We start from the raw sequence: 57671 nt of genomic DNA on the forward strand, positions 1-57671 counted from the left end.
GCCGGTGTCGTCTTCTTCTGCCAGAACAACCACTGGGCGATCAGTGCCCCCACCCAACTGCAGAGCCCGGTGCCGCTCGCCCAGCGCGCCGCGGGCTTCGGAATGCCCACCGTACAGGTCGACGGCAACGACGTCCTCGCCGTTCTCGCGGTCACACGCCAGGCCGCCCGGCACGCCCGCGAAGGCTCCGGACCGTTCTTCGTCGAAGCGCTGACCTACCGGATGGGACCGCACACCACCTCGGACGATCCGAGCAGGTACCGCACACCCGCCGACCTCGAGGTATGGAAGGCGCGCGATCCGGTGGACCGCATGCGACGTCTCCTCGAACGCGAAAATCTCGCCGACCAGGCGTTCTTCGACGAGGTGGACACCGCCGCCCAGGACGCGGCGACGCGGTTGCGTCGCGGCACGCTCGACCTCCCCGACCCGGACCCGCTGACGATGTTCGACCACGTCTACGCCACCGACCATGCGCTGCTCGCCGACGAACGTGCCGGTTACGCCGACTATCTCGCGAGTTTCACCGGCACCGACGAGGAGGCACTGCGATGACCACCACGACGATGGCGCTCGGCGCGGCTCTCAACGCCGGTTTGCGCCGCGCGCTCGAACAGGACCGGAAAGTAATTCTGATGGGCGAGGACGTCGGCAGGCTCGGCGGCGTCTTCCGGGTCACCGACACCTTGCAGAAGGATTTCGGTGAAGGACGAGTGATGGACACTCCCCTGGCCGAATCCGGCATCGTGGGAACGGCATTCGGGATGGCTCTGCGCGGCTACCGCCCGGTGTGCGAAATCCAGTTCGACGGATTCGTCTACCCCGCGTTCGACCAGATCGTCTCGCAGGTGGCGAAAATCCGTTACCGCACCGCGGGAGCGGTCACCGCGCCACTGACCATCCGCATCCCCTACGGGGGCGGCATCGGCGCGGTCGAACACCATTCGGAGTCGCCCGAGGCATATTTCGCCCACACCGCCGGTCTCCGGGTGGTCAGTCCGGGCAGCCCGTCGGACGCGTACTGGATGATCCAGCAAGCTGTCGCGCTCGACGACCCCGTGGTCTTCCTCGAACCGAAACACCGGTACTGGGAACGCGGCGAGGTCGATGTGGACACCGGACCCGATCTTCCCCTCGACCGTGCGCGCATCCTCCGCACCGGAAGCGACGTCACCGTGGTCACTTTCGGTGCGATGGTGCCTCCCGCGCTGCAGGCCGCGGATATCGCTGCCGCCGAGGGCCGGTCGCTGGAGGTGATCGATCTGCGGTCGCTCTCGCCCATCGATTTCGACACCGTCGAGGAGTCGGTGCGCCGCACCGGACGCCTCGTGGTGCTGCAGGAAGCGCCCGTGTTCTGCGGGATCGGCGCCGAGATCGCGGCCCGGACCGCCGAGCGTTGCTTCTACCAACTCGAAGCGCCGGTCCTCCGCGTCGGCGGATTCGATATTCCGTATCCGCCCGCAAAGCTCGAATCCCATCACCGGCCGGATCCCGACCGCATTCTCGATGCGGTGGATCGCGCGCTCGCGGCATGACGAAGGGAGTGACGATGTCACAGTCCGTCGAGGAGTTCCGCCTGCCCGATCTCGGGGAGGGACTCACCGAGGCCGAGTGGGTGTCGTGGTCGGTGCAGATCGGCGACCGGCTCGAGCTCAATCAGGTGATCGGCGAGGTGGAGACGGCGAAAGCGACCGTCGAGTTGCCGTCGCCGTATGCCGGCACGGTCGCCGAACTCCTCGTCGCACCGGGTCAGACGATCCCGGTGGGCAGCCCGCTGTTGCGGATCGCCGTCGGCGCGGGGCCGTCGGACGGCGCACAACCCGCGGCGTCCCCCTCGTCCGAGTCAGCGCCCGCCGAAGCGCGTCCGGCGGTGCTGGTCGGCTACGGCCCGGGTGCCGCACCCGTCAGCCGCCGCGCGACACGGACCAACCCGGCCGGGAACTCGTCGAGCACCACCGGCGCGCCCGCGCACCGCCCGGACGCGAAACCGGGCGCGCGCCGGGAAGCGGCCCTGCTCGGGGTGGATCTCGCGGAGGTCGGAGGCACGGGCGCGGGAGGCGTCATCACTCGGAACGATGTCAAGCGCGCGGCGGGGAACGATGCCGGGGACACCGATACGGACACACCGCGACCCGCGTCGACCACCAGTCGGGTGCCGATCCGCGGTGTCCGCAAGCGCACCGCCGACGCCGTAACCCGCAGCGCGTTCACCGCACCGCACGCGACGGTGTTCCTCACCTGCGATGTGACGGCCACGGTCGATCTCGTCACGCGATTACGCGGCGAACCGGCGTTCGACGGCCGTCACCTCACCGCGCTGACCATCGTCGCCCGGGCATTGATGCGCGCGGTCACCGAGGAGCCGTCGCTCAACTCACGCTGGGACGACGACGCCCAGGAAATCGTCGTCCACCACGACATCCATCTCGGGATCGCCGCCGCCACACCGGACGGGCTGAAGGTTCCGGTCGTGCGCGACGCCCGGCACCTGCCGCTCCCGGACCTCGCGGATGCGATCGCCGAGGCCGCCGATCGCGCGCGGACCGGCCGGGCGACGCCGGCCGAGCTGACCGGTTCCACGGTGTCCGTCACGAATATCGGTGTCTTCGGCATCGAGGCGGGCACGCCGATCCTCAACCCGGGGGAAGCGGCGATCCTCGCGGTCGGCGCCATCGCCGATCGTCCGTGGGTGCTCGACGGCGCACTCGAGGTCCGCAAGGTCGCGAGCCTGTCGCTCTCGTTCGACCACCGCCTCGTCGACGGTGAGCAGGCCGGCCGCGCGCTTGCCGCAATCGGCCGCTTCCTCGGAGACCCCGTGCCCGCGCTCCTCGGCGGCGCGTAACGAGCGCGCGCCCGGCTTCGGGAGCGGAAATCGGTACCGTGCCCGCGTGACCGATTCTGTGCGGAAGAACGCCCGGCTCGCCCGCGCGCGCGTCGCGGTGTTCACGGTGTTCGGCGTGAACGGGTTCCTGCTCGCCATGTGGGTGGTGCACATCCCGGTGATCCTGGAGCGGGTCGGGACGGGGTACGCGACGCTCGGATCGCTGTTGCTGCTGCTCGCGGCAGGTGCGCTGTGCGGAATGCAGGTGACGGGACGGCTCGCCGACCGGTTCGGCAGTCACCGCACGACGATAGTGTCGGCGCTGGCCCTGGCGGTCGTGGCCGTCGGGCCGGGACTCGCGACCGCGCCGTGGCAACTCGGCCTGGCCCTCGCGATCTTCGGGCTGGCGAACGGCGCACTCGACGTCTCGATGAACTCGCAGGCCGTGGTGCTCGAGCAACGGTACGAACGGCCGATCATGTCGGCATTTCACGGAGTGTTCTCCGCCGGTGGCATCGCCGGGTCGCTGGTCGGTGCGGCCACCCTCGCGCTGGGAGTGAGTCCTCCCGTCACCCTTGCGGCCGCGGGAGGACTGGCGGTGTGCCTGATCGCATGGGCCGGGCGGCACCTCGTGCGCACCACGCCTGTTCCCCACAGGTCGTCTTCCGGGCGTCGCGGCGGTTATTCCCGGCGGGTCGTGCTGCTCGGTGGTGTCGCGTTCGCGCTGATGCTCTGTGAAGGGGTCGCCAACGACTGGAGTGCCCTCCAGGTCCAGGAGCGACTCGACAGTCCGGCGTCGGTGGCCGCGCTCGCGTTCGGGGCGTTCTCCGCGACGATGACGCTCGGCAGGTTCGTCGCCGACCGGGTGAGCGCACGTATCGGCAGCGCCGGCGTGATCCGGTACGGAACACTGATGGCGGCCGTCGGCATGGGCACCGTGATGGTGTCGCCGGTGCTCCCGCTGACGCTCGCCGGGTGGGCGCTCTTCGGTCTCGGATTGTCCGGCGCCGTCCCCCAGCTGTTCACCGCGGCAGGCAATCTCGAGTCCGGGTCGCCCGGTGCCGACATGTCCCGCGTCGTGGGTCTCGGCTATCTCGGCTTCCTTGCGGGACCGGCCTGTATCGGGTGGGTGTCCGAGGCGACGTCCCTCACCACGGCGATGGCGGTGCCGCTCGTCTGCGTGCTGGTCGCGGCGCTGCTCGCCCCGGTGCTCACGGCCCCGACGACACCGGCGCCCACGCGGTGATCCGCGTGGGCGCCGGGAGGAAGCGAGGGGTCAGAGAGCCTTCAGCTCTTCGGTGACCTCGGCGACCATCTTCTTTGCGTCGCCGAACAACATCGAGGTGTTGTCCGCCGTGAACAGCGGGTTGTCGATGCCCGCGTAGCCGGAACTCATCGAGCGCTTGAGCACGATGACGGACTTCGACTGATCCACGTTCAGGATCGGCATTCCGTAGATCGGGCTGGACGAGTCGTGGCGCGCGGCCGGGTTGGTGACGTCGTTCGCGCCGATGACTATGGTGACATCGGTGCGGTTGAATTCACCGTTGATGTCGTCCATCTCCTTGAGCGCGTCGTAGGACACCTCGGCTTCGGCGAGCAGGACGTTCATGTGACCCGGCATCCGTCCCGCGACGGGATGGATCGCGTACTTGACCTCGACACCGCGCGCTTCGAGCAGCGATGCCATCTCCTTGACCGCGTGCTGCGCCTGTGCAACCGCGAGGCCGTAACCGGGCACCACGATGACCTGGTTGGCGTAGGCCATCTGGATCGCCGCGTCGGACGAGGACGTCGCCTTCACGGTGCCGCCGGTTGCACCGACGATGCCGGCCGCTCCGCCGTCACCGCCGAACGACCCGAACACGATCGCGGGGATCGAGCGGTTCATGGCCTTGGCCATGAGGTTGGTGAGGATCGTGCCGGAGGCGCCGACGATCATGCCCGCGACGATCATCGCGGTGTTGTTCAGTGCGAGGCCCGCAGCCGCGGCGGACAGACCGGTCAGCGCGTTGAGCAGCGAGATGACGACCGGCATGTCGGCGCCGCCGATCGGCAGCACGACGAACAGACCCATCAGGCCGGCGACGACGAGCAATCCGAGGATCCAGATGCCCGCGGTGGGATCGTTGGCGGGATCGGCGTTGATTCCGATGTAGACGGCAATCGCCAGCGACGCCACGGCGAGAAGAACGTTGGCGATCTGGAACAGCTTCGCGCCTCCGACGAGCTTCTTCTCGACGTTCTTGTTCAGGAGTTCCTGAAGTTTGACGTACGCGACGATCGAGCCCCAGAAGGAGATCGAGCCGACGATCGCGGCGAAGAGCGAACCGATGACGATGTGAACGGTGGGCGACCCGTCGATCCGGGTGAAGCCGTCGGTGTCGAGGAACTCCGCCCAGGCGATGAGGGCGACGGTGCCGCCACCGACGCCGTTGAACATGGCGACCAACTGCGGCATCGCAGTCATCTTGGTACGCAACGCCGGCGGGACACCCAGCACGACACCGACGATCAGGCCGGCGGCGATGATGATCCAGTTGCCGGTGTCACGAATGTCGATGAGGGTGGCGACGACGGCGAGGAGCATGCCCACCGCGGCGATGTAGTTACCGCGCACCGCGGTCTTCGGGCCGGTCAGGCCCATCAGACCGTAGATGAACATGCCGAAGGCGATGATGTAGAGGATTGACACGAGGTAGCTCATCGGGCGTCGGCTCCCTTGGTCGCGGCAGCCTTGCCGGAGTCTTTCTTGGGCTTGAACATTGCGAGCATGCGGTCCGTCACGACGAAGCCGCCGACCACGTTGAGCGTGCCGAACACGAGCGCCACGAACAAGATGACCTTGATGCTCCACGGCGCGTCGGCCGGGAGGTGACCGAGCACCACGAGGGCGCCGAGCACGACGATGCCGTGAATGGCGTTGGTGCCGGACATCAATGGGGTGTGCAGGGTGTTCGGGACTTTGGAAATCACTGCGAAACCGACGAACCCGGACAGAACCAGGATCGCGATGTTCGCCAACAGTTCGTTGTACATCTAGGGGGTCTCCTTCGAGCGGGTCACGCACGCCTCGGCGAGAATCTCGTCCGAGAAGTCCGGGGCCGGCGTGCCGTTCTCGTCGAGCATGAGCTCGAGCAAGGCCGCAACGTTCTTCGAATACAGCTCTGACGCGTGCTCCGGCATCGTCGCGGGAAGATTCAGCGGCGAGCAGATGGTCACTCCGTGCTTGACGACGGTTCGACCCGGTTCGGTGAGTTCACAGTTGCCGCCGGTTTCGCCGGCGAGGTCGACGATGACCGAGCCCGGCCGCATTCCCTCCACGGCCGCGGCGGTCACCAGACGCGGAGCGGGCCGGCCGGGCACCAGTGCGGTGGTGATGACGACGTCGAAGCCCTTGATGGCATCCTCGAGCGCCTGCTGCTGCTGAGCGCGCTCGTCGTCGCTGAGTTCACGGGCATATCCGCCTTCACCCGCGGCGTCGATGCCGAGGTCGAGCCACTGGGAACCGACCGAGCGCACCTGATCTGCGACCTCGGGGCGGACGTCGTAGCCGGTGGTGCGGCCGCCGAGCCGTTTGGCGGTCGCGAGTGCCTGCAGGCCGGCGACACCCACGCCGAGCACCAGTACCGTGGCGGGCTTGACGGTGCCGGCTGCGGTGGTGAGCATCGGGAAGAACCGCGTGGATTCGTTCGCGGCGACCAGGACGGCTTTGTAGCCGGCGACGTTGGCCTGGGACGACAGTGCGTCCATGACCTGGGCGCGGGAGATGCGCGGGATGGCCTCGACGGCGTACGCCTCGACACCGGCAGCAGCGAGCGCACCGATCTGGTTGTCGGCGTTGCGCGGCGCGAGGAAACCGATCAGCCGGCGTCCCGAGCCGAGCCGGGCGATCTCCGCGTCGGTGGGCGGTGCGACCTTGACGACCACGTCGGACGACCAGGCGTCGCCGATCTGAGCGCCCGCTTCCTTGTAGGCGGCATCGGGTATGAGCGCGCCGAGGCCTGCGCCGGCTTCGACGATCACGTCGAGGCCCTTGGCGATCAGCGACGGCACGATCTTCGGAACAAGCGCGACACGCCGCTCACCGTCGTGGGTTTCACGAACCACGCCGACGGTCGGACGGCGGTGCGCTCCGCTCCCCGTATTCGATCCTTCGGTACTCAATTTCTCTGACTCCTGCGTCGATGAAGTGCGCGGCGCCGCGATCGGCGGCGAGATGTGCGTGCGATCGGGCCATGTGACGGCCTGCACTCGTGGTGACTCTATGCAGGCCTACCGGGACGGCACCCGACCTGCAACTTGCACGAATCGTCTGAATCGAGTCCGAACAGCAAGATGATGCAAGAATGTGACACACCTCACTTCACAAGCTTGCTGCAAATTCTGTGAGTGCACGACGCGGAAAGGAAACGCCATGCCACACCGCACGGTCACCGTCGAACGGGTCTACGACCACCCCGCCGACGACGAGCCGTTCCGGGTTCTCGTGGACCGTCTCTGGCCGCGGGGCCTCCGACGGGACGCCTTCCACTACGACGAATGGGCCCAGAACCTCGCTCCCTCGACAGATCTTCGCAAGTGGTATTCCCACGACACCTCTCTTTTCACGGAGTTCCGCGACCGCTATCGCGCGGAGTTGGCATCTCCGGCGTCCGGCGACGCCATCGCGCGTCTCGACGAGCAGGCGGACGGGCGGGCGCTCGTGCTGCTCACCGCCACACGCGACGTCGAGCACAGCGGCGCGCGGGTACTCGCCGACTATCTGAGAGAGCACTGACGGTAGAAAGAGCGCTGACAGGAAAGAGACGCCTGCAATGAACAGTGCACCGAGGGAGTGGGACGACGGGGGCGAGCCGGCCTGCCTGCTGCACCGCGTCTGCCCCGACTGCGGCCTTGTGCTCGACGACCCCGCGTCGCCGTGCTCCCGCTGCGGCCGCGCCGCCGCCGATCCCGGCAGTGCCGGGAATCCGTCCGGAGAACCGGCCACTCTTTTACCCTGACTCCATGAATGTTCCCGCCGCGGTCCTCGACCTCACCCGCGGCGCGCGCCGCGTAGCGGTGCTCACGGGCGCCGGAATGTCCGCCGAGAGCGGCGTGCCCACCTTCCGTGACGCGCAGACGGGTTTGTGGGAGAACTTCGACGCTGCCGCCCTCGCGACCCCCGAGGCCTGGAACGCAGATCGGGACGCGGTGTGGGCGTGGTACCAGTGGCGGGTTGCGCTCGTACGCCGCGTCGCTCCCAACGCCGGGCATCACGCGCTCGCCGAATGGGGACGCACCGCAAAGGTCGCGATCGTGACCCAGAACGTCGACGACCTGCACGAGCGCGCCGGCAGCACCGTTCTCGCACACCTCCACGGCAGCCTCTTCGAACCCCGGTGCAGTGACTGCGAGCGCCCTATGGACCTGCCCGCACCGCCCGGCGAACCGGTCGAGCGCATCACGCCCCCGACGTGCGACACGTGCGGAGGAGCCGGGCGCCCTGGGGTCGTCTGGTTCGGCGAGATGCTGCCCCGGCAACCCTGGGACGCGGCAGTCGCAGCCCTCCGCGTCGCCGATGTGCTGCTCGTCGTCGGCACCTCGGGGATCGTGTACCCGGCTGCGGAGTTGCCCGAGTTGGCGACTCGCCACGGTGTCCCGGTCGTGGAGATCAACCCCCAGGACACCGAGTTGTCCTCTCGGGTCGAGGCGGTGTGGCGGACCACCGCAGCAAAGGGGCTTCCAGGTCTGGTGGCGGCAGCGGGGACGTTAGAGTGACGCGATGAGTTCCTGTGTGTTCTGCGACATAGTGGCCGGTTCCGCACCGGCCGCGCGGGTCTATGAGGACGACGACGTGGTCGCGTTCCTCGACGCCCGCCCGGTCGCGCGGGGACACCTGCTCGTCGTGCCGCGTGAGCACGTCTCCCGGCTCGAGCACCTCGACCCCGAACTCGGTGCGTCGATGTTCCGCGCCGGACATCGTCTCGCGCGTGCACTCAGCCGCTCGGATCTCACCACCGACGGCACCAACCTGGTACTCAACGACGGCCGGGCTGCGTTCCAGGCCGTTTTCCATACGCACCTGCACGTACTTCCCCGCAAGAAGGGTGACCGTATTCGACTCGGCGTCGGCCTGGTCCGCCGGCGAGCCCAGAATCCGGACGTCACCGCGGCGGCAATTCGCGCAGGACTCGACCGTCTCGCCTCCGAGGAGAACTCATGACGTCACCACCGGGCAGCACCGCAGTCGACTTTCCCGTCGACACCATCCGGCCTCTCCTGCTCGAGGAGTTCGCGGTGATCGACTCGCTCCTTGCCGCTCTGGACAGCGACGGATGGTTCACGCCGACAAATCTTCCGGGCTGGACGGTCAAGGACATCGTCGCTCACCTGATCGGCACCGAGTCGATGCTGGCCGGGATCGAGGCGCCACACGTGAACATCGACGTGCACACGCTCGCCCACGTGCGCAACGAGATCGGTGCTTTCAACGAACACTGGGTCGAGTCGCTGCGTGGAACGCCCGGTTCCGAGGTGCTCGCGCAGTATCGGCGGATAGTCGCGCATCGCACCGAGCAACTGTCGGCGATGACGCAGGCGGATTTCGAGGCGCCCGCGGACACGCCGGTGGGCCGGGCGACCTACGGACGCTTCATGCGCATCCGCATCTTCGATTGCTGGCTCCACGAACTCGACATCCGGGATGCGATCGGCGCGCCCGGCGACGAAGGTGGCCCGCGCGGCGAACTGGGTTCCGCCGAAATCTTCGGCGCGGTGCCGTTCGTGTTCGGCAAACTCGGTAAGGCACCCGATGGAGCGCGCATCACCCTCGAACTGAGCGGCCCACTCGCCCGCACCGTCCACGTGGAGGTGGACGGGCGCGCCGCAGTGGTACCCGAACTGTCCGGCCCCGCCACGACGACGATCGCGATGGACTCGAGTCTGTTCGTGCGACTGGCGGGTGGGCGGGTGCGCGCAGTCGACCGACTCGACGAAATCACGCTCGGCGGCGATACCGCCGTCGGGCGCCGCCTCGTCGAGAACCTCGCCTTCACCATCTGATCCCCGTGCGACTGTTCCTCTCGTCGTACCGGCTCGGGTCCGACCCGTCGAAGTTCCTGCGCGTCGTCGGCCCTCCGGGCCGCATCGCCGTGATCGCCAACGCGGCCGACGCGTGGCCGCCGGCCGCCCGCCGCTCCTCGGTCACGAGCGAGATGGAACCGCTTCGCTCCCGGGGATTCGTGCCCGAGGAGATCGATCTGCGCGATCACCTCGACGACCCCGACTCCCTGCGCACCCGGCTGCGCGAGTTCGCGTCGGTGTGGGTGCGCGGAGGGAACACGTTCGTGTTGCGCGCACAGTTCGCGCGGAGCGGCGCAGACGCGGTGCTCACCGATCTCGTCGGCAGCAACGAATTGGCGTACGCCGGCTACAGCGCCGGTGCCTGTGTGGTGACTCCGTCGCTGCGGGGGATCGAGTTCTCCGACGATCCGGAGGAGGTGCGCACCACGTGCGGAACGGAGGTCGTCTGGGATGGTCTGGGATGGATCGATCACGCCATCGTTCCGCACGCCGGCGCGTCCGCACTGGCCGACGACGGCATCGAGAAAAGCCTGCGATACATGCGCGACAACGCAATTCCCTTCGTCGCATTGACGGACGACGACGCGCTCGTCGTGGAAACCGACCCGCGGTGACTCCGGCGGTACGGTGAGAACATGACACAGCACACCGAGTCCGGCAGCACCGACACCCGTGTCGAGCATCTGCCCGAGCAGTCCCGCTTCGCGCTGTACCTGGGCGACTCCCTCGCCGCGTACGCCGACTATTCGCAGCGTGGCGACCTGCGCGACTTCGACCACACCGTCACCGACCCGAACTTCCGGGGCCGGGGGCTCGCCGCAGACATCGTGCGGTTCGCCCTCGACGAGACCCGCAAGGAAGGTCTGAAGATCGGGACGTCGTGCTCGTACGTCGAGAAGTTCGTCGCGGAGCACCCCGAATATCGCAACTGACCGTCCGGGCGCCGCACCCGGACGGTCCGGTGGTCAGTTGAAGCCCATCACCTGACTGCCCCATGCCTGCCGCAACGCACCGTCCGGGTCGGCGACGACGGAGTCCTGCGCGTCGAGCAGCAGCGTCAGCCTGTGCTCCGGCTCGTAGGGCGGCCAGTGCGCGGATCCGTCCAGCGCCGCCGGCACACCGTGGTGTGCGAACGCCAGCCACCGCCGCCGGATACGTCCCGCCACCTCCGACGCCGCCTTCCTGCCGCCCAACCAGAACGTGGGGTCCCGCCCGAGCGTTCCGAAATTACCGAACACATAAGGCAATTCGGTGGCATGGCCCGCACCGATCCGCGCTGCGCGCAGGATCGGAGTTGCGTGGTCGAAGCGATACACCCATGTCGGAGAGTGCACGCTGTGCGCCTCGGCAACCCAGACCACCGGCATCCGGAAGCCCGCGTCACCCGAGAGTGCGAGCGCACCACTGGTTTTCGTGAGGTCCGGGTATGCCGCGATGATATCGGCGAGGCGGTCCGGTTCGAGGTCGGGCCGGTCTTCGGCGAGCGCTTTGAACATTGCCTGGATTGCGGTGTCGTTCACCGGCATCAGAGGCGACTTCATGAATCTGAAGATCGACGGTTCGTCCTTGTTGGAGCCGATGATGAGCGGAATGCGGTGCGACAGACCCTTCTGGAACGCGGCGACCGGATACTTCGGCACCAGATCGCGGTCTACGACGGGCGTCATCGCCAATGTGCCGGGTACCTTCGTCGGCACTTCGCCGACGAGGATTTCCGACGCCTCGACGAGCGTGTCGGCAGGCATCGTGAGCAACTCTCCGACGCGGGATCGGGGTAGTTCGAGGATCTCGAGGAATCGCTCGGCCACCATGGCGGCGCGTTCGCGCCCGTAGACGGAGGTAGCGGGCGGCGATTGCGCAATGGCCTTGTGGAAGAGGCCTTCCGCGCGAGGAACCGTCATGAGGGTGGTGACGGAACCGCCTCCGGAGGATTCACCGAACAAGGTGACGTCGTCGGGATCTCCTCCGAATCCTGCGATACAGTCTCGCACCCATTCGAGCGCTGCGATCTGGTCGCGCAGTCCGACGTTGCTTTCGAAGGTGGTCTCCTCCGTGGAAAAGGACGACAGGTCGAGAAATCCCAGGGGCCCGAGCCGGTAGTTGAGGGTGACCACCACCACGTCGCCGGTCTCGCACAGCAGACGGCCGTCGTAGATCTTCTGTCCCGAATATCCCAGCACGTACGCGCCGCCGTGGATCCACACCATTACGGGCCGTGCTCTGCCGTCCGGTTCCGGCGCCCATACGTTGAGGGACAAGCAGTCCTCCCCCATCGTCATCCCCGGCTCGATGCGGATGGGGCTCTGGCGGCTCTGCGGAGCGATGGTCCCGTATCTGTCGCAGTCGAGCACGCCGTCCCACGGTGTGGGTGGCTCGCACGAGCGAAAACGCCGGGCGCCCCCGGTGGAAGCTGCGTACGGGATGCCTTTCCACGAGAACACCGAGCCGTCGCGATATCCGCGTACCTGCCCGTACTTGCAGTCGACGGTGAGCGTTGCAGTGTCCACGTGACCTCCCGATGACCCGACCATTCGCCAACGTACCAACCACGGCTACGCGGGCAGACCGACTCCGGTGAGACCGGCCGGAACGGGAGATCAGGAAGCGGACGCCTGGGGACAGGACTCGTGGTCGACGAGCCTGCAGACGAGTTCGTCGAGAGCGCGACGGAGTTCTCCGGTGTGCGTCTCGGACAGTTCGGGCAGGACGGTGGCCAGCGCGATCGGGACCAGCGATGCCGGGCCGAGCAGAACGCCCATGGCGGCATTCAGTGCCTCGACCTCACGGTGCAGTTCACGGTAGGTGACTTCCACCGAACCCCGGGTCAGCGCGATCCCGTCCGGCTCACAGCGGACGGCACCGGCGAGCATTCGGGGAAGTTCCGACATTGCGGGCCAACTGTTTTCGAGCTTCTGCACATCCCCGCCTTCGTCGAACGGTCGTTCTCGGTCCCCCTAACATACAGAGAGTTTGGTCCGAATTGAGCAGAATGGGTCTGCACGGGCAGGGGGCTTCGTACCGCCGGCCACTGGTGCTATGGTCGCGGAGACCGACACGGGGTGCTCCGCATTGCGGGGCTGAGATCACACCCGTCGAACCTGATCAGGTAATTCTGACGAAGGGATGTTTCGGCATGACCGTGCCTGCACACAGTTCCCCGGCCCCGGGCCGTTTCACCGACCTTCTCCGCGATCACACGCAGCCTCTCCGCGCCGCCATCGACAACCTGGAGTTCCTGCGTCGCCTGGGTGACGGCACCCTGCCACTCGATGCGTTCCGCACCTACATCGAGCAGGATGCGCTGTATCTCGCGGGTTACTCGAAGGCCCTCGCGCTGCTCTCCGCCAAGTCGCCGGACGCCGGCACCGGCGCGTTCTGGGCGACGAGTGCCGCCACCGCGGCCACCGAGGAATCCGTTCTCCACAACACCCTGCTCACCGGTGGCGTGCTGCCCCCGTCACCTGGGCCGATCGCACACTCCCCGGCGTGTCTGGGCTACGTGTCGTATCTGACCGCGACCGTCGCCACCGCGCCGTATCCGGTGGGGGCCGCCGCCGTGCTGCCCTGCTTCTGGATCTATGCGGAAGTAGCCCGCGACCTCGCGGTTCACGCGGCGGACGTCCTCTCCGCGAATCCCGCACACCCGTACGCGCAGTGGGTGGCCGCATACGACGACGAGGCGTTCCGGGCATCGGCCACAACGGCCCGCGAACTCGTCGACGCCGCAGGCGCAGCCGCCACGGACCGCGACCGCGAGGCGATGGTCGAGGCGTTCACGATCGCCACCCGGTACGAACTCATGTTCTGGGCCGACGCCCTCGACACCCGTCCCTGGCCCGCTTCGTGAGGCTCGGCCACCGCATCGGGGCCCTGCTCGTCGCTCTCAGCGCGCTGGCCACCGTGCCCGCGTGCGCGAACGATCCCGGCGCGGACGGCACCATCCGGTTCGCCCTCGACTGGACTCCGAACACCAACCACACCGGGCTCTACGTGGCCATTCGGGAAGGACTGTTCGACGAGGCCGGACTCGACGTCGAAATCCTGCCGTACAGCAACACCACGCCGGATCTGCTGGTCGACGCCGGGGCCGCCGAGTTCGGAATCTCGACGCACTCGCAGGCGACGTTCTCCCGCGCCGCGGGGTCGGACACCGTCACCGTCCTCGCCCCGCTGCAACACCGCGCGACCGCGATCGGCGTGCGGGCGGACCGGGCCGACCTGCAGTCCCCCCGGGATCTCGACGGTCTCACCTATGCCGGGTTCGGCGATCCCGGTGACGACGAAACGTTGAGTCAGGTCATCCGCAACGACGGTGGCACAGGCGAATTCACTTCGGTCGTGCTGGGCACCTCGGCGTACGAAGCGGTGTATTCCGGTACCGCCGACTTCACCGTGTCCTACGTCGCGTGGGAAGGCCTCGAGGCACAACACCGCGGACTGCCGATGCGGTACTTCGCGCACAGCGACTACGGGTTCCCCGACGCCTACTCGATCGTGGTCGACGGCAACGAGACCTGGATGGCGGAACGTCCCGACAATGCCCGGGCGTTCATCCAGGCCCTGCAGCGGGGGTACCGGATAGCCGCGGACGATCCACAGCGCGGAGCGCAGCACCTCATCGACGCCAATCCCGGCATGTTCACCGACGAATCGCTCGTTCTCGAGAGCCAGCAGATGTTGTCGGCGGACTACATGCGTGACGACAGCGGGCAGGTCGGCACACTCGATCTCGAACGATGGTCGGGGTACTCCCGGTTCCTGTTCGAGGCCGGCCTCCTTGCCGGAGCCGACGGCGCGACGCTCACCGAGGAACCCGACTGGTCGACCTACTTCACCGATGCCCACCTCGCTCGCTGAAAAGGCTTCGCGGAGCGGCATACCCGGGCGTCTGCACACCCTGCTCCCCGCCGCGACTGTCGCCGTGCTGGTGATCGCAGCGTGGGAGTGGTACGTACGGACGACCGGTATCCGGCCACAGGTTCTGCCCCCTCCCAGCCGGGTTCTCACGCAGGGATGGGCGCATCGCGCCGACCTCGCCGGCCACGCCGCGGCGACCCTGCAGGTCACCCTCGCCGGGTTCGCCGTGTCGTTGGTGGTCTCGTGGATACTCGCGATCGCGGTGGATTTCTCCGGCTGGTTGCGGCGCGCTTTCGTACCCCTGTTCGTGGTGTCGCAGACCCTCCCGATCATCGCGATCGCACCGTTGATGATCATCTGGTTCGGATTCGGTCTGCTGCCCAAAATTCTGGTCATCGCACTGGCCACGTTCTTCCCGATGACGATCGGTTTGATCGAGGGGTTCGCGGCAGCCGACCGGGAGGCCGGTGCGCTGATGCGAAGCATGGGCGCCAGTCGCCGGCAGGAGTTCAGGTACGTGCGACTGCCCTCGGCGCTGCCCCGTTTCTTCACGTCGTTGCGTATCGGAATCACCTATGCGGTGGTCGGCGCAGTCTTTGCCGAATACGTCGGTGCCACTTCCGGACTCGGTATCTATATGGCGACACAGAAGAACTCCTTCCGCACCGACCTGGTGCTCGCGGCGGTCGCCGTGACCGCGGCCGTCTCTCTTCTCCTGTATCTGCTCACGTACGCCGCGGAGCGACTCGTCGCGCCGTGGGCATCGACGACGGAGACCCGGCCGTGAACGCGGTGTCCGTGACCGGTCTACGCCGGTCGTTCGGCGGCAACACCGTCCTCGACGGCATCGACTTCGAGGTGGCGGCCGGAGAGTTCGTCTCCGTCATCGGGCCCAGCGGGTCGGGCAAATCCACGCTGTTCGGTGTGATCGCCGGACTCGACACGCCCGACGCCGGCTCCGTCACCATCGGCGGAGCCCGCGCAGCGCCCGGCCGGGCGGCGCTGATGCCGCAGAAGGATCTGCTGTTTCCATGGCGCAGCGTCCTCGACAACTGCACCCTCGGGCTCGAGGTCCAGGGCATGCCTCGACGCCAGGCCCGCGAGCGGGCCCGCTCGTTGCTTCCCGCCTTCGGACTCTCCGGATTCGAACACGCTCGGCCGGCTCAACTGTCGGGCGGGATGCGGCAACGCGCGGCACTCGCCCGCACCGTCCTGCAGGGGCGCGATGTGCTGCTGCTCGACGAACCGTTCGGCGCTCTCGACTCGCTCACCCGCACCGACATGCAGTTGTGGCTACAGGACGTCCGGAAGCGTGACCGATGGACGGTGCTGATGATCACCCACGATGTCCGTGAGGCGATCCTGCTCTCGGACCGCGTCCTCGTTCTCTCGGCTCGGCCGGCCACGATCCGTCATCAGGTCCGGGTCCCGCTGCCCCGGCCCCGGTCTCTGCAGACCCTCACCGACCCGGCCTTCGTCGGCATCGAACGCGAACTGGTGTCGATGCTGCACGAAGGTCGGTGAAGCACGGCCGGAACGGGTCTCACACCACTCCGAACGCTTCCTCGAGATCGGTGAGCGACTGCTCGATATGCCCGAGGAGCCGCTGCAAACTCGGAAGAGTGCGGCGGCATCCGACGATCCCGACGTCGAGCGAGCCGTCGGTGTTGGTGACCGTGATGTTCAAGGCCTGCCCGTCGAGCACCACGGAGGTCGGGTACACCCCGTCCAGCCGTGCTCCCTTCCAGTACAACGGTTCTCGCGGACCGGGGACATTGGAGATGATGAGGTTGAACGGTGGCGGAGTGAACCGCACGACGCCGGGTACGGGTGCCAGACCGAGCGGAGCGATATTGGCCGCCGACCAGACCAGAGCCTCGACCGGCGTCAGCCCGTGGAACAGTGCCTTCCCCTCGCTCATCGAGGCACGAATCACCCGAAGCCGCTCGACCGGGTCGGGGGAATCGGTTCCGAGGTTGCACAACGTCACCCCCACCGAGTTCCCGCCGGCATCGATCCTGTCGGCAGTGCGCAACGAGACCGGCACCATCGCCACGAGGGGATCCTCGGGCAGTGCGTCGAGTTCGAGCAGGAACGCGCGGAGGGCACCCGAACACACGGCCAGCACGACGTCGTTGACGGTCGCATCCGCAGCGTCGTGCACCCGGACGATGCGGTCGAGCGGCCACGAGCGGAACGCGAACCGGCGCGCGCCGCCGATCGGAACGTTGAAGATCGACCGGGGGGCTTCGAACGGTAGCGCGACGCTGCGCTGTCCCACGACCGTGCTTGCCACCCGCCAGACGCCCGCCGCGGCATCGATCGCGTCACCGGCCAGTCCGCGCACCGCCCCGAGGAGGGCGGTCGGTGCGGACAGCAGACCGTTGCCCTGTTCGCCGGTCGCCGCGGTGGAGGGGCGCTCGTGGCGCGGCAGGTTCCACGGAACCCGCGTCTCGGACGAATCCGGATCGGGGTCGAGCGTGTGGTGCAGCAGCCGAAGGCCCGTCACACCGTCCATCAGCGAATGGTGCAGTTTCGTGTACACCGCGAACCGTCCACCTTCGACCCCCTCCACGAGGTACATCTCCCACAGCGGCCGATGGCGGTCGAGAAGGGTGCCGTGAAGCCGGGACACCAAGGCGAACAGGTCGGTGGACCGTGCCGACGCGGGGAGCGCCGAGTGCCGGACGTGGTACTCGAGATCCACTTCCTCGTCGACGGACCACCACAGGTAACCGAGGCTGGACACGGGATGCCCAGGGCGCTTGCGGAACGCCTCGTCGACCACCTCGGTCGCGAGGAACTGCGCATACAGGTCGGACACGTAGTCCGGACCCGCGCCCTCCGGCGGCGTGAATACTTCGAGCGACCCCACGTGCATCGGATGCTCTCTCGATTCTGCGAGCAAGAAGATCGAATCGGTCAACGGCATGATCCCCACGTGCTCCACCCCCTTCGCCAGTCCCACATGTAACACACGTCACACCGCATCGTACGTCGGGCGTACTCTGGAAAATCCGGGGTTCGCACGTTTCCGAACCGGACGCGCAGCCCCGGGCGCCGGCGACGGGTACCGCCGCACAGGTGCAGCGGTACGAGGAGGTGCCGGCGATGTGCAGTGCAGTACCGAAGGCCGCAGCAGTCCCGTCCCCCGACCGGCCACCGCTCGTCCGTGAGTTCGCCGGGGTGAGTCTGCAGTCCCGTGCGCTGTCGATGTCCGTTCGGCGCACCGTCCGGCCCTTCATCGAGGCATGGGCGTTCACGCCGTCGCTTCCGTGGCCCGCGCCGCTGGTCGACCGGGCTGCGTTCCCGGTCCGGCCCGTCCAGGGCACCCGTCGCCACCAAGTGCAATTGAGCGAGTGCCGCGCGGAATTCCTCTACACCGGCAACGCGGGCGACGAGCAGGCCGTTCTCTACCTCCACGGTGGCGCGTTCCTGTGCTGCGGTCTCGCGACCCATCGCAATCTCGTATCCCGGATCTCGGCGGCAACGCAGGCCCCGGTGTTGTCGGTGGGGTACCGGATGCTGCCCCGCCATCCGATCCGCCGGTCGGTCGAGGACGGGATCTCGGGTCTCCGGTGGTTGCTCTCCCGCGGATATCCCATCGACCGGATCGTCGTCGCGGGCGACTCCGCCGGTGGATTCCTCACCTTTGCCGTCGCACACGAGGCACTGCGCCTCGGGCTCGGCCGGGTGGCCGGCACCGTCGCGTTGTCACCGCTCACCGACCTCGACCCGTTCCCCAAACTCGACCACCCCAACTCGTACCGGTGCGCTCTGTTTCCGCGACGTGCGGTCCCCGTCCTTCTCACGCTCGTCCGACGCGCCGAGAGCCGCGGGGGCGAGGGCTACGAGCCTGTGGTGTCGCCGGTGGACCTCGACCTCACGGGTATGCCGCCCGCGCTCATCCAGACCGGCTCGGAAGAGATGGTCTACACCGACGCACGATTGATGGCCGAGCGCCTCGAAGCGGCCGGAGTGCCGACGGAAGTGCAGGTCTGGGAGAAGCAGGTCCACGTGTTCCAGGCTGCCGCCGGAGTGGTCCCCGAGGGGACTCGCGCAATCTCGGAGGTCGGGCGGTTCGTCCGCGCCCTGGGTTGACGTTCCTGTCGGGATCCGGAAGAGGGTGACGAGGCACCGGCGCCTCACGGGACAAGAGAAAAGTCAGTTCCAGTTGTCGATCTTGACGTCGCGGGGATCCGGAGTGCCCGTGCCGGTTTCGATCAACGACTTCAGGCTCATCAAGAAGAGTGCCCACTTGGTGCTGCAATGGTGCATGAATTCCACCGGTTCCTTCCAGCCCTGGTGACCGAACAGCACGATGGTGTAGTCGCCGACCTGCTCGAGGTTCCAGGACACGTGTGTGCCGATCCATTCCCCTGGTCCGTCGATCACCTCCCACAGCACCCGCGTGCCCGGATCGAGTTCGAGGACCTTCATGTCGAATCCTCCGGCCCCGAACCGGAATCGCAGCGTGCCGCCGACGTCGTCACCGTTGCCTCGGGTGTCGGTCGTCCACCAGTCGGCAATCCGCTCGGCGGTGGTCAAGGCCGCATAGACCTGCGCCACCGGCGCCTTGATCCCGACCCTGTGCAGGATGTCTACCATTTCGGGTACTTCCTTTCCGGTGTTGTTTCGTCTCCGTCACTTCACCGCGATGTACCGTTCCGGTCCGTCTCGCGCTCGAGAGCCTCGGCGACGCGCTTGATGCGCCGGAGCCTGGCATCCCACCCCGACCCCACCGAGGACATCTGCGCGACCGCGCGAGCAAGTTGCGCCTCGTCCACCCGGTACTTCCGCTCCCGCCCGGCGGGCGCGACATGCACCAAGCCGACACGGTCCAGCACACCGAGATGTTTTGCGACGGCCTGCCGTGTCACGGGGAGGTGTTCGCTGAGACCGGTTGCGGTGCCCTCGCCCTCCACCAGGAGCAGGTCGAGCAACCGCCGACGGGTCGGATCCCCTATCGCAGACCACAGATCGTCGTCGACCGACACGCTCATGGGGTTGCAGTCCCCCAGCCCATCTCGGTCCCGAACGGGGCGAGTTCGACGGTGACCGGTTTTCTGTCCATACGTACTCCATATGCAACTGGTGGTTGCACATCACGCTAGCCCTCCCCGCACCACAGTGCAACCATCGGTTGCGCGCAAATCGAACTGTCCGCCTCCTGTCCGCGCCGGTCCAGCCAGGAGCGGTACGGTCCGTGCGGTGTGCCGAGCGTGGTGTCGGTAAGGACGACTAGTGTTTTTTGGCACGGGTCGAAGCCCTGAGAAGGGACCAGAGCAAGGAAGGGGGCCGATCATGGCCGAGGCGCACAACCGGTTCGACCGCGACGTCGATCTGGCGTGGCGGGAATTCCGCGCGCAACTGGCCGACCACGTCGCCGCCATGCAGGACGGAGACGGCCTGGTACTCGAGCCTCTCGCCGAGGAGTCGGCCGGGCCCGCCGGACCGTGCGTGCAGTTCTACGCATGGGACGAAGACCAGGTGCGTTGCGAGGTGCCGTCCAACACCCACCTCGCGGACGACCGCAGGTTGCGCCCGGAGGACGAGGCATTGCTGCTCGAACTCGGGCTGCACGCGCCGTCGCGTGGCGCCGACGACCCGGAAGACGGTGGATCCCCCGCGTTCTGGATCGACCGGCCGCTGGCGTGGGCCGATCAGCTCGCCGAACTGTCCGTCCGTGCGCTGCGCGAGGTCTGGGGCGTACCGCATCCGCTGTTCCTGCGGTCCGAGACGTTCGGCGCGGGACGCACACCGGTGTTCGAGCCTCCAGGGCCACGGGCCGAGAGCCGCCCGGCGGTGCTTCCTCAGCTTGCCGTCGAACCCGTGAGCGAGGAACACATCCGCGAGCTGATCGAATCCACCGTGCACGACCGCATCGGCGAGTGTCCCGCCTGGGACGAGGACGGCGATCTGATTCTGAAGATCGACGGAGTGCTGGTGTTCGTCGGCGTCGGGCCGGGTTGTGCGACGGTCGATCTGTTCGCCCCGATCGTCCATTCCATCACCGGCCGTACCCGGGCCGCAGAAGTGGTGTCCGATCTCAATCGGCGCTGGCCCCACCAGAAATTCGTCCTCGTCGACGATCGTCTCGCGGTGGTGAACCATCTGCCCGCGTCACCGTTCGTACCCGCGCACCTGGTGTCGGCACTCGACGGGCTCGCGCAGTTCCTCGAAACCGTCGACAACGCGTTCGCGTCGCACGTCGGCGGCATGCCGTTGCGCGAACAGGAGCCCGACCACGAGTGTGTCCCCGAATCGTTCGAGGATCCGCCGTGGACGCCCGCGGGAGAAGAAGACCTTCCCCTGCCGCTGCTGGCGCTGCGCGACTTCCACCTCGACGGCAAGGTCGAAATTCCCACCAGGACGGTCGCCGCGATCGGCGATTGGGAGTCCGAGCACCTGCAGGCGTTCCTCGACATGAGCAACGAACAGCAGGTCGGCTGGGCGAGTGAGGCACTCGCGCGCGCTGAGTCCGGGAACGACGACGGCGTGGCCGAGGCGGACGCAAAGGCACACCAGTGGGAGCTGACCGGCCGCTCGCTCACCGCCGCACTCGAACTCCTCGAGCGACAAGGCGACGAGCCGAAGCAGCGCGCGCACCGCTCGAAGCCGCTCCCGCCCGACCAGCCCGCCTTGTTCGACAACCCCGACGAACCCACCCTGTTCGACGGTTTCGGCGACTGACCGTCGCGCAGCTACCGGGTCTGCGTCTGCGACCGGCCCGGCTTGCTGGCATGATTCGACATCGTGACGTCGACGGAAAATCTACGAGAACTGGCCGGCCATCACGGGATCTCCACGACCTACGTCGGCTGGGACGGCGACGAGCACGACGTCTCGGACCGCACGCTGCAACGGATTCTGGCTGCTCTGGACGTTCCTGCCGCCACTCCAGAGCAGATCTCGGCCTCGCTCGCCGATGTACCCGACCGGCCGTGGCGGCAGATGCTGCCGCCGTCCCTGGTGGTCACGGAAAACGAACAACGGACTTTTCCCGTCCATGTCCCGCACGGCGACCCGGTGTCGGTGTGGGTGGTCGATGAGGACGGCCGTGAGGTCGACGTCGAGCAACTCGATGTCTGGGTGGACCCGCGTCTCGTCGGGGGCCGGCTCGTCGGCCGGGCCACCTTCGCGGTGCCCCGCCTGCCCCTCGGCTGGCACACGCTGCACGCGCGCAGCAACGACGTGGAGAGCACGGCGACACTCGTCGTCACGCCGGCGCGGCTGGCGACAGCCGACCGAATCCTGCAACAGCAGCGCTGGGGCCTTGCGGCGCAGCTGTATTCGGTACGGTCACGCCGCTCGTGGGGAATCGGGGACTTCGCCGATCTCGCCGACCTCGCGGCCGTCACCGGCGGGCACGGCGGAGATTTCGTCCTGGTCAATCCGGTGCACGCCGCCGAACCGGTCCCGCCACACGAGCCGTCGCCCTATCTCCCGTCGTCCCGCCGGTTCGTCGACCCGCTCTACGTTCGGGTCGAGAACATCCCCGAAACCGCGTATCTGCCGCGCAAGCACCGCGCCAAGCTGGACGAGAGCGCAGCCCGCTTCACGAAGGTGAACAAGAAGGCGGCGCAACTGGACCGGGACACCACGTACCGGGCGAAGCTGGACGTGCTCGAGCATGTGTACCGGGTGCCTCGCGGCCCCGCCCGGCAAGCGCAGTTCGACGCATTCTGCGCCCAGGGCGGAGCGGCGCTCGACGATTTCGCACTGTGGTGTGCGCTGGCCGAGAAGTTCGGTTCCCGGAAGTCGCAATGGCGCGCCCACGCGCCGTCGCCCGACGCCCCGGGCGTCGACGAGCTCCGGGACACATTGGCCCGCCGGATCGATTTCTACCGCTGGTTGCAGTGGGTGTGCGACGAGCAGCTCACCGACGCACAGGACAGTGCTCGCGCCGCAGGGCTCGACATCGGGATCGTCCACGACCTGGCGGTCGGTGTGCGCCGGGACGGTGCCGACGCGTGGACCCTGGGTGATGTCCTCGCCTCGGGCGTCACGGGCGGCGCTCCCGCGGACGACTTCAATCGCAACGGGCAGAACTGGAATCAGCCACCGTGGCGACCGGACCGGCTCGCGGAGGTGGGCTACCTTCCGTACCGCGATGTGGTGCGCTCGGCACTGCGTCACGCGGGAGGTGTCCGGGTCGATCACATTCTCGGCCTGTTCCGTACGTGGTGGGTTCCGGAAGGTTTCTCCCCCGCGGACGGCGCTTACGTACGGAGCGACCACGAGGCCCTGATCGGGATTCTCGCGCTCGAGGCGCAGCGTGCCGATGCCGTGGTGATCGGTGAAGATCTCGGTGTGTTCGAAGAGTGGGTGCAGGAGTATCTGGCCCGGCGCGGAATAGCGGGCACTTCGATCCTGTGGTTCGAAAAGGACGGCAACACCCCTCGCTCCCCCGAGACCTACCGCACGCTGTGCCTGACCTCCGTGACGACCCACGACCTTCCGCCCACGTCCGGTTATCTTGCCGCCGAGCACATCACGTTGCGGTCGGCGCTCGGACTGCTCGAGCGCGACCTCGAGACGGAACTGGCGGACGAAGCGGTCGCACGGGATGCGGTGCTGAGGCTCGCGAGAGAACACGGGTTTCCGGTGTCGGAGGACGAGTCCGACGACGCGGTCACCGTGCAGTCGCTGCATCGACTGATCGCGACCAGCCCTTCTGTGCTGCTGGGGCTTTCGCTTGCCGACGCTGTGGGGGAACGACGCAGCCAGAATCAGCCGGGCACCGTCGACGAGTACCCGAACTGGCGGATTCCGCTCGCCGACGAGCACGGCAAGGCAGTGTTGCTCGAAGATCTCGCGGACAACGAGCGCTTCGCCGCACTCGCAGCGGCACTCTCACCGCCCGCTACCACTCGAGACTGACCGGCAGCCACCCGATCACCGGACCGGGTGGCTGCAACGGCAGGATCTACTTGCGGTACATCGCCTCGATATCGGCGGCGAACCGCTCGGTGACGACATTGCGCTTGATCTTCAGCGTCGGCGTCAGCTCGCCGGATTCCTCGGTCAGATCCCGCTCGAGCACGACGAACTTCTTGATCGACTCCGAATGCGACACCATCGTGTTCGCGTCGTCGATGATCGTCTGCAGGGCGTCGCGGAGAGCCGGATCATGGCGGAGATCGGCAATCGTCGCGGTGGACTGCTTGCCGTTCTCGGTCTTCCAGTTCTCGAAGACGTCGGGGTCGAGGGTGAGCAACGCGGTGATGAACGACCGTCCGTCTCCGATCACGACCGCCTGCGAAATGATGGTGTGCGACCGCATCCGGTCCTCGAGAGGCCCGGGCGAGACGTTCTTGCCACCGGCGGTGATGATGAGGTCCTTCTTGCGTCCCGTGATCGACACGTATCCCTCGTCGTCGATCGATCCGAGGTCTCCGGAACGGAACCAGCCGTCGTCGAACACCTCGGCGGTGGCCTCCTCGTTACGCCAGTACCCGCTGAACACGACGTTGCCGCGGAGTTCGATCTCCCCGTCGGCGGCGATGCGCGCGCTGTTGCCGCCCATCGGCCGGCCGACGGTGCCGATCTTCTGGGCGCCCGGGACGTTGACGCTGTGTGCGGCAGTGGTCTCGGTCAGTCCGTAACCCTCGTAGATCGGGACGCCGACGCCACGGAAGAAGTGACCGAGCTTGGGGCTCAGTGCCCCGCCACCCGAAATGGCGTACCAGCACTGGTTGCCCATCGCTGCGCGCAGCTTCGAGAAGACCAGCTTGTCGGCCAGCGCGTGCTTCGCCTTGAGGATGAACGTCGGGCCGCCGTGGTCGAGCGACTCGCTGTACTCCATTGCGGTCTGCTCGGCGAACGCGAAGATGGCACCCTTGAGTTTGCCGCCGGCGGCCGCCTTGGCTGCGGCACCGTCGCGCACCTTCTCGAAGACCCGCGGAACGCCGAGGATGATGTTCGGCGAGTACCGGGTGAACTGCCCCGAGACGGTCGAGAAATCGGCCCAGTGGGCCTGCGCCGCACCCGCTTCGAACAACGCGAGCGAGACCGCCCGTGCCAGCACATGGGCGAGCGGCAGGAAGGTCAGGCCGCGGTTTCCGGGCTTGGCGACCGCGCCCACGGACGAGGTGAGGATCGCGCGGACCTCGGACAGGAAGTTGGCGTGCGTGAGCATGCAGCCCTTGGGCCGGCCGGTGGTGCCCGAGGTGTAGACGAGAGAAGCGAGGTCGGCCGAACGGATACCCGCCAGACGCGCTTTCAGCTCCGTATCGTCGACGTCGGCACCTTCGGCGAGCAGGGTGTTGACAGCGTCCGACTCGATCTGCACGACGCGCCGCAGCGTCTCGGGCATGTCGACGAACAGTGCCTCGTGGCGCGGTGTCTCGACGATGGCCAGACACGCCTCGGAGTCCTCGAGGATCCAACGGATCTGCTCGGTCGACGACGAATCGTAGATCGGCACCGACACCGCACCGGCCGCCCAGATCGCGTAGTCGAACAACGACCACTCGTAACGGGTCGCGGACAGCAGCGCCACACGGTCGCCCGGCTGGACTCCGCTGGCGATCAGGCCCTTGGCGACGCCGCTGACCTGTTCCCCGAACTGACCTGCGGTCACACCGATCCATTCGTCGCCCACCGGGCGCGAATACATCACTCGGTGCGGAGTCTTCTCCGCGTGTTCGAAGACCGTGTGGACCACGGACTCGTCCTCACCGATGGTGTACTGGGCAGGGGTCGAGTACTCACGCACTGATATCTCCATCGTTCTGGTCGGGAGTCCGGGTGGCGCCCCACTCGACACCGCTTCGAAAGCGGTGCAAGAGGTGCACGAACCGGTCGAGATCGTCCTGTTCCCATTCGGCGAGACCCGCCCGGATCTCGCTGTGCCTGCGCAGCACGGTGTCGTCGAGGATCGCCCGGCCGCGTTCGGTCAAGCGCAGGGGGTTACCCGTCCTGACCGGGCCTGCCGTGGCCTCGACCCACCCTGCCTCGACGGCGTTGCGCACCTGGCGGGACACGGTGGATCGGTTGACGCCGAAGTTCTCCGAGATCTGGGTGGCACGGCAGCCCGGATGGCGGGCTATGAATCCGAGCAGGGAGTGCTGCGCCAGACTGAGCGCGCTGTCGTGTGCGCGCTCTCCGGCTGTCAGGAAGCGGACGAGGTGCACGAACTCGTCGTAGACCTGCGCCACTTCGGTCTCGGCCGGCGTCCCGGCCTGCCTCTCGTGTTGCACAGGGCAACTATAGGCGGGGGGTGTGCTGCGACACTAATCGGTACGACCCGTCCCTGTGATCCGTCCATGACCGGCGCGCGAACGGTGCCGGACCGTTGTCACGCTTCTCGAGGCGCCGCCGGGCGACCGCTAACGGGACAGTCCGCACCGCTAGCCTGTCCCTACCGTGACGGCGCACGTGCAGGGAGGTTCGGATGGGTGATGGGGGCGGCCGAGACCTGTTCCGATACCTGGTCGCCGACGAAGCCGACGACTACACCGCGGTGATGGACTGCTTCTCCGGTCTCCTTCTCGCCGAGTTGTCCGCCGCGGACATCGCGTCGACCCTCGCCGCCAAGGGCACACCGCTGCACACCGACGTGGTGGAGGCGCGCTGCCGCCGGCTTGTCCACTGGGGAAATCTCGCGGCGTCCGGACGCGACACCGGCGGGAGCGCCGTCACCGACTACATTCGTGCCCGCGCCCGCTATCGCACCACCGTTCCCGGCGCCCGGGTCCACCGGGAGGCCGCGGCGGTGGTGTCGTCGCGTGACGGCGCTCGGGAAGTGGCACGCGAGTCGCTCGGCCGCATCGCCGACGCGCTCGGCCTGATCGACGGCCTGGTCGGAGACTCGGGTTCCGTCGCCGATCCCGACGCGCTCGCAGGCCACGTCACCGGAGTGTTCGCGCACCACCGGATGTTCACCGACAGCGTCACCGATTTCTATACCTACCTCGGCGGGGTCCTCGCGCGGCTGGACCTGTCCGACGACGACTACACCGAATTCAAGCTCGTATTGCTCGAGTATCTCGACGTCGTCACCTCGGATGTCGCACACTACGCTCCGCTCGTCGCCACCCGGCTGCGCGATCTGGCCCCCCGGCTGGACCTGCTGCTCGCCGCGTTGCCCGGCACGGGCCTGCCCGACACGGCCGGCGTCGTACGGTCGCCGGGGCGCACCCGCAGCGACTGGGACGAGCTCGCCCAGTGGTACGACGAGGATTCGGGACCGCGCCGGTTGCGGGACGCGGCAGCCCACGCGTTGAGCCGCCTGCTGGTACACACCCGGCGACTCACGTCGGCGACACCGGGCTTCTCCCACCGCGCCGACCTGCTGCGGCTCGCCGGGTGGTTCGCCGAATCCTCCGACGAACAGGCGCACCGCCTGTTCGCTGCGACCTTCGGCGCCTACCCCAGCCGGCATCTTCTTCTCGGCCCCGACGAGCCCGACCCTCGGGTGGGGCCGGGCACGTCGTGGTGGGACGCCGATCCCGTGCACGTTCCGGTGTCACTCCGCGAACGCGGTGACCGCTCCCCCCGCGGACGTACCGCCCGCATCCCCGATCCGACGCCCGATCGCACGCGTGCCGACGCGCTCGCGACACAGGAGTCGCAGGAGCGGGCCGCGGCTGTCGAGGAACTGTGCGGTGCGGGCGACCTGAACGGCGCACACGTCTCCGACCTCGCCCGCAACCTGCTGCTCGACGCTCTCGGGGAACTGCTGGCGCGCTCCCGGTCCTTCGACAGCCCCGCACGCGTCGACGACCACGACCTCGGTCTCTCGCTCACCGCCGAGCCGGGCCCCGACACGGTGGTGCACTGCCCCGACGGTGACCTCACCGTGCACGCGCTCTCGTTGCGGGCCTCGGCTCCCGGCAGCGCCCGTGCTCAGACCGACACCCGTACACAGACCGACACCGACTCGCAGAGAACAGGTACGGAGTGACCACAACGACGGGCACGGTGGCCCAGGACACCACCGGCCGCCGGCATGCGGCCCGGGTGCTGCTCCAGCAGCCGATCCTCACCGCGGCGCAGGACCCCGACACCTTCGAACTGGTACGGCGGCACGCCACGGCTCTGAAGTCGATGTTCGCGGAGCGACTTGGCTACACACTCGTCGTCGACACCTCGTTCGCGCGGCTGACCAAGGCACCGCTCGACGGTGCGGCCCCGAGCCGGCCCGTGCGTCGCGGCAACGGAGACGAGTTCGGGGCCACCGCGTACATGTATCTCGCATTGGTGTGCGCTGCCCTGCTCGCGCCCGGCGCGGACGACCGCGTGCTCGTCTCGAACCTCGTCGACCAGATCCGCGCCGATGCGGACGAACACGGAATCGCGCTCGGCGACACGCTGTCGGAGCGTCGGCACCTGGTGTCGGCGTTGCAGACGCTCCAGGAGTGGGGCGTCCTCACCGAACCCGACGGAGAGGGCACTGCGGTCGACGATCTCCCCGGCGACGTTCCGCTCACTGTGGACCGAGCGCTGCTCCCCCATCTGATGTCCGGTCCGCTGCACAAGGCCACCGGACCAGCGGCGATCGTGGCGTCGCCGGTGCAGGAACCGGCGGCCCGGCGGTTGTACCGCCGCCTGGTGGAAGACCCGTTCGTCGCGCGCGGTGACCTGGACGCAGACGCGGTCGAGGTGCTCGTCCGTGACCGGGCCGAGCTGACCCGTCGGCTCGACGAGGACTTCGGTCTGGTGCTGGAGGTGCGCACCGAAGGCGCCCTGGCCTACGACCCCGACGGCGAACTCACCGACGCGCCGTTCCCCGGAGCGGGAACCGTCGAGCAGGCGGCGCTGCTGCTCGTTTCCGAACTCACCGACCGCTACGACACCGAGCCGGGTGCGGACCTGCACGTCGACACGGCTGCCCTCGATGTCCTGCTGGGTGAGTTCGTGGCCACGCATGCACGAACGTGGCGACGCGACTACGTCCGTGACGTTCCGCTGCTCCGACGTGACGTGACGTCGCTGCTGACGCGACTGGGCCTCGCCCGACCCTCCGAGGACGGACTGATGCTGGCCGCCCCCGCCGCCCGTTACCGCCCCACCGCCGCCGAAAGATCTGCCACATGACCCACTCCTCCGACGCTCTGCTCCACGACGACAGCGTTCCGGTACGCCACCCCCATCGCTGGCGCCTGTCGCGAGCAGGAATCGTCAACGTGTGGCACTACCTCGACACCGAGTTCACGTTGCCCGGCGGCCGGATGATCCTGAGGGGCACCAACGGATCCGGCAAGTCGCGTGCTCTCGAGATGCTGTTGCCCTTTCTTCTCGACGCCGACCGCAAACGCATGGACGCGACCGGCGCCGCCAAGGTCGACCTCGACGAACTGATGCGCACCGGCGCTGCCGGACAGACCAACCGGATCGGTTATCTGTGGATCGAGTTGTCACGCCCCGCCGGTCACCTCACCATCGGTGCGCACATCCGGTACAGCGCGACGGCGCATCGCAGCGAGGTGCACTTCTTCACGACCGATCTCCGGATCGGGCACGACCTGCTGCTCGTCGACGAGTTCCGTGCTCCGCTCTCGCGCGACGATCTCGCCGCCCGGATCGGCGCAGACAAGCTCACCCGCGAACCCGACCGGCATCGTGACACCGTCCGTGACCTGGTCTTCGGGCTCCGAGGCGAGGGTGGGCGCGACCGGTACACCGGGCTGCTGCAATTGCTCCACACGCTGCGTTCACCCGACGTGGGCAACCGGATCGACGAAGGCCGGTTGCCGCAGATCCTCTCCGATGCGCTTCCCCCGCTCGCCGACAACATGCTGGTGGAAGCGGGAAGCCAGCTCGACCTGCTCGGCGAGAGCCGCCGGGCGCAGGCGCAGCTCGAGGCATCGCTGACGCGCGTGCGCCAGTTCCACGCGGTGTACCGGCGCTACGCCGCCGACCTGCTGCGCACGAGCGCCGATGCTGCGGTCGCCGCGGCCGACCGCGTGGCCTATACCCGACGCGAACTGGCAGCTGCAGAAGCCGACGCCGCCGATCTCGATACTCAGGCTGCCGCCGCCGAGACACGACTGCGCGAGCGCCGCGATCAGCTCTCCGAACTCGAGCGCGCGATGCGGGGACTCGAGACCCACGCGCTGTTCCGCACCGCAGACGATCTTGCCCAACGTCAGCTCGCGGTCGACGCTCTCGGGCTCGCCGCGGATCAGGCGATTGCCGCGGCGACGCAAGCGCGCACCCACGAGCGCCTCGAAGCAGACCGTGCCGGCGAACTCCTGGACGAGTTGTCCGCGGCGGTAGACCGGACGACCGAACGGCTCGCGCTGGCCAAACGTGAACTCACCGCCGCCACTGTCCCGCACGGCGCGCTTCCCGCCGACGTCCGTCTGGAGATCGACCGGGAGGTGCCGGCATTGCACCCGGTGCGCATCGACCGCGACGCACCTCCGGAATCGGCGCCGCGACCGACGGTCGCGCGGGTCACGCTCGTCCCCGAACAGTGCGAGGAGGCCAGGGCCGCAGCCGAGTACGCGGCCGCGGCGGCCCGGCGCCGCCGCGAGCAGGCCTCCCGGCGGCTCGGGGAGGCCCGGCGACTCGACCTGTCGGGGCGCGGCGTACGCGAAGCGGAGGCGGCCGCCGAACGCGCCGCCCGGGAAGCCGAACGCGACGCCGCTCAGCGGTTCGAGGCCGCCGCCCGGCTCGACGACGCGGCACTGTCCTTGCGGCACGGCTGGCGCGAGTGGCTCACCTCGGACTCGACGTCCGCGCTCCTGCCGGACCTCGATGCCGTCGGGCTGATGCGTCGCTTGTCGGCGTACCTCGAGTCGATCACCGACACCGACGCGGACCCGGACACAGATGCCGACCCGATCCTCGCGGAACTCGGTGCCCTGCCGGCGTCGGCGGCCGATGCAGCTGTCGACGCGCTGGACGAGACCGCTGTCGCGCCGACGCAGGACCGCACCGACGACTCCCGGCGCCGGGCACTGACGGAGGAACGGGACGCACTCGACGCCGACGACGGGACTCCCGTAGGAGCGCCGTGGCAGTCGCCGAGCAACGGTGTACCGCTGTGGCGGGCAGTCGACTTCGCCGACACCCTCGGTGAAGACGACCGCATCGGCATCGAAGCGGCGCTGCTCGCCGCCGGTTTCCTCACCGCGACCGTGGACGGCGAAGGCAGGCTCCGCGCGCACACCGGCCAGGTCCTCGTCTCGCCTCGGGGCGAACCGCCGCGGCAACCGTTGTCGACGGTGCTCGTACCCGCCCCCGAGACGGACGTACCGCTCACCGCGATCACGGCCGTCCTGTCCGCGATCGGGTTCGAAGACGCTGCTGCGGTCGCGTCGGTGTCGCGGGACGGCCGATGGCACAACGGGGTTCTGCGCGGCCGGCACACCGCCGAGTCCGCGCGCTACATCGGCGCGGGTACGCGCGACGCCGCCACCGCCCTCCGGCGCATCCGGCTCGACGAAATCGCCGCGGACCTCGCGGCACTGGACCTCGCCGCCGAGCGCCGGACCGCCGAGCACGGTGATCCGGCCGCGGGCCGGGCCCGTGTGTATGCGCATGCGTCGTCGGCTCCCACGACCGGAGCCCTGGACGAGGCGCTGCACCGGTACAGAGAGGCCGACGGACGCGCGCAGACCAGCGCCGCCGCAGCAGCCGAACTCAGAAAGCACGCCGCGACGCTGCGGACCCAATGGTCCACCGATCTCGACACCCACCGAGCCACCTGCACCCACTTCTCCTTGCCCCGGGACCTGGCAGACCTCGAAGCGGTGGTCTCGACCTGTGCGGTCGCAGAGAGAACCTGCCTGGATCTGGCACGAGATGTCGGTGACGTGCTTGCCGCACGGGACAGGCTCGCCGCGGCCACCGCCCGTTTCGTGTCCGCATCCGACGTGCGTGCCGAGGCGGAGGAGAACGCCGAGTCGTGCTGGCACGAGTGGCACGGCAAGGCGGCCGTCGTGGCCGCGCAGGTGGAGGCACTCGACGTCGATGCCGCCGATCTCGCGCGGGAACTGCGCGACTCGGACGCGGAACGCGCGCGCACCGAAGAACAGTGCCGTCGCACCGTGACCCATCGTGAGCACCTCGGAAAGGCCGTCGCGGAGGTCCTTCAGCAGTGTGCGGCCGTGCGGGAGCGGCTCCGGCGCGATCGTGACGAACTCGCCGCGGCGGCCGGACGGCTGTCGGCACAGATGCAACTCCCCGAAATCGCCGCGGCCGCCGACGTACAGGCCGAGCCGCTCGCGCACCTCGACGACCCCGACCACGTGCGCACCGCGGCGCAGGCACTGCTGAGCGTGCTGCCCGCGAGCACCGGGACTGGTGACAACCGGATGCTCGCCGCGCTGCAGCGGTTCGATCGCGACATCTCCGACCGTCTCGAGGTCCGGCACACCGTCACCGAGTCCGCGCATGTGGTGAACATCGGCGGCGTCGGCGACGACACCACGCCCACCGGCGTGCTGGCCGAACTCACCAAGCGCGTCGAGGACGAGAGCCGCGCGCTGTCCCAGCGCGAACGCGACGTGTTCACCGGTTTCGTGCTGGGCGGGGTCGCCGACGAACTGCGCCGCAGGATCACCCAGGCCGAGCAGCTTGTCGCTGCGATGAACACCAGCCTGGCCGACAGCCGCACAACCCACGGTATCGGGGTGCGCATCGCGTGGCGCCCGGTCCGGGAGGATGCGGACGCGGCACTGGTGACCCGGCTGCTCACCGGGGTCCGGTCACCGGGTGACAGTGAGGAACTCCTCGAGCTGCTGCGTCGCCGGGTGGAGGCGTCGCATGCCGCCGATCCGTCGGCCGGATACGCCACGCACCTGTCGCAGGCGCTGGATTACCGCCAGTGGCACACGGTCGAGGTGACGATCCTGGGTCCCGAACCCGATCAGGAACGCAGGATCTCCACGCGTGCCAAGATCTCCCAGGGCGAGACCCGGTTCGTGTCGTACGTGTCGCTGTTCGCCGCCGCGGACGGCTATCTGTCCGGACTGCCCGATACCGATCTGGCGCTGCGCCTCGTTCTGCTCGACGATGCGTTCGCGAAGATCGACGAGCCGACCATCGGCGAGCTCATGGGGCTGCTCGTCCGGCAGGACATCGACTTCGTGATGACCGGCCATGCCCTCTGGGGCTGCGTCCCGGGAGTGCCGGCACTCGATATCTACGAAGTGCGCCGGCTCCGGGACGGGTCGGCGGTCACCACCCGGGTGCACTGGGACGGTCGCACGCGCCACGTGCGACCGTCACTGCAGTGACCCGCCTTTTCGCGCCGGTGACCTGCCCTTCCGTGCCGTGACACGGGCCGGGGCCGGGCGATCTCGTCGCCCGGCCCCGGTACCGCTGTGTGTGTCCGCGTCGTCAGTTCACGCGGCGCAGCAGAGCCGCGAGAGCCTGCCCGCCACCGATGCACATCGTGACGATGCCCAGCTCGAGGTCGCGGCGAACGAGATCCTTCGCGACGCGCAGAGTGAGGATGGCGCCGGTTGCTCCCACCGGGTGCCCCAGGGCGATCGCGCCGCCGTACGGGTTCGTCTTCTCCGGATCGAGCTTGGCGTCGCGCATCACGGCGATCGCCTGCGACGCGAACGCCTCGTTGAGTTCGACGGTTCCGATGTCGGCCGGCGACGTGCCGGTCTGCTCGAAGAGCTTGCGCAGGGCGAAGGTCGGCGCGTATCCCATGAGCTGCGGGTCCATCGCGGCGGTGGTGACGGCCTCGAGGACCACCGAGCCTTCGAGCCCGCGCTCACGGGCGGCCGACTCACGTGCGAGCACGAGCGCGGCGGCACCGTCGTTGATGCCCGACGCGTTACCGGCGGTCACCGTGCCGTCCTTCATGAATGCGGCGCGCAGCTTCCCGAGTGTTTCGACGGTGGTGCCGGGCTTGGGATGCTCGTCCTCGGTGACGGTGACGGTGACGGGCTTGCGCCCACCGATCTCCACCGGGGTGATTTCTTCGGCGAACGCGGCCTTGGCAGCGTCGGTCGCGGCACGGCGCTGCGATTCGACGGCGAACGCGTCCTGCTGGTCGCGGTCGACGCCGTATTCGCGGGCGACGTTCTCCGCGGTGACACCCATGTGGAGGTTGCTGAACGGGTCGGTCAGCATGCCGACGGTGCCGTCGACGAGCTCACGATTGCCGAGCTTGTAGCCGTTGCGCGCACCGAAGTCGTAGAACGGCATGCGCGACATGCTCTCGTCGCCACCCGCCACGGCGATGTCGGCGCTGCCCCAGCGGATCTCCTGAGCGGCAGACCACACTGCCTGCAGCCCGGAGCCACACAGCCGGTTGACCGTCAGTGCCGGTGTCTCGACGGGCAGCCCCGCGGCGAGGGTGACGCGGCGCGCGTTGTATGCGTCCGCCCCGACCTGGCCGATGCATCCCATGATGACTTCGTCGACGTCCTCCGGTGCCACCCCGGCACGCTTCAGAGCCTCGCGCACAGCCGTGGCGCCGAGTTCGTGGGCGGGCACATCCTTGAAGGCGCCACCGAAGCTACCGATCGGCGTACGTGCGCCGTCGATGATGACGATCGGTTCCGGAGTACTCATGTTCTCGTCCTATCTGATCGAACACCGTTGTCCGCGACGCCGACGCTCCGAACCGCAATCCGATGTGGCCTGGTCGCACGAGGGAAATCCGTGACGGATATTACGACACCGAGTGCCTATGCCCGCCATCGCTACCGTCCTTCTTCTCCGGAGCAGCGAGGTCGCCGATGCGTACGCGGGTCGCCGCATCCGGGGTACCGAGTTCGGCACGCATGTCCGGGCGTCCCACGTAGAGCTCGAGAACGCGATACAGGAGCGAGGCGTCGATATCGAAGCGCCGGGAGTCGACCACGATCCGCGGGGAGGCAGGTATCGATTCCAGGCGGAAGATCTTGCTCGTCCGGCGACGCGCCCACGCGGCGGTCTCGGTGCCCTCCACCCACATTTCGGGATAGCCGTGATGAACGGCGCGCAGGCGCGCCACCGATACCCAGGGCAGGTACGACTCCACGAACCAACCGCGGTGCCTGATCCCGTCGGGGCCGAGTGTCAGCGCTCCGGCGCAGATCCTGCCGAGTGCCACTTCTGCGAGGAACACGACGCAGACCGACCCGAGCGTTGCCAGCACCACGCTGACCAGGGGTACACCACCGTTGGTCACGAGTACTTCGACTGCGGCGCCGAGCGACAGCGCCGCCGCGCATCCGACCATGGCGACCAGCAGCAGAAATACGGCGGTGCGGGCCTGCACCTCGGTGGTTCCGCGACCAGCGGCCTCCGTGTACCGCACTTTCGGCTCGCGCCGCTCCGGCCACCAGTACACCGCTCCGAACAATGCGGTGAGAAGCATCAGCACGGCGAGGATCACGAAGAAGCGCAACTCACCTCCGGCGCCGGCCTCCGCAGCCCGCAGCCCTCCCCACAGCGCACCGAGCCCGGTCAGTGCTGCGGCTCCCGTCGCCACGGTCGCCGGCACGTTCCATTTCTGCCGCGGCCATTCCGGGGGGCGTTCCGGAGCCGTCCACGTGCTGTCGGCCTCTCCGTCTCCACCCCGCCGAACAGATGTTCGTCGCATCGGTCTCCCCTCCGGGTCTGCCAGGAGCCCCGACGCCCCCGGCCCGCGCCGGACGGAGCCCGACGCTACCCGAAGGACCTGGGACCGACTGTCGGAGGTGATCACGGAGAGCGGGCGCGGCACGCAGCAAGCTCTCGCGGCGGGCGTAGTTGGCACACGCAGGTGTGACGATTACCATACTTACGGGTCAGTTTTAGTGTCCCGCCAGTTCAATGGGCATTTTCAGGGGGGCGAACCAGTGGCGGGCAAGGGCGCCGGAGAGTTTTCTGTGCAGAGGGGTAACACCTCCGGTGAGGAACGCGACACAATCAGTGACGATTCAGACGAGACCGGAGGAGTCTGTATGACTGTCCAGCTTGATTCGCCTGGCATCGACACCGCGGGCACATCGGCAGCCGACACGGAGCTCGGGGCGCTGTTCGAACAGGTCCAGGAACTCGACGCCCAGATTCTCGACGTGATCAAGAAGCGCGCCGAACTGTCGCAGCGTATCGGTGCTGCCGCGAAGGCGTCCGGCGACAGCCGTGAGGCCCAGGCTCGAGAGATGGCGGTCCTCGATCGTTTCCGCGAGCTCGGCGCCGACGGCAACACGCTCGCCATGACACTGCTGCGTCTCGGACGCACCCGCCGCTAGCCCCGGCCGCACGAGCCCCCGCACCCTCGGTGCGGGGGCTCTGTCGTGCGGCGACGGAACGTCAGGTCGTGCGGGGCGACGGAACGTCAGCGCAGGATCGTCTTGATCTCGAGGAACTCTTCGAGACCGAACACTCCACCCTCCCGGCCGATGCCGGACTGCTTGTAACCGCCGAACGGGGCGTCGGTGTTGAATGCTCCCCCGTTGATGTAGACCTGACCCGTCCGAATCCGGCGCGCCACCGACTCGGCACGCTGCGCGTCGGCGGACCACACGCCTCCGGACAGGCCGTACTCGCTGCTGTTCGCGATGCGCACGGCGTCGTCCTCATCGCGGTAACCCATGATGGACAGGACGGGCCCGAAGATCTCCTCGCGGGCGATCGTCATCTCTTCGGTCACTCCGGAGAAGATCGTGGGGCCGACGAAGTAGCCGGTGCCGAGCCCGGTATCACGGCCGTCGAGCACCAGTTCTGCGCCTTCGGCGACGCCCGTGTCGATGTACGCCCGCACACGCGCCTGCTGCGTCGAACTCACGAGCGGCCCGAGTTTCGACGCGGCGTCGCCCGGGTGTCCGACGGTGAATTTCCGTGCCACCTGCTCGGCGAGCGCGGCGACTTCCGGCATCCGCTCGGCCGGGACCAGCATGCGGGTCAGAGCCGTGCAGGTCTGGCCGGAGTTAAGGAAGCACTTGCTCACCCCTCTGCGACGGCCGTGGCGAGATCCGCATCGTCGAGGATGATGTTGGCGGACTTGCCGCCCAGTTCGAGCGCGACCTTCTTCACCGTCTCCGCCGCGACCGCCGCGACCGCCGCGACCCGCTTACCGGCGCGGGTCGAACCGGTGAACGACACCATGTCGACGTCGGGGTGCGCCGCGATGGCCTCACCGACGACCGGACCGTATCCGCTCACCACGTTGAAGACACCGGGCGGCAGACCGGCATCGTCCGCGATGTCGACGAGTGCGTAGGTCACCAGCGGCGCCACCTCGGTCGGCTTGAGAACCACGGTGCACCCGGCCGCGAGTGCCGCGAAAACCTTCAGGACCACCTGGTGCAGCGGGTAGTTCCACGGCGTGATCGCGCCGACGACCCCGATCGGTTCACGCACCACGAGTGCGTTGCCGATCTGCCGGTCGTCGAACTCGTAGTCCGCGGCCAGTGCCGCATAGCTCGCGATGTTCTTCAGTGGCATACCCACCTGGACCGCGGCGGCGAGCCTCGTCGGCATCCCCATGTCCTGGGAGACGATCGCGGTCAGGTCCGCGGCGCGCTCGTTCGCAAGGTCGGAGATCTTCTCGAGGTAGGCGCCGCGCGCCGCACCGCTGAGCGAGGACCACGCGGGAAATGCCGCCCTGGCTGCCGCCACGGCCCGATCGACGTCGCCGGCGGTTCCTTCGGCCACCTCGGCGATGACCTCTTCCGTTGCGGGGTCGCGCACCTCGATGCGCCCGGTCCCGTCCGACGCCACCCACTGTCCGTCGATGTAGATCTGCGTGCGGTCCAGAATGTCGGTCATGCGCGCCTCCCGTGTGTGTCGTGCGTCTCTCCCGCCGCAGCGTATCGAAGGAAGTCGTGTCGGTGGGTCGACTGTTCGAGGGGATCGGTGCCCGCTCCACTGCCGGGAGCATCCGGGGTGAGCGGACCGATGTGATGCACGACGCCGAACACGCCGTTAACACGTAGGCTACAATCGGTTCGCTGCTCGCGCGCTCCACCGTCGCATCGCTCGGCACATCCGGACAACGTCGTCTGCTTTTCATCACCGTCTCCGGCAGAGCTCTGTGCGATAGCGGATCAGTGCGAATCTTCGCCTCCCCCTTCGTGTCCCTCGCGGTCGGACGACTTCGCACTCGATCCGCCGAGGAGGGCCTTCCGTTGACGAACGCCGACAACACCGGGCTGTACGACAGCAGTCTCGACAAGAGCAGCTGCGGCGTAGGTTTCATCACCCGCAAAGATGGCGTGCAAACCCACGACATCCTCACTCGTGGACACGAGGCTCTCTGCGTGGTCCCGCACCGCGGCGGCATGTCCGCCGAGGGCGTCGGCGACGGGGGCGGCGTCAACGTGGACCTGTCGGTGGAATTCTTCTCCGCGATCGCCGAAACACCGCTGCAGCAAGATCATTTCGGTGTCGGCAACTTCTTTCTGCCCTCCGATGTCGCGGCGCGCGTGGCTGCCGAAGACCTGATCTCGTCGGCGCTCGCCCACGCCGGAATTCCGGTTCTGGCGGTGCGCGACATCCCGGTCGACGACAGCGTGCTGCGCGCTGCCGCAGTCCGGTACCAACTGCCCATCCGGCAGTGGATCTTCACCCGGCCCGGTACCTGCGCATCGGTTGACGAGTTCGACCGCCTCCTGCACGACGTACTCCTCGACGTCGAGGCACGCGCCTACACCGACCCGGATCTCGCGGGGATGTATCCGCTTTCGCTCAGTTGCCGAACCCAGGTTCTCAAGGGACGCTTGAACTCTCATGAGGTCATCCCCTACTTCCGGGACCTGACGGACCCGCGGCATTCGGTGCACACCTTGTTCTTCCACACGCGGTTCTCCACCAATACGGACCCGCACCCGACGATGGCGCAACCGTTCCGGCTCATGGCCCACAACGGCGAACTGAACACCGACCGCAAGAATCGCTTGTTCGAGGGTGCGCTCGCTCGGGCGATGGGCCGCGACATCGTCCGGCCGCCCGGCCAGTCCGACAGTTGCCGTTTCGACCAGACTCTCGCGTCCCGGATCGCATTCGACCGCCTCGACCTGGTCACCGCTGTCGTGCAGATGATGCCCCCTGCGTGGGAGAACGACACCACCTTGTCCCCGCAGGTACGCGCGATGCTCGAGTTCTTTTCCCTCTACGAGGAGAAGAACGACGGTCCGGCGGCGCTGATCTTCGGTAACGGCACCGTGGTCGGCGCGCGTCTCGACCGCCTCGGCCTGCGCCCGCTGCGGACCGTCGAGACCGACGACTACCTCGCCGTGACGTCGGAGGCCGGTCAGTTCGATTTCGCGCCCGGCACGGTGCTGCGCCGCGGACGCATCGAAGCCGGCGGCATGCTGTACTTCGACCATCGCATCCGACGCTCGTACGACACCGTCGAAGCCCTCGAACTACTTGCCGCCGAACGTGATTACTCGATCCTGGTGGATGCCGCACGACGTGAGATCGACGCGCTCCCGCCCGTCCCCGCAGAAAAGGCGGGATCACCGTTGCGCTACAACGGCGATCTCGGGCGGCACCAGCGCTACGTCTCGTACGCACTCAACCAGGAGTCGTTCCGGTTCATGCTCGACCCGATGCTCGCATCGGGTCAGGAGCGAATCTCCGCAATGGGGTACGGCAACGCCATCAACGCCCTGTCCGATCAGGAAGGCGGTGTCGCCAAATACTTCTCGCAGCGCTTCGCGCAGGTGACGAACCCCTCGCTCGATTCCATCCGTGAGGCCGACGGTATGACGCTGCGCGTCGCGCTGGGGGCACGCCCCGGCAGCGGCGCACCGTCGTCGACCGCGACCCAGATCGTGGTGCCCACCCCGATCCTCACCCACCTCGAGATGCTCCGGATCCGGGAGCAGACCGACACCCCGGTGCGGCGTTTCGAGATGCTCTACACCCCGGTCTTCGACGACACGAAGGCCAACGCCGCCCAACTCGCTGCGGCGATCGACCGGGTCGCCGACCGCATCGCCGATTTCGCGCGGGAATCCGGCGGTATCGCAGTCCTCACCGACCGGCACGTCGCCACCGACCGCGCCGCGCTGCCGATGATTCTCGCGATCGCCGCGGTCAACCAGCGGCTCATCGACGACGGACTGCGCCTACGCGTGTCGGTGATCGTCGAGTCCGGTCAGCTGTGCTCCTCGCACCACATCGCCGCGACCCTCGGTTTCGGCGCTGCCGCGGTGTACCCGCTCACCGTGCAGATGCGCGCGGAGGAGAGGTACGGCGACGAGGCCGACCTCGCCTTTCTGAAGTTCCGCAAGGCCGCCGAGAAGTCGCTCATGAAGACGATGGGCCGGGTCGGACTGTGCACCGTCGAGTCGTACATCGGCGGCGAGTTCTTCGAGCCCAGCTACCTCGACACCGACGACGAGGTGCTCCGCCGCTGGTTCCCGAACGTGGCCACCCCGGTGGGAGGCGTCGGATTCACCACCGTCGCCCAAGCCGTAGCCGACTGGCATCGACGCGCACTGACCGTCGATACCGAGGCGGACGTTCCTCTCCTCGGCCTGTTCAAGGAACGCGCCGAAGGGGCGGGACACTCGTTCGGCACCACCGCCGTGCGCGGATTCGTCGACATGACCGAAGAACCCCTCGCCGTGCCCGCCGTGCGCGAGGCCGAGCCGGACCTGACGGACTCGCTGCGCCTGTTGCCGCTGCACCGCCTCTCCGACGCACACGGTCTCGACGACGAGGCGTACCGCTACGGCGGTTTCCGGGCACTGACCCACGACGAAATCGACTCCTTCGAGATCACCCCCGGTTACCGCGCATTCGCGCGGACCATGGCAGAGGAGCGCTCCCGCCGCCCCGCCGCGTTGCGCGACGTTCTCGCCCTGCCGTCCGACATCACCTACGCGGTCACCACCGACGACTTCCACAAGGAGCTGGGGCGGTTCTCGCGGTACGGCAACAACTCGATGCGCGTGCGTGGCCTGGCCGCGGCACGCGTGGGCGAGAACGAGTTCGTGCTCCGGCTGACCGGACCGCTCGCCGACGACCACACCCGGCCCGCAGCGCTCGGCCGGTCGCTCGTCGCCCGGTTCGGCGACGCCATCGTCTCGCACCGCTGCTACGGCGACACTCTCACCGTGCACGCGGTGGGTGACGCGGCCGACTATCTGAGTCTGGTCCGTCAGGCTCCGGCGGCGGTGCGTCTCGACCAGGTGCAGCCCGCACACGAGATCACCCGCGCCCTCGCCTCGGGCGCGATGAGCCACGGCGCCTTGAACTCCAACGCGCACGAAGCCGTCGCGCACGGAACCAACATGGTCGGCGGCATGTCGAACTGCGGCGAAGGGGGCGAACACATCTCGCGCTACGGCACGATTCGCGGTTCCCGCATCAAGCAGTTCGCGTCGGGCCGCTTCGGTGTCTGGGCCGGATACCTCGCCGATCCGATGCTCGAGGAAATCGAGATCAAGATCGCGCAGGGTGCCAAACCCGGTGAGGGAGGCCAGCTTCCCGCGAAGAAGGTCACCGTCGAGATCGCGGCCGCCCGTGGTGCGACCCCGGGCGTCGAACTGATCTCGCCTCCGCCGCACCACGACACGTACTCCATCGAGGACCTCGCGCAACTCATCCACGACTGCAAGGCCGCCCGGGTGCGCGTCGTCGTCAAGCTGGTGTCCTCGGAAGGAATCGGCACGATCGCTGTGGGCGTGGCCAAAGCCGGTGCCGATGTCATCAACGTCGCGGGCAACACCGGCGGCACCGGTGCCGCCTCGGTGACGTCCCTGAAGTACGCGGGCCGGTCCGCGGAGATCGGCGTGGCCGAAGTTCATCAGGCCCTGACCGCGAACGGCCTGCGGGACAAGGTCGTGCTCCGGTGTTCGGGTGCGCACCAGACGGCATCGGACGTCATCGTCTCCGCGATGCTGGGAGCCGACAGCTTCGAGTTCGGCACCACCGCACTGATGATGCTCGGATGCGTCATGGCGAAGAACTGCAACGTCAAGTGCCCCGCCGGACTGACCACCAATCCCGAGGTCTTCGACGGTGACCCGCGCGCGATGGCGCAGTACCTGCTCAACATCGCCCACGAGACGCGAGAAGTGCTCGCCCGGCTGGGCCTGCGCTCGCTGCGCGATGCCCGTGGCCGCGCCGACCTGCTGCACCTGCTCGATCACCCGTCGAGCATCGGGCAGCTCGACCTGCGCGCCATGCTGACGGTCCTGCCCGAGGTTCGCGTCGAGAACCCCGTCTACCTGGAGAAGGACTACGCGCTCGACGACGCGTGGGTGGTCCGGCTGCGGGAGGCCCTGATCGAGGCACGCGACAGCACCGTGGCCCTCGGCGACGGGGTCCGCCTGACGAACAACAACAAGAGCGTCGGCGCGCAGTTGGCGATCGACATCGAGCGGATGCTCAACCACGACGATCTCGGTGACCTCCCGTCCGTGCTGCGCGACGAGCGCGGACGCGGGTGGTTGCGCGACGGCACCGTCACCGTGACCACCACCGGATCGGCGGGCCTGTCGTACGGGGCGTTCTGCAACGACGGTATGCACCTCGAGCACATCGGTACCGCGAACGACGGTGTCGGCAAGGGTCAGTGCGGCGGGCAGATCGTCCTGCGCTCCCCCGGCGGCGGCTGCGACGAGCGCGGCGGCAACGTACTCATCGGCAATTTCGCCCTGTTCGGGGCGACGGGTGGCCGATTGTTCGTCGAAGGCGAGGCCGGCGATCGTTTCGCAGTCCGCAATTCCGGTGCGACGGCCGTGGTCGAAGGTGTCGGAGATTTCGCCTGCGAGTACATGACCAACGGTGCGGTGCTCAACCTCGGCGGATTCGGCAAGGGACTCGGCAACGGCATGTCCGGCGGTTTCGTCTACCAGTACGACCCGGACGGACTGCTGCCCGCCAAGGCCAGCGCCGACTCGATCCTGCTCGGGTCCCTCACCGGAGACGATCCGCAGGCCGCGCTCCACAACGCCGCGGTGCTTCGGCTGCTGCACCTGCACGTCGAGTCGACCGGATCCGCGAAAGCGCGGTTCCTGCTGGATAACTGGCAGGTCGAGCAACACCACTTCGCGTACGGGATGCCGCGCGCGTTGCTGCAGTACCAGGACGCCGACGAGATCCTCGCCGCCGCGTCGCGCAGGGAACTCGCCTCGGAGGTTGCGTCCGCGTTGGTGGCACACCAGGTTCGCAAATTCAAGGACAGCTACCGCTCGGGTGCGCCCGTCGCCGGTGGACAGACCCCGTCGGGCACCGATACCGAAACGATGTATGCGCTGCTGAACAACTACACGGTGCTCGCCGCCGCGCAGGAGATGGCGTTGCAGAAGGTTCCGGGCGCGTCGGACGTCTCGGATCCGGCGGTGCAGAAAGCTGCACGCAATCTTCTGCTCACCGAGGATTTCTTCCTCGTCGCGAAGCTCGAACGGTACGCACTCGCCGCGATCGCCGATCACACCGACGAGCAACTGGCGGTGCTGGTCGCCGACAAGCGACTCGGCGACTACAAGCAGGCGCTCGCACTGCGCAATGTCCGTTCGGTCGACGCCCCCGGAACATACGGCTGGATTCTCCTGCAGAGCCGCAAGAATCTGGACGCGATCGGTCGCCTGCCCGGCTACGAAGAACTGTTCGCGCGTCACGCCGTGCCGAACGTCCTCGCCCCCACGATGGGAGTCCCCGCATGACAACTCCTTTCATCCCCCTCGATGCGCCGTTCACCGACGACCAGCGGTCCTGGCTCGCCGGCTTCCTCGCCGGTATGCAGACCCGGCTGTTCTCCGGTGGTCCCGCCGACGACGCCGGAACCGCCGGTGCGGCGCCCGTGCTGCATGTGCTCTACGGCTCGCAGACGGGCAACGCCGAAGCCGTGGCCGAGGACGCCGCCGCCGCGGCGCGCACGCACGGGTTCGCACCCGTGGTGTGCGGCCTCGACGATATGGATCTCGACCGGTTCGCCGCGCTCGGGCACGTCCTGATCGTCACCTCCACGTACGGCGAAGGCGAGATGCCCGACAACGCGGAGTTGTTCTGGGACGCGCTGTCTGCGGAGTCGGCTCCGCGGCTCGAGCGCATGAACTTCGCGGTCCTCGCGCTCGGCGACACCGGCTACGACGGCTTCTGCCAGGCCGGGAAACTCCTAGACACCCGCCTCGAACAACTCGGAGCGCAGCGCATCGTTCCGCGTGTCGACTGCGACGTCGATTTCGAGGATGCCGCCGCCGCGTGGATCAGTGAGACGATGCCGCTCGTCGCGGCGGTTGAGGGAATCGTGGGGCCGGGTTCGCCCGCCGCACCTGCACCGACGGCACCGGCACGTCCGAAGTCGCAGTGGACTCGCAAGAACCCGTACCCCGCGACGCTCACGACCAACAGGGTGCTGTCGGGGGCGGGCTCCGCGAAGGAGATCCGGCACTACGAGTTCGCGCTCGGCGAGTCGGGCATCGAGTACGAGGCCGGCGACGCGCTGAACGTCGTTCCACTCAACGACACTGCCCTGGTGCAGGCGCTGCTCGACCGGTTGCGGCTCGACGGTTCCGTCGTACCCGCCGGCTTCGACAGCACCCTCGCGCATCTACTCACCTACGACTTCGAGATCACCGCGCCGTCGGTCGACCTGCTCGAGGAAATCGAGAAGCGCACCCGCAACGAGGAATTGACGTACGTGCTGCGGCACGGCGACAAGACCGCACTCGACGAATGGCTCTGGGGCCGCGACATTCTCGATGTGCTGCTGCTCGAACCCGCACCGGAACTCTCGGCCGAGGAGTTCCTGTCGCTGCTGCGGCCGCTGCAGCACCGCGCGTACTCGATCTCGTCGAGTCCGAGCGCGTGCGACGGTTCCGTGCACCTGACGGTCGCGTCGGTGCGGTACGGCGACGACGACCGTGAACGCCACGGGGTGTGCTCCACCTACCTCGCGGACCGCGTCGGGGACGGCACCGTCGGCGTCTTCGTCACGAAGAACAAGGCGTTCCGTGTCCCGTCCGACGACACCGCACCGATGATCATGGTCGGGCCGGGCACCGGCATCGCCCCGTTCCGCGGGTTCCTCCAGGAGCGACGCGCTCGCGGCGCGACCGGAAAGAACTGGCTGTTCTTCGGCGATCAGCGCCGCGACTGTGACTACATCTACGAGGACGAACTCGCCGAGTTCACAGCGTCTGGAGTGCTCACTCGACTGGACCTCGCGTTCTCCCGCGACCAGGCCGAGAAGATCTACGTGCAGACCCGCATGACAGAACACGGTGCAGAGCTGTTCGCGTGGCTCGAGGAAGGCGGCCACTTCTACATCTGTGGTGACGCCTCCCGCATGGCGAAGGATGTCGACGCCGCGCTCCACGCGATCGTCGCCGAGCACGGTGGGATGAGCCCGGAGCAGGCCGCCGAGTACGTCACCGCCCTCAAACGGGAGAAGCGGTACGTGCGCGACGTCTACTGACTCCGAGACGGATCAGTGGACGGACTCGATCAGTTCCCGGGTCGTCGGCGGTTCGGGGGTACGGGTCGCCGACCTGGAGCTAACGGCGGTGAACACCACCCCGGACGCGAACAGCGACAGCCCCGCGCCGAGCGCCACCCAGGTGGCGGCCGAGTGCCCGCCGGCATCGGCGAGCTCGCCGCCGACCCAGTTCCCGATCGAGGTGCCCAAGGTGATCCCGGCGCTGAGCAACGTCATGACGAGTCCGAGTCGCCGTGCCGGCGTGTACTCGCCCGCCACCCTGAAAATCGTCACCAGGACCGGACCGATCGGCGCGCCGATGAGAAACAGGACAACGGCCATCTGCCACGGCGCGTTCGGCAGCCACAGCAAGGCCAGTGCGGGAACGAGCAGCACCGCACACCCGATCCACCGCACCGGGACGGTCAGGCGTCCACTCCACCTGGAAACGCTCAAGGCCGCTGCGCCGGACGCAAGTCCGAGCGCGGCGTAGATGAGTCCGCCGCTACCGGGATGTCCGGTCTCGTCGGCGAAGACGGTCGTGATGGTGGCGAGCGAACCGAAAATCGTTCCGATACCGAGCATTCCGGTCAGCAGAATTGCTACGGGACCCCACGACACTGCGGCGGGTCCGGTTTCCCGCGCGCTGCCGCCGACCGTTTCGGACCGGTGCACGGGCGCCGCGAATCGGGCGCTGGGGTGTACTGCGAACCAGGGGACGACGACAACGGTCAGGGCAATCAGGACGTACAACGGTGCGGCAGCACCGAACATCGCGGCGATGATGCCGACCGCCGCGGGGCCGAGGACGAATCCGAGTTCGTCCATGGTTCCCTCGTACCCCTGGGCTTCTTCCACCGCATCGTCCGCGCCGCGCGCGGACAAGCCGCGGATCCAGCGCACGCGGGTCATCGGACCGCATTGCGGAACGACGAGACCGGCGACGAACGCGGCAGCCAGCAGGCCCGGCGGTAACGCCTCGCCTGCGCCGTGGGAACTTCCGGCGGCGAGCACGGCGACTACTGCGGCCACGTAGACGACGGTCGAGACGAGCAGCGTCGGCCGCTGGCCCCACCGATCGGAGGCCATACCGGACAGCGGTGCCCCGACCGCGACACCCACGCCGGTGACCGCCGCAGCGATACCCGCGGCGGCGAAGTCGGACGACGAGGCGACGACATAGGTGAGAACGCCGAGCACCAGCATGGACAGCGGTAGCCGGGCCAGCGCCGAGACCGGAAAGTAGGCCGACCCGACCAGATCGTGCATGACACGGAAATGCGAGGGGGCGGAGGGTGAACTGCGGGACATCGATACCTTTTCGGGACTTTTCTGCGTGCACAAACAGATGCACGGCGTCCCGACCTCCCGCCGTGCCCGACCCGAAGCAACCCGAGAATTCTACAGGAAAGACCGAGTTTCTTCGAACACGCACGATCGTGCCGCCCGGCGCGGGATCCCGGTGCCGATTCGTCCGTCGGATACGAACCCGCATCGGCACCGACCGGCGTGACGCCGTCCTCGTTGTGCCAGATGTCCGAATCATGCGTTCTCGTCACATCATTCGCATCGAGAGGTCCGCGTGAAACATGTCCGAGTGTTCAGTCGGGCAGGTAGGGTCGAATGATCTTCCACGTCGGAGGGAACTGCATGGACGTCTCGGCAATGCACATGAGCGACGGCCTGATCAACGCACCGACATCGGCTGTGTTCTTCGTGATCGCCGCGCTCGGGCTCGCGGTGGCCCTGCCCCGCGCACGACGGGAACTCGACGAAAGAACCGCTCCCCTCGCCGGTCTCGTCGCCGCGTTCGTGTTCGCCCTCCAGATGATCAACTTCCCGGTGCTTCCCGGCGTCAGCGGGCACGTCCTCGGAGGTGCCCTCGCCGCGATCCTCGTCGGTCCGGCAACAGCCACACTCTGCCTGACGGTCGTGCTCGTCGTGCAGGCCCTTCTCTTCGCCGACGGAGGGCTCACCGCACTCGGAACCAACGTCACCAACATGGCGTTGCTGGGAGTCGCCGCCGGGTACGGGACCGCCGTCGCCTTGCGTCCGCTGCTGCGCCGATCCTCGGGCGTCGCGGTGCTCGGCGTCGTGTCCTTCGTAGCCGCTCTGGTCGCCACGGTGGTCGCGGCATCGGGTTTCCTGGTCGAATACGCCGCCGGCGGTACCGCGGGTTCGATCGGGACCATCGCGCCGTTCCTGCTCGGCGTCCATGTCCTCATCGGCATGGGTGAAGGAGTGATCACGGCCGTGACGGTGATGGCGGTGGCACGAGCGCGCCCCGACCTGGTCTATCTCCTCCGGCCGTTGCGTCAAGGTGATCGGAGTCCGGTATGAGCCGAAAAGCCGTTCTGATCGTGCTGAGTGCGGCGGTACTGCTCCTCGCCGGATTGGTGTCGTCGTTCGCCGACCCGAATCCCGACGGGCTCGAAGCCGCGACCGTGCGCGGCTGCGAGGTCGCCGAGAGCGATACGAGCGAGTCCCTTGCCGGTGACTGTCCCGCGATCGGCGCCACCGACCACGCATTGGCAACCAGCCCGCTCGCCGACTACACCGTCGCCGAACGGGACGGGACCACCGGCGTGGCAGGGATCGTCGGCGCGGTCGCCACACTGGTGTTCGCAGCGGGGTTGTTCATGGTGCTGGCGCGCCGCCGGAAGCCCGCCCGGACCGACGCGCCCCTCGGAAAAACCGGGCCGTGAGCACCCCGACGATCGACAGCGGCGCGGCCGGGGTCACCGCGTCGGCCCGCAGGCTCCCCACCGAGGTGAAGATTGTCGGTGCGGTCGTCTTCACGTTCGTAGTGGTCGCGACACCCCGCGAAGCGATGTGGGCGTTCGCGTTGTACTTTTCGATCGTCGCGGCGGTCTGCGTCGCTGCTCGCATCCGTCTGTCGTGGCTGTTGCCCCGCATGTCCATCGAACTGCCGTTCCTGGTGCTCGCGGTGCTGCTCCCGTTCGCGGAGTCCGGGACACGCGTGGAGTGGCTGGGGCTGTCCCTGTCGGTCCCCGGCCTGTATGCGGCATGGGGCATCGTGGTCAAGGGCACCCTGGGAGTGCTCGCGTCCCTCATCCTCGCCGCGACCACACCGGTCCAGGATCTGCCCGGCGGTCTGACACGGTTGCACGTCCCGCCGCTCATCACCACCGTGGTCCTGCTGATGCTGCGCTATGCCACGCTGCTCGCCGCCGAAGCGAAAAGTATGGACATCGCCCGGCGTTCCCGAGGCGACGATCCGCGGATGCTCCACCGTATCGGTGCGACGGCACGCGGTGTCGGGTCGTTGTTCGTGCGCGCGTACGAACGCGGCGAGCGGGTGCACTGGGCGATGCTCTCGCGGGGTTTCACCGGTGCCGTGCCCGCCACGGGATCGGCGGCGACCCGGACGGCATGGGCATTCGGCCTGATGCCCGCGGCACTCGCCGGTGCGGTGTGCGCGGCAGCGTGGGGCGGGGTATGAGCGCGCCCCCCGCGGTCGAACTCGAAGCAGTGCAGCACGTGTATCCGGACGGCCGCCACGCGCTGCGCGGTATCGACCTCGCAGTGGAACCCGGGGAGCGGGTTGCCGTGCTCGGTCCCAACGGGTCGGGCAAAACCACCCTCATGCTGCACCTCAACGGCGTCCTGGCTCCGTCGTCCGGGACCGTACGAATCGGCGGAACGACCGTGACGCGCAGTACGCTGCGCGGAATTCGCAGCCGCGTCGGTCTTGTGTTCCAGAACCCCGACGACCAGCTCTTCATGCCCACCGTCTCGCAAGATGTGGCGTTCGGGCCCGCCAACTTCGGGGTGTCCGAACCGGAACTCGGCTCCCGGGTGCAGTCGGCGCTCGAGGCGGTGGGGATGGAGGAACACGCGGGGCGCACGACGATGCACCTCTCCGCCGGGCAGCAGCGGCGAGTGGCTCTCGCCACGGTGCTGTCCTGCCGGCCCGAGGTACTCGTGCTCGACGAACCTTCCAACGACCTAGACCCGGTGTCCCGGCGGGAGCTGGCCGAGGTACTGCTCGGCCTCGGCACCACGATGCTGGTCGTCACCCACGACCTGCCCTACGCCGCGCAACTGTGCACCCGCGCGGTGATCCTCAACGACGGGCGCCTCGCCGCGGACGGACCGATCGAGACGATCCTCTCCGACTCCGGTCTGCTCGCGCAGAACCGGCTCGAGCTCCCGTGGGGATTCAGCCTGACGCAGTCGGCGACACACACGCTCGGCGGGGAATGAACCACGGCGATCACCTCAGGAACGCTCTGTGCGGTGGCGGTGCGCGTGCGAATGGCCTGCCTCCTCGTGCGTGGCCCCGATGGAATGGAGGAGTTCGTGCACCGTTGTGTCCGCGAGCCGGTACCGCACCAGTCGTCCTTCCCGCTCCGCGGTGACCCAGCCACGATTTCGTAGCAGGCGCAGCGCGTGGGAGACGGCGGTCCCGGTCATCTCGAGAGCCGCGGCAAGATCGGTGACGCAGATCCCCGGGGCATGGTGCAGGCACATCAGCAACCGCAGCCGGTTGACGTCGGACAACAGTTCGAAGCGATCCGCCCACCGCCCGATGTCCGGTGTCCGGAGGGCGGCGGCCGCCCGGCGCACATCGTCGGAGTCGAACACCGCGTCCACCGTCATGCACCGAGTGTACGAAGCTCTGTTCTCTCACGACTGCACATCGCCCGATAGGCCGCTCCGCCAACTCGATTGACCAGGGGCAATATTCGGCCGTGAGCTGGGGACAACCCGCTTAGACTGTGCTCAGGCCACCCGAGGAGCACGCCGATGCCCGATCGCACCGCAGCACGCAGCCGGCAAGCGCCCGTCGCCGACAGCCCCGATCGAATCCGCAATGTCGCGCTCGTCGGGTGCACCGGCACCGGGAAAACCACCCTCGCCGAGTCGCTGGCGGCCGCGACGGGTGCGGTGGGACGCGCCGGGCGGGTCGCCGAGGGGACCACGGTGTCCGACTACGAGGAGATCGAGCAGAGACATCAGCGGTCGGTGCAGTTGACGGTGCTCGCGCTCGAATGGAAGGGCATCAAGATCAATCTGATCGACACACCGGGTCACCCCGATTTCGACGCCGAAGTCCGCGCGGGCTTGCACGCTGCCGACGCCGCGATCTTCGTCGTCTCGTCGACCGACCCGATCTCCGCCGCGACCCGCGCATTGTGGCGCGAGTGCGACGAGGAGAACATTCCCCGCGCGATCGTCGTGAACAAATTGGATATCGCCCGGCGCAGTTACGACGACGTCCTCTCCGAATGCCACGACGCGTTCGGCCTCGGCCCGGACACGCTGCGCGCACTGTTCTACCCCGTCTACGACGGTGACCGGCCGGTCGGCTCGATGGGATTGCTGACCGGACGCCGCTACGGCGAACCGGGCCCGTCCCCCGTGTCCGAGGACGTACGCGAAGCGCTGGTGGAGGCCATCTCGGGGCAGGACGACACGCTCATGGAGCGGTTCATCGCGGGCGAACAACTCGACACCGCCTCGCTCGAGGAAGGGCTGACGCGCGAATTCCTTTCCTGCGCGCTACATCCCGCGGTTCCCGCCACAGAATACGGGGTGGGTGCCGTCGAGTTGCTCGAGCTGATCACCACGGGTTTCCCCGACCCCACCCAGCGGTCGCGCGGTGCGCCTGCGTGCGACCCGGACGCGGATCTGGTGGCTCAGGTCGTCCGCGTCGCGGGAGATTCGTATGTCGGCCGGATCAGCCTGGTGCGCGTCTACGCGGGCACGCTCCGTCCCGATTCGATCCTCGTGCTCACCGGTGGCGATCGCGAGTCGCGCGAACGGGTCCCCTCGCTGTCGAGCCCCTTCGGCAAACAGCAACGACCCGTCGGAGAGGCCGTCGCGGGAGACCTGGTGTCGGTCGGAAAACTCGCGACCGCACAGCCCGGCGACGTGCTGCACGAGCCGGATCACCCTGCCCACCTGGATATGTGGCCGACCCCGACACCGCTGTTGCCCGTCGCGATCGAGGCGCACACCCGCACCGACGACGACAAGTTGTCGCAGGCATTGTCGCGGCTCGCGGCGGAAGATCCGGGCGTGCGCGTCGAGCACAATCCCGACACCAACCAGATCGTGCTGTGGTGCACGGGTGAAGCACACGCTGAACTGGTGCTCGACCGCCTCCGCACCCGGCACGGAGTCCAGGTCGACCCCGTGGAATACGCCGTGGCGCTCCGCGAAACCTTCGCGACGCCCGCGCCCGGGCACGGGCGGCTCGTCAAACAATCCGGCGGGCACGGCCAGTACGCGGTGGTCGACATCGAAGTCGAGCCTTTGCCGATGGGAAGCGGGGTGGTCTTCGCCGAACGCGTGGTCGGCGGCGCGGTCCCCCGGCAGTTCATCCCGTCGGTCGAGAAGGGTGTGTACGCACAGGCCGAGAAGGGGGTCGCCTCGGTCGGGTGCCCCCTTGTCGACGTGCAGGTCACGCTCGTCGACGGCAAGGCTCACTCGGTGGACTCTTCCGACGCCGCATTCCAGGCCGCCGCGGGGCTCGCGTTGCGAGATGCGGCGACGCACAGCACGGTCCGCATTCTCGAGCCGGTGGCTGCGGTCCGCGTCATCGTGCCGGAGGAGTTCCTCGGTGCGGTGCTCGGCGACCTCTCGTCACGGCGCGGCCGCGTCCTGGGCACCGAATCTCCCGAACCGGGAACAGCCCTGCTGCGCGCGGAGGTTCCCGAAATCGAGCTGAGCCGCTACCCCGTCGAACTGCGGGCCATCACTCAGGGCACCGCCCAGTTCGCGCGCATGTACCTCCGTCACGAGCCGATGCCGGACAACCTCGCTGCGCGTGTGACCTCGTCGTCGGCGAGCTGAATCAGGGACGTTCGCGCGTTACCTCGTTCAACCTGCCCGTGGCGACGTCGAAGACGAATCCCCGGAGTGATGTCGGTTCGGTGACGAACGGGCTCACCTCGATCCGGCGGAGCGACTGACGCACGTCTTCCTCGGGGTCGCGGAACGTTTCCGGGGCCCACTGCGGCCGGATCCCGGTGTCCCGCTCGAGGGCGTGGGTGAATTCGCCGTCGGTGAAGGTCAGCATGCCGCAGTCGGTGTGGTGGATGAGCACGATCTCCTCGGTGCCGAGCAGTCGCCGGCTGATGGCGAGCGAACGGATCACATCGTCGGTCACCGCGCCGCCGGCATTGCGGATCACGTGTGCCTCCCCTTCCGCTATGCCCAGGGCGCGGTACACGTCGAGCCGCGCATCCATGCACGCCACGATGGCGATGTGTTTGCTCGGCGGCAACGGCAGGGGGCCGGTGAACCCGGCCGCGTACGACTTGTTGTTGTCCAGATATTCGTCGGTGACTGTCACGCGCTCATCTCCACGTCGTCGGGCAAGGTCGAACCATCATCCTCCGATTTCACCCGCCCGGCCAGCGTGCCGATCGCCCTGATCCGAACCCGCCCCGGTTGTGGGATTCGCCTCGTATCGGTTTCGTCGACGAACACCCCGGGTACCGCAAGTGCTGTCCGGAGCACGGGCGCGGTTCCGTGCCGGGCGACTTCACGAAAGGACGGATTTCGATGGCTGAATCCGAGCGACCGGGCACTCCTGCCGACAACGACGACCTCACCGGCGAGAAGATATCGCGGCTGGTGGACGACATGGAAGAGCGCGTCGAAGCGGAGCACGAGCGGGAAGGCAAGGCCGGTAGCCGTTCGGATCGCGAGGAAACCGAGGCTGTCGAGCCCGACGACCAAGCGCCCGAGTAGCCCGCGTCCGCGACCCGTCTACGCCCGATCTACGGTCAGCCGTAGATCCGGGCGTAGAGGTCGCGGATCTCCTCCTCGGTGGGCACGAGCGGATTGTTGTTCGGCGATCCCGATGCCAGGGCCTGCTCCGCCATGAGGGGCACCAGGGAGTCCCAGTCGCGTTTGTCGATGCCGTAGGCACGAGGGGTCGGCACTTCGACATCGCGGCACAGTTCCGCCAGCGCGGCAACCAGATTATCCGCCGCGGTGGCATCGTGATCGCCGGGTGCGGCTACGCCGAGCGCCCGGGCACAGTCCGCATACCGGGATTCGGCCGCCCGAACCGAGAAGGCCGTCACCGCAGGAAACAGCATCGCGTTCGACAAACCGTGTGCTACGTGGAAATGCGCGCCGATCGGCCGGCTCATCCCGTGGACGAGGGCGACGCTGGAGTTCGAGAACGCGATCCCGGCCTGGGTGGCCGCGAGCATCATCTGCTCCCGGGCGTCCTCGTCGGTGCCGTTCGCGTAGACGCGGCGCAGAACTCTCCCGATGGTCTCGATCGCGGCGAGGGCCAACGTGTCCGAAAACGGATTGGACTTCTTGCTGACGTACGCCTCGATCGCGTGGGTGAGCGCGTCGACCCCGGTGTCGGCAGTCAGTCGCGGAGGCATCGTCAACGTCAGCCGGTAATCGACCACGGCCGCGATCGGCAGGAATGCCGCGCCCGGGCACAGCATCTTCTCGTTGGTGACACTATCGCTGATCACCGTGAACTGCGTTGCCTCCGAACCACTCCCGGCGGTCGTCGGGACCGCGACGACAGGTAGCGCCGGGCCGCTGTTGATGCGGGGGGCCTTGTAGTCGCTCATCTGGCCACCGTGGACGGCCAGCAACCCGAGCGCCTTGGCTGTGTCCATCGGACTACCGCCGCCGAAACCGATCACGCAGTCCGCGTCGTGGGCGGCGACTGCCTCGAGACCCGCGACGAGGGAGTCGGTGGTGGGATCGGGAACAGTATCGGCGAACACCGCCGCGGCGAGTCCGGCCGCGCCGAGGCGCGACACCATGCGATCCACTGCGCCGGTCCCGACCATGAACCGGTCGGTCACCACGAGCGGCCGGGACAGCCCCAGCCCGGCCACCACCTCACCGATCTCGTCGACGGCGCCTCCGCCGATGCGCATCACGCGGGGAAGAGCAATGGGTGCGGCCACGTGGGTCCCTTCGTCACAATTCGGTCCGAAGGATGTCTACCCCAACGACAGGGCCCGAGTCACTCCTCGACGAGAAACTGCGCGTAGTCGTTCTCGGCGCCGGACCGGTGGCGGTCGTCGTCCGCACCCGCCCATGCGGTGCGCAAGGCGAGGCGTACGAGGTCCTGCGACCGGTACCCGGGCCAGCCGTGCAGGATCCGCTGCCATTGCGCGGGCACCGCCGACGCACCCCACCGTGCGCCGAGCAACCCGCCGGCGATCGCCGCGGTGGTATCGGTGTCATGTCCGGCACGTACGGCGAGTTCGAGCGCCTGGGGAAGATGAGCGGGGCCGGTCGCGTCGGCATGGCACACGGCCCACCAGGCGGTCTGCAGCGCGTGCACCACCCACCCGTTGTTGTCGAAGACCCGCGGGTCGGAGGCCGTGCGGGCGTCGTCGAGCAAAGTCGACCAACGCCGCGGCGCATCCCCCGGCAGCAGTTCCAGACCGGCGTCGACGCCGTCGAACGTGCCGTGGAGGACCGCGTGCCGAATCGCGAACGACCACAGCATGCATGCCTCGATGGCCTCGGGATCGTGGTGCGTGAGACGGCTGATGTCGCGGGCTGCAGCGACGCACCGCTCGGCGTCAGCGAGGTAGGCAATCCCCACGGGCGCGGTCCGCATGAGCGACCCGTTGCCGCCCTTCCGTCCCGGGAGGGCGCGCGCTCGCTCCGTCATCGACGCGGCGGTCGGCTGCGCTGTACTCAGCACCGCGCGGGTCTGATTTCCGATGTCCTTGGGTCCGGACGCGTACCAACGTGTGAACCCGGCGGCGACGGCGTCGAGTCCTTCGCCGGCACCGATGTCGGCCCCGGTCGCGGAAACCTCGGCGATCGCGAGCGCCATGGACGTGTCGTCCGTCCACTCGCCGGGGGCGAACGGCCCGAGGCCCCCGCCGATCATGCGGATCGGAGTCTCCGGCGTGGGATAGGTGAATTCGTACCCGGCGCCGAGCGCGTCCCCTGCCGCGGTGGCGAGCAGGACCCCTGCCGCCCGGTCGTTCTGTGCTGTCGTCAGCCTCATGCCATCTCCCCTTCGATCAATTCTGCGCAAATGTTAGCGCACATTTGATTGAATAGATAGATGCAGGTCTGGACAGATCACGGAGGCAAGGCACTCACCGACTATCCGCGCCCGTCCGTGGCGGTGGACGTCGCGGTACTCACCGTCGACGAGACACTGAAAGTGTTGGTCATCGAACGCCCCGACGGCACTTCGGCGCTTCCCGGGACGTTTCTCCGTCCCGGAGAACGGCTCGCCGACGCGGCACGCCGGGCTCTGCGCGACAAGGCCGCCCTCGCCGGCATCGAATTCCACCAGCTGGCGATGCTCGACGACCCCGACCGCGACGACCGGGGATGGGTGCTGTCGATGGCGCACGGCGCGGCCGTTCCAGTCTCCGAGATCCCGGCCGACGCGCGACTCGCTCCCGTCACCGACACCGCCGATCTCGCGTTCGACCACGCCACCATCGTCGAACTCGCCGTCGACGACCTGCGAGCGCGTTATTCGGCGGCGGTGGACCCGGCGCGGTTCCTCGGCGAGGAGTTCACCGTCCTCGACCTACGGCGTCTGTACGAAGTGGTGTTCGGCCGTCGCTATCCGAAGGACACGTTCCGTCGGCACCTGCTGCACGGCCTGGCGCCCACCGGCGAACTCCGCCGGGAGGGCACCGGGCGCCCGGCCGAAATCTACCGGCGACGCAACGCCGCGCTGCCGCCCGCGACCACCGCATTCCTGCTGCAGTGACATTCCTGCTGCAGCGACGTGCGCGTGTCAGGACACCAACGCCCTCGCGATCGCCGCGCCGAGAGCGATATTGCCCTGGTACGCAGCGATATTCGTCTCGAGCGTACGGCCGTCCGTCGCACGGTGCATGTGCTCGAGCAGGAACGGAGTGAGGCTCTTTCCGCGAAGCCCCCAGCCCGCTGCCTCACGCTCCGCCTCGACGAGGACACGGTCGTGCAACTCCGGGTCCACCTGAGCCGACGCGTCAACAGGATTGCCCACCACCACCGCCGAACGGAGCCCGAGAGCGTCGCGGGCGCGGGCGAGCGCTGCCGCGTCTTCGGGTGAAGTGATGTCGTCGACGACGCAGCCACTGTCCCGTACGTAGAACCCGGGGAACCGGACGGTGCGGTACCCGACGACCACCACCCCGAGCGTTTCGAACCGTTCGAGAGTGGCCGGGACATCGAGTACCGATTTGACACCGGCGCTCACGACGAGAATCGGGATCGACGCCAGCGCAGCGATATCCGCGCTTTCGTCGAAGGTGGTGGCGGCGCCTCGATGTACGCCGCCGAGCCCGCCGGTGGCGAATACTTCGATCCCGGCGCGATGCGCGAGAAACGCGGTCGCGGCGACCGTCGTGCCGCCGTGCCACCGCTTGACCGCGGCCATCGGAAGGTCGCGTATCCCGACCTTCACCACCTCGCTCTCGGCGTCTCCGAGTGCGACGATCTGATCTTCGGAGAGGCCGACGGTGGGGACCCCGTCGACCACGCCCACGGTTGCCGGGACGACGCCCGCGTCACGCAATTGTTGCTCGGCGGCCAGTGCGACCGCCACGTTTCGAGGCCGGGTCAGGCCGTGCGTGAAGATGGTCGATTCGAGCGCAACTACGGGGCGACGTTCGGCCAGCGCCTCACGCACGGCTCCGGACACCACGATCGGTTCGCTCATACGCCCGAGACTAACGGCCGGGCCGCGTGCAAGCCCGTGTCCTGCACCCTCACGCAGCGTCGCGGCGACGGCGTCCCAGACGCGCGAGCACGCGGGTCGCCCGGTCCGCGCCGGCCGGTGCTCGGACACCCGCTACGCAGACACCGTCCAGATAGAGTTCGTCGCCGAACACGTCTGCCCCGGCCTCGACTCTGTCGAGTTCGGTATCGGTGAAGGTGTCGTCGAGTCCGGCGGCGGTGGCGATGTCCCACCGGTGCACGATCATGTCCCAGGTGTAGAACAGATCGAACTCGTCCCCGATCGTCGCAGGTCCGTAGTATCCGTCGAACGCGGTGTCCATGGCGGCCTTGTCCGCGACGATGTCGGCGACTCGCGCAGTGTGTTCTCGCCACGCGCGTGAAGGATCGTCCAGGGACGCCTGTTCGCCGAGATCGAATCCGTGGTCGGCGAAGAACTCCCGCTGACTGCCGATGATGTGGTTCAGGACGTCCTTCGCCGTCCATCCCTCGCACGGCGACGCGCTGTCCCAGGCCTCCGGCCCCAGGAAACTCACCACCGAGGTGAGAGGCAGCGCCGCGTCCGTGTGTCGGCCGGCTGTTGTATCCATGCTGCGACGCTATTCCCTGTCCGGGCCGGAACGGTGCGGAATACGACGACGCGCGCCCAATCTTTCGTTCACACCAGGTCGGCTCGGCGGCGCCCCAGGCGCGCGAGCACTCGAGTCGACCGGTCGGCGCCCTCCGGTGCCTCGACACCCGGTGCGCACACCCCGTCCATGTAGAGCGAGTCGCCGAAACTGTCTGCTCCGGCCTCGATCCGCTCGAGTTCGGCGTCGGTGAACGCCTCCTCGAGGCCCGCGCTCGTGGCGAGGTCCCATCGATGCACGATCATGTCCCAGATGTAGAACTGGTCGAAGGTCGCTCCGATGGTTGTGGGTCCGAAGTACCCGTCGTAGGGCGTGTTCACGAGGGTGTCGTCCGCGACGATGTCCGCCACCCGGGCGTTGTGCTTCTGCC

At 68.1% G+C, this 57671-nt stretch carries 50 protein-coding genes, 1 pseudogene and 1 riboswitch (2 of these 52 running past the window's edge); of the genes and pseudogenes, 30 read left to right on the forward strand and 21 right to left on the reverse strand.

Going from position 1 to position 57671, the window contains the following annotated elements; genetic code table 11:
* The 4 genes in view from pdhA to ACFWU2_RS06155 are tightly spaced (at most 46 nt apart) and all read left to right on the forward strand, a layout consistent with a single transcriptional unit that may run on beyond the window.
* On the forward strand, positions 1–555 hold the 3' portion of the coding sequence (pdhA, locus tag ACFWU2_RS06140; RefSeq protein ID WP_378602542.1) for a pyruvate dehydrogenase (acetyl-transferring) E1 component subunit alpha. It extends 546 nt beyond the left edge of the window; the window shows 555 of its 1101 coding nt (coding positions 547–1101); its start codon lies off the left edge, out of view; it ends in the stop codon at positions 553–555.
* Positions 552–1535: an alpha-ketoacid dehydrogenase subunit beta gene (locus ACFWU2_RS06145; RefSeq protein WP_378602545.1), complete on the forward strand. Its 984-nt coding sequence runs from the start codon at positions 552–554 to the stop codon at positions 1533–1535. Before pdhA ends, ACFWU2_RS06145 begins: the two co-directional genes overlap by 4 nt.
* A gap of 14 nt (positions 1536–1549) precedes the next feature.
* Positions 1550–2842 carry a dihydrolipoamide acetyltransferase family protein gene (locus ACFWU2_RS06150; protein ID WP_378602547.1) on the forward strand — a complete coding sequence of 431 codons (1293 nt, stop codon included), beginning with the start codon at positions 1550–1552 and terminating at the stop codon, positions 2840–2842.
* Positions 2843–2888: 46 nt separating this feature from the next.
* The gene (locus tag ACFWU2_RS06155; RefSeq protein ID WP_378602550.1) at positions 2889–4067 is read left to right on the forward strand and encodes an MFS transporter; all 1179 of its coding nucleotides are present in this window, start codon (positions 2889–2891) and stop codon (positions 4065–4067) included.
* 30 nt (positions 4068–4097) lie between these two features.
* On the opposite strand, the gene ACFWU2_RS06160 is transcribed toward ACFWU2_RS06155, so the two are convergent.
* Genes ACFWU2_RS06160 through ACFWU2_RS06170 form a run of 3 tightly spaced genes read right to left on the reverse strand, consistent with a single transcriptional unit; the run spans position 4098 to position 6988 of the window.
* Positions 4098–5528 carry an NAD(P)(+) transhydrogenase (Re/Si-specific) subunit beta gene (locus ACFWU2_RS06160; RefSeq protein WP_378602553.1) on the reverse strand — a complete coding sequence of 477 codons (1431 nt, stop codon included), beginning with the start codon at positions 5526–5528 and terminating at the stop codon, positions 4098–4100.
* Entirely contained in the window at positions 5525–5860 is a 336-nt protein-coding gene (locus tag ACFWU2_RS06165; protein ID WP_169622460.1) for an NAD(P) transhydrogenase subunit alpha, read from the reverse strand. The genes ACFWU2_RS06160 and ACFWU2_RS06165 overlap by 4 nt, the downstream gene beginning before the upstream one ends.
* The gene (locus ACFWU2_RS06170; protein ID WP_378602556.1) at positions 5861–6988 is read right to left on the reverse strand and encodes a Re/Si-specific NAD(P)(+) transhydrogenase subunit alpha; all 1128 of its coding nucleotides are present in this window, start codon (positions 6986–6988) and stop codon (positions 5861–5863) included.
* 250 nt (positions 6989–7238) lie between these two features.
* On the opposite strand from ACFWU2_RS06170, the gene ACFWU2_RS06175 reads away from it, so the two are divergent.
* The 6 genes from ACFWU2_RS06175 (at position 7239) to ACFWU2_RS06200 (ending at position 10818) form a co-directional block, all read left to right on the forward strand.
* The gene (locus tag ACFWU2_RS06175) at positions 7239–7601 is read left to right on the forward strand and encodes a DUF488 domain-containing protein (protein ID WP_378602559.1); all 363 of its coding nucleotides are present in this window, start codon (positions 7239–7241) and stop codon (positions 7599–7601) included.
* Between the two features lie 227 nt (positions 7602–7828).
* Positions 7829–8581 (forward strand): NAD-dependent deacetylase, encoded by a 753-nt coding sequence (locus ACFWU2_RS06180; RefSeq protein ID WP_378602562.1) that lies wholly within the window; start codon positions 7829–7831, stop codon positions 8579–8581.
* 4 nt (positions 8582–8585) lie between these two features.
* Complete coding sequence (locus tag ACFWU2_RS06185; RefSeq protein WP_378602565.1) at positions 8586–9026, forward strand: HIT family protein; 441 nt, start codon at positions 8586–8588, stop codon at positions 9024–9026.
* Positions 9023–9865 carry a maleylpyruvate isomerase family mycothiol-dependent enzyme gene (locus tag ACFWU2_RS06190; protein ID WP_378602568.1) on the forward strand — a complete coding sequence of 281 codons (843 nt, stop codon included), beginning with the start codon at positions 9023–9025 and terminating at the stop codon, positions 9863–9865. Before ACFWU2_RS06185 ends, ACFWU2_RS06190 begins: the two co-directional genes overlap by 4 nt.
* A 5-nt stretch (positions 9866–9870) precedes the next feature.
* On the forward strand, positions 9871–10500 hold the full coding sequence (locus ACFWU2_RS06195) for a Type 1 glutamine amidotransferase-like domain-containing protein (protein ID WP_378602571.1): 630 nt from the start codon (positions 9871–9873) through the stop codon (positions 10498–10500).
* Between the two features lie 21 nt (positions 10501–10521).
* Positions 10522–10818, forward strand: a complete 297-nt coding sequence (locus ACFWU2_RS06200) for a GNAT family N-acetyltransferase (protein ID WP_378602574.1) — start codon at positions 10522–10524, stop codon at positions 10816–10818.
* A 33-nt stretch (positions 10819–10851) separates the two neighbouring features.
* On the opposite strand, the gene ACFWU2_RS06205 is transcribed toward ACFWU2_RS06200, so the two are convergent.
* Positions 10852–12417 carry a carboxylesterase/lipase family protein gene (locus ACFWU2_RS06205; RefSeq protein ID WP_378602577.1) on the reverse strand — a complete coding sequence of 522 codons (1566 nt, stop codon included), beginning with the start codon at positions 12415–12417 and terminating at the stop codon, positions 10852–10854.
* Positions 12418–12483: 66 nt separating this feature from the next.
* Positions 12484–12804, reverse strand: coding sequence for a non-ribosomal peptide synthetase (locus ACFWU2_RS06210; protein ID WP_378602580.1), 321 nt, complete (start codon positions 12802–12804; stop codon positions 12484–12486).
* 127 nt (positions 12805–12931) lie between these two features.
* A riboswitch (TPP riboswitch) is annotated at positions 12932–13027 on the forward strand.
* Here ACFWU2_RS06210 and ACFWU2_RS06215 point away from each other — a divergent pair.
* From ACFWU2_RS06215 to ACFWU2_RS06230, 4 genes are all read left to right on the forward strand, one after another.
* Complete coding sequence (locus ACFWU2_RS06215) at positions 13020–13733, forward strand: TenA family protein (protein WP_378602582.1); 714 nt, start codon at positions 13020–13022, stop codon at positions 13731–13733. Its footprint overlaps the riboswitch before it by 8 nt.
* 44 nt (positions 13734–13777) lie before the next feature.
* The gene (locus ACFWU2_RS06220; protein WP_378603739.1) at positions 13778–14743 is read left to right on the forward strand and encodes an ABC transporter substrate-binding protein; all 966 of its coding nucleotides are present in this window, start codon (positions 13778–13780) and stop codon (positions 14741–14743) included.
* Entirely contained in the window at positions 14724–15530 is an 807-nt protein-coding gene (locus ACFWU2_RS06225) for an ABC transporter permease (protein ID WP_378602585.1), read from the forward strand. The genes ACFWU2_RS06220 and ACFWU2_RS06225 overlap by 20 nt, the downstream gene beginning before the upstream one ends.
* Positions 15527–16267 carry an ABC transporter ATP-binding protein gene (locus tag ACFWU2_RS06230; protein WP_378602588.1) on the forward strand — a complete coding sequence of 247 codons (741 nt, stop codon included), beginning with the start codon at positions 15527–15529 and terminating at the stop codon, positions 16265–16267. The genes ACFWU2_RS06225 and ACFWU2_RS06230 overlap by 4 nt, the downstream gene beginning before the upstream one ends.
* Positions 16268–16286: 19 nt before the next feature.
* Here the strand turns inward: ACFWU2_RS06230 and ACFWU2_RS06235 are convergent, their stop codons facing one another.
* Positions 16287–17675, reverse strand: a complete 1389-nt coding sequence (locus tag ACFWU2_RS06235; RefSeq protein ID WP_378602591.1) for a wax ester/triacylglycerol synthase family O-acyltransferase — start codon at positions 17673–17675, stop codon at positions 16287–16289.
* Between the two features lie 179 nt (positions 17676–17854).
* Here ACFWU2_RS06235 and ACFWU2_RS06240 point away from each other — a divergent pair, with 179 nt between their 5' ends.
* Entirely contained in the window at positions 17855–18844 is a 990-nt protein-coding gene (locus ACFWU2_RS06240) for an alpha/beta hydrolase (RefSeq protein WP_378602594.1), read from the forward strand.
* 63 nt (positions 18845–18907) lie between these two features.
* Here ACFWU2_RS06240 and ACFWU2_RS06245 read toward each other — a convergent pair whose 3' ends face one another.
* Together ACFWU2_RS06245 and ACFWU2_RS06250 are read right to left on the reverse strand one after the other, a co-directional pair.
* Complete coding sequence (locus ACFWU2_RS06245) at positions 18908–19351, reverse strand: SRPBCC domain-containing protein (RefSeq protein WP_378602597.1); 444 nt, start codon at positions 19349–19351, stop codon at positions 18908–18910.
* Between the two features lie 41 nt (positions 19352–19392).
* Complete coding sequence (locus tag ACFWU2_RS06250; RefSeq protein ID WP_378602600.1) at positions 19393–19746, reverse strand: ArsR/SmtB family transcription factor; 354 nt, start codon at positions 19744–19746, stop codon at positions 19393–19395.
* Between the two features lie 301 nt (positions 19747–20047).
* Between ACFWU2_RS06250 and ACFWU2_RS06255 the strand changes: the two genes are divergently transcribed.
* A complete protein-coding gene (locus tag ACFWU2_RS06255) occupies positions 20048–21436 on the forward strand; it encodes a hypothetical protein (protein ID WP_378602603.1) in 1389 nt (462 codons plus the stop codon).
* 63 nt (positions 21437–21499) lie between these two features.
* Positions 21500–23626 carry a 4-alpha-glucanotransferase gene (gene malQ, locus ACFWU2_RS06260; protein ID WP_378602606.1) on the forward strand — a complete coding sequence of 709 codons (2127 nt, stop codon included), beginning with the start codon at positions 21500–21502 and terminating at the stop codon, positions 23624–23626.
* Positions 23627–23672: 46 nt separating this feature from the next.
* Here malQ and ACFWU2_RS06265 read toward each other — a convergent pair whose 3' ends face one another.
* Positions 23673–25463, reverse strand: coding sequence for an AMP-dependent synthetase/ligase (locus ACFWU2_RS06265; protein WP_378602610.1), 1791 nt, complete (start codon positions 25461–25463; stop codon positions 23673–23675).
* Positions 25456–25947, reverse strand: coding sequence for a MarR family winged helix-turn-helix transcriptional regulator (locus tag ACFWU2_RS06270; protein ID WP_378602613.1), 492 nt, complete (start codon positions 25945–25947; stop codon positions 25456–25458). The genes ACFWU2_RS06265 and ACFWU2_RS06270 overlap by 8 nt, the downstream gene beginning before the upstream one ends.
* A 194-nt stretch (positions 25948–26141) precedes the next feature.
* On the opposite strand from ACFWU2_RS06270, the gene ACFWU2_RS06275 reads away from it, so the two are divergent.
* The 3 genes from ACFWU2_RS06275 to ACFWU2_RS06285 are packed head-to-tail and all read left to right on the forward strand — an operon-like array spanning position 26142 to position 32937.
* Positions 26142–27653 (forward strand): DUF2397 domain-containing protein, encoded by a 1512-nt coding sequence (locus ACFWU2_RS06275; protein ID WP_378602616.1) that lies wholly within the window; start codon positions 26142–26144, stop codon positions 27651–27653.
* A complete protein-coding gene (locus tag ACFWU2_RS06280) occupies positions 27650–28786 on the forward strand; it encodes a TIGR02678 family protein (RefSeq protein WP_378602619.1) in 1137 nt (378 codons plus the stop codon). The genes ACFWU2_RS06275 and ACFWU2_RS06280 overlap by 4 nt, the downstream gene beginning before the upstream one ends.
* The gene (locus ACFWU2_RS06285) at positions 28783–32937 is read left to right on the forward strand and encodes a TIGR02680 family protein (RefSeq protein ID WP_378602622.1); all 4155 of its coding nucleotides are present in this window, start codon (positions 28783–28785) and stop codon (positions 32935–32937) included. Before ACFWU2_RS06280 ends, ACFWU2_RS06285 begins: the two co-directional genes overlap by 4 nt.
* Positions 32938–33040: 103 nt before the next feature.
* Here the strand turns inward: ACFWU2_RS06285 and ACFWU2_RS06290 are convergent, their stop codons facing one another.
* Together ACFWU2_RS06290 and ACFWU2_RS06295 are read right to left on the reverse strand one after the other, a co-directional pair.
* Complete coding sequence (locus ACFWU2_RS06290; protein ID WP_378602626.1) at positions 33041–34231, reverse strand: thiolase family protein; 1191 nt, start codon at positions 34229–34231, stop codon at positions 33041–33043.
* Between the two features lie 100 nt (positions 34232–34331).
* Positions 34332–35147, reverse strand: coding sequence for a hypothetical protein (locus ACFWU2_RS06295; RefSeq protein ID WP_378602629.1), 816 nt, complete (start codon positions 35145–35147; stop codon positions 34332–34334).
* A 442-nt stretch (positions 35148–35589) separates the two neighbouring features.
* Here ACFWU2_RS06295 and ACFWU2_RS06300 point away from each other — a divergent pair, with 442 nt between their 5' ends.
* Positions 35590–35880: a chorismate mutase gene (locus ACFWU2_RS06300; protein WP_378602632.1), complete on the forward strand. Its 291-nt coding sequence runs from the start codon at positions 35590–35592 to the stop codon at positions 35878–35880.
* 86 nt (positions 35881–35966) lie between these two features.
* On the opposite strand, the pseudogene ACFWU2_RS06305 reads toward ACFWU2_RS06300, so the two are convergent.
* A pseudogene (locus ACFWU2_RS06305) lies at positions 35967–37399 on the reverse strand (aldehyde dehydrogenase family protein).
* Positions 37400–37758: 359 nt separating this feature from the next.
* Here ACFWU2_RS06305 and ACFWU2_RS06310 point away from each other — a divergent pair.
* Both ACFWU2_RS06310 and ACFWU2_RS06315 read left to right on the forward strand, forming a co-directional pair.
* Positions 37759–43254, forward strand: coding sequence for a glutamate synthase-related protein (locus ACFWU2_RS06310; RefSeq protein WP_378602635.1), 5496 nt, complete (start codon positions 37759–37761; stop codon positions 43252–43254).
* On the forward strand, positions 43251–45008 hold the full coding sequence (locus ACFWU2_RS06315; RefSeq protein ID WP_378602638.1) for a sulfite reductase subunit alpha: 1758 nt from the start codon (positions 43251–43253) through the stop codon (positions 45006–45008). Before ACFWU2_RS06310 ends, ACFWU2_RS06315 begins: the two co-directional genes overlap by 4 nt.
* A 12-nt stretch (positions 45009–45020) precedes the next feature.
* On the opposite strand, the gene ACFWU2_RS06320 is transcribed toward ACFWU2_RS06315, so the two are convergent.
* On the reverse strand, positions 45021–46277 hold the full coding sequence (locus ACFWU2_RS06320; protein WP_378602641.1) for an MFS transporter: 1257 nt from the start codon (positions 46275–46277) through the stop codon (positions 45021–45023).
* Positions 46278–46658: 381 nt separating this feature from the next.
* Between ACFWU2_RS06320 and ACFWU2_RS06325 the strand changes: the two genes are divergently transcribed.
* The 4 genes from ACFWU2_RS06325 to ACFWU2_RS06340 are packed head-to-tail and all read left to right on the forward strand — an operon-like array spanning position 46659 to position 49235.
* Positions 46659–47348: an energy-coupling factor ABC transporter permease gene (locus ACFWU2_RS06325; RefSeq protein WP_378602644.1), complete on the forward strand. Its 690-nt coding sequence runs from the start codon at positions 46659–46661 to the stop codon at positions 47346–47348.
* Positions 47345–47713: a PDGLE domain-containing protein gene (locus ACFWU2_RS06330; RefSeq protein ID WP_378602647.1), complete on the forward strand. Its 369-nt coding sequence runs from the start codon at positions 47345–47347 to the stop codon at positions 47711–47713. The genes ACFWU2_RS06325 and ACFWU2_RS06330 overlap by 4 nt, the downstream gene beginning before the upstream one ends.
* Complete coding sequence (gene cbiQ, locus ACFWU2_RS06335) at positions 47710–48471, forward strand: cobalt ECF transporter T component CbiQ (RefSeq protein ID WP_378602650.1); 762 nt, start codon at positions 47710–47712, stop codon at positions 48469–48471. The genes ACFWU2_RS06330 and cbiQ overlap by 4 nt, the downstream gene beginning before the upstream one ends.
* Complete coding sequence (locus ACFWU2_RS06340) at positions 48468–49235, forward strand: energy-coupling factor ABC transporter ATP-binding protein (protein WP_378602653.1); 768 nt, start codon at positions 48468–48470, stop codon at positions 49233–49235. Before cbiQ ends, ACFWU2_RS06340 begins: the two co-directional genes overlap by 4 nt.
* A 15-nt stretch (positions 49236–49250) precedes the next feature.
* On the opposite strand, the gene ACFWU2_RS06345 is transcribed toward ACFWU2_RS06340, so the two are convergent.
* The gene (locus tag ACFWU2_RS06345) at positions 49251–49631 is read right to left on the reverse strand and encodes an ArsR/SmtB family transcription factor (protein WP_378602655.1); all 381 of its coding nucleotides are present in this window, start codon (positions 49629–49631) and stop codon (positions 49251–49253) included.
* Between the two features lie 147 nt (positions 49632–49778).
* Between ACFWU2_RS06345 and ACFWU2_RS06350 the strand changes: the two genes are divergently transcribed.
* The gene (locus ACFWU2_RS06350; protein ID WP_378602658.1) at positions 49779–51830 is read left to right on the forward strand and encodes an elongation factor G; all 2052 of its coding nucleotides are present in this window, start codon (positions 49779–49781) and stop codon (positions 51828–51830) included.
* A gap of 1 nt (position 51831) precedes the next feature.
* Here ACFWU2_RS06350 and ACFWU2_RS06355 read toward each other — a convergent pair whose 3' ends face one another.
* Positions 51832–52332: a beta-class carbonic anhydrase gene (locus ACFWU2_RS06355; protein WP_378602660.1), complete on the reverse strand. Its 501-nt coding sequence runs from the start codon at positions 52330–52332 to the stop codon at positions 51832–51834.
* Between the two features lie 212 nt (positions 52333–52544).
* Between ACFWU2_RS06355 and ACFWU2_RS06360 the strand changes: the two genes are divergently transcribed.
* Complete coding sequence (locus ACFWU2_RS06360; protein ID WP_378602662.1) at positions 52545–52733, forward strand: hypothetical protein; 189 nt, start codon at positions 52545–52547, stop codon at positions 52731–52733.
* Positions 52734–52768: 35 nt separating this feature from the next.
* Here ACFWU2_RS06360 and ACFWU2_RS06365 read toward each other — a convergent pair whose 3' ends face one another.
* Both ACFWU2_RS06365 and ACFWU2_RS06370 read right to left on the reverse strand, forming a co-directional pair.
* Positions 52769–53929, reverse strand: coding sequence for an iron-containing alcohol dehydrogenase (locus tag ACFWU2_RS06365; protein WP_378602664.1), 1161 nt, complete (start codon positions 53927–53929; stop codon positions 52769–52771).
* A gap of 59 nt (positions 53930–53988) precedes the next feature.
* Positions 53989–54993 carry an ADP-ribosylglycohydrolase family protein gene (locus ACFWU2_RS06370; protein WP_378602666.1) on the reverse strand — a complete coding sequence of 335 codons (1005 nt, stop codon included), beginning with the start codon at positions 54991–54993 and terminating at the stop codon, positions 53989–53991.
* Between the two features lie 60 nt (positions 54994–55053).
* On the opposite strand from ACFWU2_RS06370, the gene ACFWU2_RS06375 reads away from it, so the two are divergent.
* Complete coding sequence (locus tag ACFWU2_RS06375) at positions 55054–55719, forward strand: NUDIX domain-containing protein (RefSeq protein ID WP_378602669.1); 666 nt, start codon at positions 55054–55056, stop codon at positions 55717–55719.
* A 27-nt stretch (positions 55720–55746) separates the two neighbouring features.
* On the opposite strand, the gene ACFWU2_RS06380 is transcribed toward ACFWU2_RS06375, so the two are convergent.
* The 3 genes from ACFWU2_RS06380 to ACFWU2_RS06390 all read right to left on the reverse strand — a co-directional run.
* Complete coding sequence (locus ACFWU2_RS06380) at positions 55747–56655, reverse strand: pseudouridine-5'-phosphate glycosidase (RefSeq protein ID WP_378602672.1); 909 nt, start codon at positions 56653–56655, stop codon at positions 55747–55749.
* A gap of 49 nt (positions 56656–56704) precedes the next feature.
* Positions 56705–57262 (reverse strand): maleylpyruvate isomerase family mycothiol-dependent enzyme, encoded by a 558-nt coding sequence (locus ACFWU2_RS06385; RefSeq protein ID WP_378602675.1) that lies wholly within the window; start codon positions 57260–57262, stop codon positions 56705–56707.
* A 68-nt stretch (positions 57263–57330) separates the two neighbouring features.
* Positions 57331–57671, reverse strand: partial view of a TIGR03086 family metal-binding protein gene (locus ACFWU2_RS06390; protein WP_378602678.1) — the 3' portion only. The gene runs 217 nt beyond the window's last position; 341 of the gene's 558 nt are visible here — the last part of the coding sequence; the start codon falls outside the window, past its right edge; the stop codon is at positions 57331–57333.

This window comes from Rhodococcus sp. NPDC058639, from assembly GCF_042717545.1.
In the GTDB taxonomy this organism is placed as follows: Bacteria; Actinomycetota; Actinomycetes; order Mycobacteriales; family Mycobacteriaceae; genus Rhodococcus.

Bases quoted from the DNA above. Each gene is read 5' to 3' on its own strand.
- ACFWU2_RS06250 (WP_378602600.1), bottom strand. From the start codon at position 19,746: ATGAGCGTGTCGGTCGACGACGATCTGTGGTCTGCGATAGGGGATCCG.
- ACFWU2_RS06185 (WP_378602565.1), top strand. From the start codon at position 8,586: ATGAGTTCCTGTGTGTTCTGCGACATAGTGGCCGGTTCCGCACCGGCC.
- ACFWU2_RS06145 (WP_378602545.1), top strand. From the start codon at position 552: ATGACCACCACGACGATGGCGCTCGGCGCGGCTCTCAACGCCGGTTTG.
- ACFWU2_RS06175 (WP_378602559.1), top strand. From the start codon at position 7,239: ATGCCACACCGCACGGTCACCGTCGAACGGGTCTACGACCACCCCGCC.
- ACFWU2_RS06315 (WP_378602638.1), top strand. From the start codon at position 43,251: ATGACAACTCCTTTCATCCCCCTCGATGCGCCGTTCACCGACGACCAG.
- ACFWU2_RS06205 (WP_378602577.1), bottom strand. From the start codon at position 12,417: ATGGTCGGGTCATCGGGAGGTCACGTGGACACTGCAACGCTCACCGTC.
- ACFWU2_RS06245 (WP_378602597.1), bottom strand. From the start codon at position 19,351: ATGGTAGACATCCTGCACAGGGTCGGGATCAAGGCGCCGGTGGCGCAG.
- ACFWU2_RS06215 (WP_378602582.1), top strand. From the start codon at position 13,020: ATGACCGTGCCTGCACACAGTTCCCCGGCCCCGGGCCGTTTCACCGAC.
- ACFWU2_RS06150 (WP_378602547.1), top strand. From the start codon at position 1,550: ATGTCACAGTCCGTCGAGGAGTTCCGCCTGCCCGATCTCGGGGAGGGA.
- ACFWU2_RS06240 (WP_378602594.1), top strand. From the start codon at position 17,855: ATGTGCAGTGCAGTACCGAAGGCCGCAGCAGTCCCGTCCCCCGACCGG.
- ACFWU2_RS06160 (WP_378602553.1), bottom strand. From the start codon at position 5,528: ATGAGCTACCTCGTGTCAATCCTCTACATCATCGCCTTCGGCATGTTC.
- ACFWU2_RS06360 (WP_378602662.1), top strand. From the start codon at position 52,545: ATGGCTGAATCCGAGCGACCGGGCACTCCTGCCGACAACGACGACCTC.
- ACFWU2_RS06190 (WP_378602568.1), top strand. From the start codon at position 9,023: ATGACGTCACCACCGGGCAGCACCGCAGTCGACTTTCCCGTCGACACC.
- ACFWU2_RS06320 (WP_378602641.1), bottom strand. From the start codon at position 46,277: ATGCACGATCTGGTCGGGTCGGCCTACTTTCCGGTCTCGGCGCTGGCC.
- ACFWU2_RS06180 (WP_378602562.1), top strand. From the start codon at position 7,829: ATGAATGTTCCCGCCGCGGTCCTCGACCTCACCCGCGGCGCGCGCCGC.
- ACFWU2_RS06380 (WP_378602672.1), bottom strand. From the start codon at position 56,655: ATGAGCGAACCGATCGTGGTGTCCGGAGCCGTGCGTGAGGCGCTGGCC.
- ACFWU2_RS06300 (WP_378602632.1), top strand. From the start codon at position 35,590: ATGACTGTCCAGCTTGATTCGCCTGGCATCGACACCGCGGGCACATCG.
- ACFWU2_RS06345 (WP_378602655.1), bottom strand. From the start codon at position 49,631: ATGACGGTGGACGCGGTGTTCGACTCCGACGATGTGCGCCGGGCGGCC.
- ACFWU2_RS06330 (WP_378602647.1), top strand. From the start codon at position 47,345: ATGAGCCGAAAAGCCGTTCTGATCGTGCTGAGTGCGGCGGTACTGCTC.
- ACFWU2_RS06290 (WP_378602626.1), bottom strand. From the start codon at position 34,231: ATGAGTACTCCGGAACCGATCGTCATCATCGACGGCGCACGTACGCCG.
- ACFWU2_RS06340 (WP_378602653.1), top strand. From the start codon at position 48,468: ATGAGCGCGCCCCCCGCGGTCGAACTCGAAGCAGTGCAGCACGTGTAT.
- ACFWU2_RS06200 (WP_378602574.1), top strand. From the start codon at position 10,522: ATGACACAGCACACCGAGTCCGGCAGCACCGACACCCGTGTCGAGCAT.
- ACFWU2_RS06235 (WP_378602591.1), bottom strand. From the start codon at position 17,675: ATGCCGTTGACCGATTCGATCTTCTTGCTCGCAGAATCGAGAGAGCAT.
- ACFWU2_RS06225 (WP_378602585.1), top strand. From the start codon at position 14,724: ATGCCCACCTCGCTCGCTGAAAAGGCTTCGCGGAGCGGCATACCCGGG.
- ACFWU2_RS06370 (WP_378602666.1), bottom strand. From the start codon at position 54,993: ATGAGGCTGACGACAGCACAGAACGACCGGGCGGCAGGGGTCCTGCTC.
- ACFWU2_RS06255 (WP_378602603.1), top strand. From the start codon at position 20,048: ATGGCCGAGGCGCACAACCGGTTCGACCGCGACGTCGATCTGGCGTGG.
- ACFWU2_RS06285 (WP_378602622.1), top strand. From the start codon at position 28,783: ATGACCCACTCCTCCGACGCTCTGCTCCACGACGACAGCGTTCCGGTA.
- ACFWU2_RS06375 (WP_378602669.1), top strand. From the start codon at position 55,054: ATGCAGGTCTGGACAGATCACGGAGGCAAGGCACTCACCGACTATCCG.
- ACFWU2_RS06325 (WP_378602644.1), top strand. From the start codon at position 46,659: ATGGACGTCTCGGCAATGCACATGAGCGACGGCCTGATCAACGCACCG.
- ACFWU2_RS06385 (WP_378602675.1), bottom strand. From the start codon at position 57,262: ATGGATACAACAGCCGGCCGACACACGGACGCGGCGCTGCCTCTCACC.
- ACFWU2_RS06350 (WP_378602658.1), top strand. From the start codon at position 49,779: ATGCCCGATCGCACCGCAGCACGCAGCCGGCAAGCGCCCGTCGCCGAC.
- ACFWU2_RS06165 (WP_169622460.1), bottom strand. From the start codon at position 5,860: ATGTACAACGAACTGTTGGCGAACATCGCGATCCTGGTTCTGTCCGGG.
- ACFWU2_RS06275 (WP_378602616.1), top strand. From the start codon at position 26,142: ATGGGTGATGGGGGCGGCCGAGACCTGTTCCGATACCTGGTCGCCGAC.